The sequence below is a fragment of the Paucilactobacillus vaccinostercus DSM 20634 genome (assembly GCF_001436295.1).
Classification (GTDB): domain Bacteria; phylum Bacillota; class Bacilli; order Lactobacillales; family Lactobacillaceae; genus Paucilactobacillus; species Paucilactobacillus vaccinostercus.
The window spans coordinates 7,449-65,119 of record NZ_AYYY01000063.1 but is presented as its reverse complement, the minus strand read 5'-3'; the positions used below and the strand labels follow the sequence as shown (position 1 = coordinate 65,119).

The following is a 57,671-nucleotide window of genomic DNA, read 5'->3' as shown; positions in this document are numbered from 1 at the left end:
AAACGTCCGGATGGGTCGTAAAGCGCATTTCCTGTTGAATATCATTCAATTGATCAATCATCAGGTAAATTTTTTCGGGACTGGCCAACTTTGTCAAGGTTTCAAATTGTGCTTTACTCATCCCCGTGCTTGTCAGATCAACCATTTCGGGTGCTTCTTGATAAAGAAGTAAATCACGCGCAAATGAAATCAAATCTTCAATAAAGCGTTGTCCATCCTTACCTTCATCCAAGATGGCCTGCATTGTTTCCAACGCCGCCGCACTTTCATGTTGGTTGATTTGGGTGAAGTATTTTTGCAGCAAGTCTTTCGTCACACTACCGGTTACGAGTAGCGCATTATCTAACGTCACTTCATTATCACTAAATGATAATACCTGATCCAAGATACTTAGGGCGTCACGCATTCCACCCTCTGCCGCATTTGCAATCACCCAAAGTGCCTGTTCATCATACTCGACCTGCTTTTCACCCAAAATGAATTTCATCCGCTGAAAACTATCATCAGCAGAAATTCGGCGAAAATCGAATCGTTGAGTTCGTGAAATGATCGTCAACGGAATTTTATGGGGTTCCGTTGTCGCCAAAATAAAGACCACGTTAGCCGGTGGCTCTTCCAAAGTTTTTAAAAGGGCATTAAAAGCCCCCGTCGAGAGCATGTGAACTTCATCAATAATATAGACTTTGTAATCTGCCTGAGTTGGCGCGTACTTGGCCTTATCCCGAATATCACGAATCTCTTCGACACCATTATTGGACGCAGCATCAATTTCAATAACATCGTTCATTTGCCCCGCAGTAATTTCACGACAGGATTCACATTCATTACATGGTTCACCATCTTTAAGATGATGACAGTTAATTGCTTTCGCAAATATTTTAGCAGCTGACGTTTTACCCGTTCCCCGTGGACCGGTAAACAGGTATGCATGACTCGTTTGGTGGGTCATCAATGCGTTTTTGAGTGTGGTCGTGATAACACCCTGTCCCACAATTTCATCAAAACGCTGTGGCCGCCACACGCGATATAGGGCCTGATAACTCATGTGATTACTCCTTTTTAATAACGTCTATTATTCGTAATATTACCCATTTAAATTCAATATGCATTTAATATTATCACATTTTTGAACAACTCTGAATTAAAAACTAAGCTATGAAAAAGGACCGGCAACAATCTGTGATTGTCCCGATCCCGTTATTAACAATAAAACTTAAGGCACAAGCTACATCAAACTTAGTGCTGCTTCCTTCCGGACCTGACACAATTCGTAAGCATAACCTTGCCTTAAGGCCTTGCGGCAATAACTATCATACTATATTTGTTTTGAAAAAGCTAGTCATCACTTCGACAATCTTTTGGCAGCTCTTCTTTTTTGACGAATTGCCCGAAAAAACTGTTTAAGTAACTGGCTGCACGCCTCTTCCATTAACCCTGATTCAACTCGAACCTGATGATTAAATCGGTCATCGTTTAATAAATGATACAAACTATCAACCGTCCCTGCCTTGGGATCTTTGGCAGCATAGTAGACCGCCTCAAGACGGGCATTAACAATTGCGCCACTACACATCATGCAAGGCTCCAACGTCACAAATAACTGACAGTCTTCCAACCGCCAGCTATGCAACGCCTCACACGCTTCCGTAATGGCTAACATTTCAGCATGGTAGGTCACATCCTGGAATCGTTCACGCATGTTATGGCCCCGTCCGATGATTTGACCATCATGGACCACCACCGCGCCGATTGGCACTTCACCAACCGTTTTGGCCATCTTGGCTTCTTCAATCGCCGCAATCATGAACGTCCGCTTTTGTTGTTCTGTTAGCATTAACTATCTATTTCCTTTACGCTTTTCAAAATATAGTAGCCTTTATTTCGTTGTACGACTTCGCAATTACCAAAAGTTTGCGTCATTAACTTCTTTGCGGACGGTGCACCCTGCTTTTTTTGTAGTACAACCCATAACGTGCCGTTATTAATCAAGTGATCATTAGCACTGGTAATAAACCGGTCAACAACTGATTTCCCTGCTCGTACCGGTGGGTTCGTGACGATTGCAGCGTACTGATCCGTCACATGCTCGTATCCATCGGATGCAAAAATTTGAACATTTTCAATCTGATTTAATCCCGCATTTTCGCGTGCCAGTGCCATCGCAAGTTCGTTAACATCTACCATATCAACATTTCGATTCGAATACTTCTTAGCAAGTGCTAGGCCGATTGGCCCATAACCACATCCTAAATCAAGGATCTTACCCTTAGGTAATTGATCAGTCTCGAAGCATTCAATCATTGTTCGACTACCAAAATCAACTGTGTGTTTTGAAAAAACACCGTTATCAGTCACAAACTGAAATGATTGATTCAGTAATTCAAAGGACCACGTTTTTTTGTCGTGTAAAACATCTGGATTTTGTGTATAATAATGATTGTTCAATTGATTTATCTCCATTTCCTAGTAGTTCCATCATATCGTATTACGGAAAGAAAAAAAATAAAAAAACTTGGCAATTACAAAAAGCCGTCTTATCACAATATATAGTAGTCAATGTTAAAGACACCACAAGATAGTGTGCCTTCAGCATTGATTTTTTTATTTGGCGCTGTATACTAATAGTCAGTAATCAAAGTAAGTGAAGGTGAATCACATGGGAAAGATAACTGTATTTTCAAAAAACAACTGCATTCAATGCAAAATGACAAAGCGTTTCTTAACGGAACACAATGTCGACTTCGTGGAACACAACATCGATGAACAACCTGAATACATTGACGGCCTAAAGCAGGAAGGGTTTCAAGCAACTCCTGTTATCAAATTAGCCGATGGACATGCATTTTCTGGTTTCCGTCCGGATGTTTTGAGAAAACTAGCAATGTAATTGCTTGGGGCTGAGACAAATCCAATTTGTGCTCAGCCCTTCTTATTTTGTCAGGAATCATCGTTTAAGAAAGTGAGTGAAAAATTTGTCATTAAAAAATTTGGGTAAGGTTACCTATTACGATCTCAACAACGAAATCAACATTCCCGTTGATAACCAAATCCCGTTGAACAAAGATCAAGAAGCACTGGCCGCCTTCATTCAAGAAAACGTCCAACCAAATACCAAAAAGTTTGCAACGTTACAAGAACGATTCGACTTTTTAATCGCACATAACTATATTGAGCGCGAATTCATTGAACAATACGACTTTAGTTTTATCGAAAAACTATATCAGTACCTTAAAGATCAAGATTTTCACTTCAAGTCATTTATGGCTGCTTATAAATTCTATGCGCAATACGCCCTCAAAACCGACGATAATGAATTTTACCTTGAAAACTTCATTGACCGTGTGGCGATGAATGCCCTTTACTTTGCTAACGGCAACGAACAACTCGCCTTAGATTTAGCAAACGAAATCATTCATCAACGCTATCAACCCGCAACCCCTTCATTCTTAAATGCCGGCCGTAAACGTCGTGGCGAACTCGTTAGCTGTTTTTTAATTCAATCAACTGACGACATGAATACGATTGGCCGGACCATTAACTCCGCGCTCCAACTATCCCGAATTGGTGGAGGAGTGGGTATCAATCTCAGCAATTTACGTGGTGCTGGTGACCCCATTAAGGGAATCGAAGGTGCAGCTAGTGGCGTCGTTCCCGTCATGAAATTGTTAGAGGATAGTTTTTCTTACTCTAACCAGCTTGGTCAGCGACAAGGTGCTGGTGTGGTTTACCTGAGTGTCTTCCATCCCGACATTATTCAATTCTTGTCGGCTAAGAAGGAAAACGCTGATGAAAAGATTCGGCTTAAAACCCTATCACTTGGCGTAACAGTTCCTGATAAATTCTATGAACTAACTCAAAAAAATGAAGACATGTACCTCTTCAGTCCTTACGATGTTGAACGTGAATACCATACACCATTCTCATATGTCGATATCACTGCGGAATACGATAATATGGTAGCCAACGATCAAATTCACAAGCAAAAAATTAACGCTCGTGAGTTGGAAGATGAAATTAGCAAGTTACAACAGGAATCTGGCTACCCGTACATCGTTAATATTGACACTGCCAACCGGGATAATCCTATCGATGGTAAAATCGTGATGAGTAACCTCTGTTCCGAAATTATGCAGGTTCAAACGCCCGCCACCGTCGATAATGAACAGCATTACCAACAGATGGGAATTGACGTTAGCTGTAACTTAGGCTCGACCAACATCGTTAACCAGATGGCTTCTCCAGACTTTGGTCACTCAATTGAAGCAATGGTCCGTGCCCTCACCTTCGTAACCGATACCTCTAACATCGACGTCGTTCCAACCATTCAAAATGGGAATCATCTGTCACACTCGATCGGATTAGGGGCCATGGGCTTACACAGCTACTTCGCCAAGAACCACATGACCTATGGTTCAAAGGAAGCCGTTGAATTTACCGGAGTTTACTTCATGCTCTTAAACTACTGGACGCTCAAAGCTTCTAATGATATTGCCCGTGAACGCCAAGAAACTTTCCACAACTTTGACAAGAGTGATTACGCCAATGGATCGTACTTCGATAAGTATCTGACAACCGATTTTGGACCACAATCAGATAAGGTTAAGACCCTCTTCGATGGTATCTTTATTCCAACGGCGGCAGATTGGGCTACCTTAAAGGACAACGTTATGAAAGACGGTCTTTATAATCAAAACCGGTTGGCTGTGGCACCAAATGGCTCAATTTCCTATATCAATGATACAACTTCAAGCTTACATCCAATCATCAATCGAATTGAAGAACGTCAAGAAAAGAAAATTGGTAAAATTTACTATCCAGCACCATACCTATCAAACGACACAATTCCATACTACCAATCAGCCTATGATATCGATATGCGTAAAGTAATCAATATCTATGCTGCAGCTCAAGAGCACGTTGATCAGTCATTGAGTTTAACACTCTTTATGCGTTCAACAATCCCCGAAGGACTCTACGAATGGAAAGACGGTCGAACTAACAAAATGACGACTAGAGACCTCAACATTCTTCGTCATTACGCCTATAATAAGGGTATAAAATCCATTTATTATATTAGAACCTTTACAGATGACCAGGATGAAATTGGTGCCAACCAATGCGAAAGCTGCGTTATCTAAGTTAAAGAGAGGAAGACACCATGGCAAAAAATTATAAAGCAATTAACTGGAACCAAGTTTCGGACGCCATTGATAAGGCGACTTGGGAAAAGCTGACAGAACAATTTTGGTTAGACACACGGATCCCAGTTTCCAACGATTTAGGTGATTGGCGAACACTTGATACCGATCATCAATGGTTAGTCGGCCATGTTTTTGGTGGTTTAACCCTATTGGATACCGTTCAATCCGAACAAGGAATGGCTGCTCTTCGGCAAAACGTTCAAACACCCCACGAAACGGCAGTATTGAACAACATTCAATTCATGGAATCTGTTCATGCCAAGAGTTATTCAACTATTTTCTCAACCTTGAATACTCCCGACGAAATTGATGAAATTTTTCAGTGGTCCGACTCAGAAGAATACCTTCAAAATAAGGCGGTTAAAATTGCCGGAATGTATATGGACAATGAAGTTGATCCACTCAAGAAAAAGGTCGCTAACGTCTTCTTAGAGACGTTCCTCTTCTACTCCGGCTTCTTCACCCCTCTCTATTATCTTGGCCATAACAAGCTAAACAACGTTGCCGAAATCATTAAGCTGATCTTACGCGACGAATCTGTGCACGGAACCTATATTGGGTATAAATTCCAGGTTGGTATGAAGCAATTAAGCGAAAAGAAACAGCAAGATATGAAGGATTGGATGTACAACTTCTTATACGAACTGTATGATAACGAAGAAAAATACACTCATATTCTATACGACCAAGTGGGCTGGACGGAAGAGGTTCTCACCTTCATCCGGTATAACGCCAATAAAGCGCTCATGAACCTTGGTCAAGATCCACTCTTCCCCGATACCTCAGCCGACGTCAATCCGATCGTCATGAACGGTATTTCGACATCTACGGCCAATCATGATTTCTTCTCCCAAGTTGGTAACGGCTATCGGCTTGGCGAAGTTGAAGCCATGGAAGATAGTGATTACACGATTAGTGATCCAAACGATTAATTTACAATAGCTAGTCTAAAAAAGACAGACTTCAATTAAGAAGCCTGTCTTTTTTTACCTTTCAGACAATAAAAAAACTGTTTTGGATCGTAATGATCCAAAACAGTTTTTTAAACTGACGAAATTACTTGATTGTAACACTTGCGCCAGCTTCTTCAAGCTTAGCCTTGATTTCGTTAGCTTCGTCTTCCTTAACGTCTTCCTTGATAGATGAAGGAGCGTTGTCAACAAGACCCTTAGCATCCTTAAGACCCAAGCCAGTGATTTCACGAACTGCCTTGATAGCCTTAACCTTTGCGCTACCTGCTGAAGTTAATTCAACAGTGAATGAATCCTTAGCAGCAGCACCGTCGGCACCTGCAGCACCTGCAGCTGCAACTGGAGCAGCAGCTGAAACGTCGAATTCTTCTTCGATTGCCTTAACAAGGTCGCTAAGGTCTGAGATTGAAGCTTCTTTTAATGAAGCGATGATTGAATCTTTATCAAAAGCCATTTTATTTTCCTCCAATAGTTGGTTTAACTGTTTGTTTAAATATTAAGCAGCTGGTTCGTCGTTTTCTTTGTCAATAACAGCGTTAATGGCATAAGCAACGTTGCGAACTGGTGCTTGCAATGTTGATAACAACATTGAGAGTAAGTCTTCGCGACTTGGTAATGTAGCAAATTCGTTAATCTTGTCAAGGTCAGCGATTTTCTTTTCCAAGAAACCACCCTTGATTTCAAGAGCATCGAATTGATCTGCATACTTCTTCAAGATCTTAGCTGGGGCGATTGGGTCTTCGTCAGAGAAGGCCACGGCTGAAGGACCATTAAAGACGTCATTCATTTCACCATAACCAGCAGCTTCAGCAGCCCGTGTCAACACCTTGTTTTTGATAACAGACATTGAAACACCGGCTTCACGTAATTCGGCACGTAGATTGGTTACTTGTTCAACAGTCAATCCACGGTAGTCAACTACGATTGCTGATTCAGCATTCTTGAAACGTTCTGCAGTTTCTGATACTAATTGTGCTTTTGTAGCAATTGTTGCTTCACTCACAGATATACACCTCCTATATTATTTGTAAGATAGGATTTCTCATAAAAAAATCCCTATGTCCACCAAGACATAGAGAAAAAATTTAACTTCCTCGGCAGGTTATTTGAGGCGCAAGCGCCACCTGAGTCTTAGGTGAATATTTAATTGAACTAAAACAGTATAACAGTCTGACGAGAAAAGTCAAGATTTAGAACGAAGCTAAATCAAGGTTGATACTTGGGCCAAATGTTGATGCCAATGAAACATGCTTGATGTATGTTCCACGAACCGCTGCAGGACGAGCCTTAGCAACAATTTCTTCAATGGTCTTCAAGTTTTCAACTAACTTAGCATCATCAAATGATACTTTACCAGCAGGTACATGAACGTTACCGTCACGATCAGTCCGGTAAGTAACCTTACCAGCTTTTGATTCAGAAACGGCTTTTGTAACATCCATTGTAACCGTACCAGTCTTAGGGTTTGGCATTAAGCCCTTAGGTCCCAAGACACGGCCTAAACGACCAACTTGTGCCATCATATCAGGCGTTGCAATTGCAACGTCGAAATCTAGCCAACCGTCTTGAATCCGAGCAACCAAATCATCGTCGCCAACAACATCGGCACCGGCAGCTTGCGCGTCCTTAGCCTTGTCGCCTTTGGCAAATACAATCACAGTTTGTTCCTTACCAGTACCATTTGGTAAAACAACGGCACCACGTAATTGTTGGTCAGCCTGCTTTGTATCAACGTTTAGGTTAAATGCAATTTCAAGAGTTGCATCAAACTTTGCGAAATCAATTTCTTTTACCAAGCTAACTGCTTCGTCAACGCTGTATAACTTTTCAGCATCAACTTTCTTAGCAGCATCTTGGTATTTTTTACCTCTTTTTTGAGCCATCTGTGTTTTCCTCCTTGCAAATGTGGTCGAACGGAGTTACCTCCCACTTGGTACATTCACTTTTATGAAGTACCCGACCGCTACGTTAATTAGCCTTCGACAACGAAGCCCATACTACGTGCAGTACCTTCAATCATGCGCATAGCTGATTCAACATTAGCTGCGTTTAGATCTTGCATCTTAGTTTTAGCGATTTCTTCCACTTGTGCCGATGTAACTGTGGCAACTTTCTTAGTGTTAGGTTCGCCAGAACCGTGTTCAACACCAGCGGCCTTCTTTAATAGTACTGAAGCAGGTGGGGTCTTAGTAATGAAATCGAATGAACGATCTTCATATACACTGATCACAACTGGAATAAGCATACCTGCTTGATCGGCAGTACGTGCATTGAATTCCTTTGTGAATCCCATAATATTAATTCCTGCTTGACCCAGCGCTGGTCCAACCGGCGGTGCTGGGGTTGCCTTACCGGCAGGAATTTGTAACTTAACAACATTAGCTACTTTTTTTGCCACGAGACAAAACCTCCTTAAGTCCGTGTTGTGGTAATGATGGAGCCTTAGATTTGCTCCTCCCACGTATATGTCGATGACATACCTTGAAATAGTATCATAAAAAAAGCATGGAGACAAGACTCCATGCAAATATTATTAAACTAATTTGTCAACCTGGTCGAAATCTAACTCAGTGGAAGTCTCACGGCCAAACATTTCGATGTTAACCTTCAACTTCATCTTTTCATTATCAATTTCGGTAATCTTACCAGTTAAATCAGCAAAAGCCCCTTCAACGATCTTAACAGTTTCGCCAACTTCAACGTCGAGATCCTCATGACGCGCACTCATACCTAATCGACGCAAAACCAGTTCGACTTCGTCTGGTAACAATGGTGTTGGTTTTGAGCCTCCACCATGGGACCCAACGAATCCAGTAACACCTGGTGTGTTCCGTACGATATACCAAGCCTGATCCGTCATGACCATTTCAACTAAAACGTAGCCAGGGAAAGTCTTTTCAATCTTATCCTTAGCTTTACCATCTTTAACCTCACGAACCTCTTCTTCCGGAACGACTACTCGAAAAATGAAGTCTTCCATTCCCATTGATTGGGCCCGTGATTCTAAGTTACTCTTAACCCGATTTTCATAACCAGAATACGTATGTAAAACGTACCATTGTTTTTCAGTTGATTCCACGATTAAATCTCCTAAGCTTTTACCTTTAATTTCATCAAAATAAAAAAACCTCGCGCAAACGAAGTTCCAACAAAATCAGTATATCAAACTTTAGTTCATTTGACTACGATTATCTAACAAAAGCGAGTAACCCGGCCTCGATTAGCCAGTCAAATAACGCAAAAAATAAGATGAAGAAAATTGTCAACGAAAGAACAATCGTGGTATCACGACGATTTTCACGTGCAGTTGGCCAAACGACTAACTTCATTTCCTTGCCAACATTTTTAAAAAACCGAAATAAATGCATGAGACAACCTCCTAATGCTACCTAGTCTCCTGATGCAACGTATACTTTTGACAGTGTTTGCAAAATTTTTTAACTTCTAAGCGTTTCTGTCGATCCGAATTAGCGGCGATGGTGTAATTTCGTGACCCACAAACAGAACAAGCTAACGCGATCTTTTTTTGTGTCAACACTCCACCCCCATAGTCCTAAGTATCTTATCACGAATTAAAACAGCTTGTCAATTGAACGCTTGTGAATGGTCATTAAATTCTAAATCGCATCATCCAAATAGTTCGTTAAGCTTCTTGCGACACCGATCAAGTGCACTCGTGACCTTTCTAACATCACACTCTAGCTGATCTGCAACTTCTTGTGCATTACAGCCTTGATGGATCAAAGCAAAAATTCGTCGTTCAAATTTTGAACACGTCGATAGAAATTCATGAATACTTTCCTGACATATTGTCCAATCATCAGGTGGACAACTGCCAGGATCGGCCAGCTCATCTGTAAATGATTCGTGATCAATGTTGATCCGTTGATCGACTTTAATGCGTTTAGCGGCATTTTCACGGCGGATTAGATCATAGGCATGATTACGAAGATTCAATTTAAAAAAATAACAAAAAGCAACACCTCGTGATTTATTGTAACTTCGAATCGTACGCCACATAACAACACGAGCTTCTTGCTCCCAGTCCTCATCATCGACATCCTGAAAATAATATTGTCGCTTCATCTTTCGAATAAGTGGTAAATAACGACCATACAGTACTTTAAAGCTATCCGGTACGTGTGCCTTAATATCATCTAATAGTTTCTCATCTGTCAGATATTCTCCCAAAAGGTTAGTCATTTTTTAACTCGCTTTCCAAGACTAAGTAAAACGCTTTACTTAGCTGTTTTCTACAAATATACGTGATAATCTGAACAGATCAAGCAAACATATGTTTATATTGGTATAAAACCGAAAAAAGTCGATCAATCATTAAGTTATAATTAGCATTATAAAAATTATATGGGAAAAATGATCAGTTGCTCATGATTCTGCCATCATTTCCAGGGTTAAAAGATCGAGGACATTAACTAAATTGCCACAAAAAAACAAGATTCATATTCGAATCCTGCTCTCTTAGCACTTATAATGGTCGTCTTGAATTGAATCCTTGATAAATTAAGAGACTAGCAGCAACACTCGCATTTAAGCTTTGAACATGCCCGACCATTGGAATTGTCAACATTTCATCGACCGTTTTCTTCATTAGTGTTGAAATTCCCTTACCTTCATTCCCGATCACCAAGGCTACAGCTCCCGTTGCATCCCAATGCCGATAGTCCGTGCCGTTCATATCGGTTCCAAATAACCAAACGCCACGTTTTTGAAGTTCCTTAGCAGTCTGAACTAAATTAGTAACCCGTGCTACGGGAACATGTTCGATCGCCCCCGTTGAAGTTTTCGCAACAACTGAAGTCAATCCTACGGCACGTCGTTTTGGAATAATAACCCCATGAACCCCGGCGGCATCAGCCGTTCGAAGAATCGAGCCCAAGTTGTGTGGATCTTCCAATTCATCTAAAATCAGGAAAAATGGCGCTTCATCTTTTGCCGCCGCGCGATCAAATAGGTCATCAATTGTTGCATATTCGAACGCTGCGACAGCGAGGACAACTCCCTGATGGTTTTGATGGTTGGTCATTAAATCGAGTTTACTCTTTGGAACGCTTGAAACCACTAACCCCCGTTGCTTCGCCAATTTAATAATATCGCCAATTGTGTCTGATTTAAGGCCCTCTTGAATAAATGCTTTATTGATCTCTTGATCTGATTTCAGCGCCGCCACGACTGGGTGACGCCCCATAATAAAATCAGTCGATTCGTTAGTTGTTGGTTTCATCTTTTTCCGTTCTCCTTGCTTCAACCTGTTCAATACACCACTGGGACAACTGGGCAAGCCGATCTGTCTGTTCACTGAGCTTCAAGTACCCCATCAATGCTTCAAACCCTGTTGATACGCGATACGTTAAGACCGACGTGTGCTTAGCGTGGGTATGACTATTTGCATTGCGCCCCCGCTTGTAGTATTCCCACTCTTCATCCGTTAATAGTTGATCTTCTTCCATTAAGGCGATCAAAGCTGCTTGAGCCTTCGCGGACACATAGTGGGTTGCCAAATGGTGTAACTTAGTGGGCTTTGTCAGCCCCTGTTCAATTAAATGCTGTCGTATATATACCTCGTAGGCAGCATCTCCTAGATATGCTAGGGCAATTCCATTAACCTGCTTAAAATCCATTTCTGCCATGCTATTCCTTTCTATAACGCGTTCCTTGCGGCGTATCTTCAAGGACGATCCCTTGCGCCTTTAAATCGTCTCGAATCTGATCACTCAATGCAAAATCGTGGTCCTTCCGCGCTTGATTACGCTGCTCAATTAACGCCTTGATCTTGTCATCATCCAAAGACTGGTCCGTTTCAAGGATAATTCCAAATACACTCATTAAGTGTGCCATCGTTTCCTGTAATTCGGTCACCGATACTTGTTGAACCGTCGCTTGCTGTGCGTAGACATTACTTACCTTAACCAACTCATACACGGCAGCAATTGCATTTTGTGCATTAAAATCATCATCCATAGCCTGCTTAAATTCAGCAACCAAGCCCAAAACTTGTTGATGAATTTGATCATCACTGCCAGCCTGAGCATCTTTTTGTCGATACGTTAAATTATCATAGGCGGTCTGAATCCGTTGTAAGTTGTTGGTCGCGTCCGTAATATTCTTTTGACTATACTGAATTGGCCGCCGGTATTGGGTAGTGGCCATCAAAAATCGTAAAATTTGAGGATCAAGGGTTTTGATAATATCATGGACGGTTACAAAGTTTCCTAGTGACTTGCTCATCTTTTCGTTGTCGTCACCAACGGTCACAAAGCCATTGTGCATCCAATAGCGGGCAAATGTCTTTCCCGTTTTAGCTTCGCTTTGGGCAATTTCGTTTTCGTGATGTGGAAACGCAAGATCTTGTCCCCCGCCATGAATATCAAAAGTATCACCGAGATACTTGGTTGACATAACCGAGCACTCAATGTGCCAGCCTGGTCGTCCCGGCCCCCACGGCGAATCCCAACTAATTTCACCAGGTTTAGCGGCCTTCCATAGCGCAAAATCAATTGGATCTTCCTTCTTATTAAACTCTGCTTCATCAACGTGCTGACTGGCGCCCACTTCCAGATCATCAATTGACTGGTCTGAAAGCTCACCATAGTGCTTAAATTTACGGGCCCGATAATAAACGTCGCCCGCGGCGGCGTAGGCGTAGCCTTTATCAATTAAATCAGACACAAAGGTAATAATTTCTGGAATATTTTCGGTTGCCCGGGGATGCTTTGTTGCTGGTTCAATATTAACAGCTGTTGTATCCTCCATAAAAGCCGCAATATACTTATCAGCTAGTTCGGGAACCGTAATTCCCTGTTCATGTGCCGCCTTAATCATCTTATCGTCCACGTCAGTAAAATTTGAGACGTAATTAACTTGATAACCACTAAACTCGAAGTACCGTCGAATCGTATCAAACGCAATTGCACTTCGGGCATTACCAATGTGAATGTAGTTGTAAACCGTTGGACCACAGACATACATGTTAACAACCCCATCATTCAGGGGATGAAAATCTTCTTTTTGTCGTGTGAGAGTATTGTACACTTTTAGCATTATCAAGGCTCCTTCTCGTCGAATTTCGTCAAGCTATCGCCCACGCCGAACCCGACAGTCTTATCTTAAAATCAGTATCACTATTTTACCACACTGCCCCAACTTCATCTGATCGATCTCATGATTCCGTTGATTTTGTTGCCGAATTAGTTAACATTAAAAAAAACGTCACATTTTATTCACAAACTCGTGCTACTATTACCACAGTAGCAAGGAAGATGATTTCCTGTTACACAAACCTATATTTTTCAATTACTCCTCCCAATAGTAACCGAAAAATAAGTTACGAAATCCCCCCAAGATTTTCGTAATACTCCTCAAAAGATGGCTTCCCCGCCATCTTTTTTTGTATAATCAATTTATGAACATAACTCAATAATGGGGGCATTACTAATGGTTACACCTAATAGTATTGAAACACCAAATGATGGTTTTCTAAACGTCCAAGCACTTGATCCGTCAATTATTGTCGACTTAAAATACGCAACACCCAATAATTTCACCGGATCTCGAATTTATGATTTTAACACTGCAATTGCACGGGCTGGCACCGTTCGCAAATTGACGCAGGCCAGTCACTTACTCAAACAACAGGGATTTCGCCTCAAGATTTGGGATGCCTATCGTCCCGTATCGGCGCAACAAAAACTATTTGACGTCACCCCAGACCCAACATGGGTGGCCCAACCGGATCCGAACTTCAGTCATCAAAAGGGGGTTACGTTTGATCTAACCCTCTGCGAACTGGATGGTACTGAAATCCCCATGCAGAGTGGTTTTGATGACTTTTCAGAAAAGGCAACCCGTCATTATCGCCGTAAACCCTATCAGGAACATAATTACCGTCTCTTAGACACAGCGATGCGCCAAGCTGGTTTTGTCGGATACGAAAATGAATGGTGGGATTATCGAGATACAGATATGGATACCTATGGCCCCGCCCAAGCCGATCCAGATGATTATCAACTTTCGTAAAAAACAAGTCATGACTGGCAATAACCGCCAATCATGACTTGTTTTTTTATCTTATTTTTTTAATTCATCGATCATTTGCTTCAAATACTTCAGTGTTTGTTCGTACCCGATTAATTCGATACTTTCTGGCAACTCTGGTCCGTGCATCTCATGGGTCACTGCAATCCGGATTGGCATCCAAAGCTTCCGTCCCTTAATCTTAGTATCCTTTTGAATACTCTTAATGGTCTTCAAAATTTGAACGGTGTTCAAGTAATCCAGCTTTTGAATTCGTTGATAAAATTCTTCAATGACCGTCAATGCTGTTTCTTCTTGCATTTCAGCCCGTGCATCATCATCAATATCTGCACGTTCCTCAAAGAATGGTTGTGCTAACGGCACAATTTCACGAGCATAACTGATTTCACGCTTGAAGATACTGATGAGCTTACGTGTCCATTCAAGCTTTTCAGCGTTAGGCTGTTTTTCAAGTAATCCAGCTTCGATCAATTGTGGCAAAGCTAAATCAAACACGGCATCTTCATCGGCATTCTTCATGTATTGGTTATTAATCCATTCAAGCTTCTTGCCATCAAATGCAGCTGGTGATTTACTCAGCCGATTTTCATCATACATCTTGATGAATTCCTTGCGCGTAAAGATTTCATCTTCCCCAACTGGTGACCAGCCAAGTAGCACAATGAAGTTTAGCATGGCGTCAGGTAAGTAGCCTAGTTCACGATACTGTTCAATAAACTGTAAGACTGATTCGTCCCGTTTGCTGAGTTTCTTGCCAGTTTCGGTATTGATAATTAAGCTCATATGGCCAAATTGTGGTGCTTCCCAGCCAAAGGCTTCGTAGATCATTAATTGTTTAGGCGTGTTCGCAACATGGTCATCACCACGGAATACGTGGCTAATCTTCATTAAATGATCGTCAACGACCACGGCGAAGTTATAGGTCGGCATACCATCCCGTTTTTGAATGACAAAATCGCCACCAATTGTATTGGCATCAAATGAAATATCACCCTTAACTAAGTCATGCCAAGCATACGTTTCATCCGGAACACGGAACCGAACAACCGGCTGTAACCCTTTTGCTTCGGCATCCGCTTGAGCCTGCTTAATCTCATCGGCACTCATGCCTTTGTATTCATACTCGTAGTGTGGCATGATTTTTTTGGCTTTTTGTGCTTCTCGATCGGCCTCCAGTTCGTCCTCAGTCTTATATGACTTGTAGGCTTTTCCTTCATCCAAAAGTTGTTGAATTAACTTAACGTAAATATCTTTACGTTCTGATTGACGGTAAGGACCAAAATCACCGCCAACATCAGGACCTTCGTCCCAATCGAGTCCCAGCCACTTCAAGTTATCGAGCTGACTGCGTTCACCATCGGCGATGTTACGTTTAGTGTCCGTATCCTCAATCCGAATGATAAACTTACCCTTGTTGTGACGGGCAAATAAGTAGTTAAACAATGCTGTTCGAGCGTTCCCAATGTGTAAATGTCCTGTCGGACTTGGAGCATAGCGCACCCGAATGTTATTTTTAGCCAAAATTTTACGCCTCTTTCATTAATAATCTCAAAAGTTGTCATTTATAGTGTACAGGTCTTGTAAGTAAATTTAAAGTCTATTTACTTTTTGTCGTCATTTCTTTTGGTGTCACCCTCATGGTGATCATTAATTCCCCGTGGAGAATGAACTGGTCTTGCAAAAATCATCCGACCGGCATCCGTTTGTAAGGCACTCGTCACCTCAACTTCAATGTGGTCATTCATGTAGTAACGACCATCTTCGACAACCACCATCGTGCCATCATCCAAATAGGCAACGCCTTGCTGCCGCTCGGTTCCTTTTTTAACAACCATGACATTCAGCGTTTCACCAGGAATGACCCGTGGTTTCAGGGCCTTTGCCAAGCCATTAATGTTCATAACTTCAACATTTTGAAACTGGATCACCTTATTAAGGTTGTAATCATTCGTCACAATGACGCCATCGACTTCCTTAGCCAAGCGAATCAGTTTACTATCTACTTCTGGAATATCTTCGAAGTCCCCTTCATACATTTCAACGGGAACGACTTTTTCGCTTTGCAGCTTATTTAAAATATCCAATCCACGCCGGCCACGAACTCGCTTAATGCTATCACTAGAATCCGCAATGTATTGTAGTTCATACAAGACAAAATTAGGAACTAATAGGGTTCCCTCAATAAATCCCGTTTTGACAATATCGTAGATTCGACCATCAATCAAAATATTAGTATCTAAAATTTTATAATGGTGATAGTTTGCATCCTGTTTGGCCATAACCCGGCCATCCTTGCTCCCTCGTGAACGACGGAGCTGAAATAAATTACGCCACTCGTCCAATCTTGTTGTTCCAATCCGAAAGCCAAAGTACCCAAATAATAGCATCAAAATCACTGGTACCACGTTATCGAGCACTGGCACATGTGAGTTCCATAGCGGGGTTGACACCAGCACCGCAAGGACTAGCCCAACAATGGTCAACAAACTCCCAAAGAACAGATAAACTGGACTTTGCTTGGTTAAGTAAGCTTCAACTTTGTTTACAAACCGATCGACGGAGCTGGCAAGAAGATAGGATAATAGCAAAAACACAACAGCGCCGATAACCAGGTCACTTGCAAACAAGAGTGTTCCAGTCAGTTGAATATTAAATGCATTCCACAAAAGCGGCAAATAGTAAAACCCAACAGCCGCACCAACAATGGCAAACGCAATTCTAATTACATGCTTTTTCATGTCGTTTTTCCTCCCTCTTTTTAATTTAAGGCTCGTTTTAAAGCCTCTGACAATGTCGCCACTCCGACAACATCAATGCCGGTCGGTGGTTGCCAACCTTGCAAATTATTTTTCGGAATGAAGATGCGCTTAAATCCTAATTTCTCAGCTTCTGCCACCCGTTGCTCAATACGATTAACTCGTCGGATTTCACCGGTCAACCCGACTTCACCAACGAATGCGTCAGTCGGTTGCGTGCCCTGATCGCGATAACTGGAGGCAATGCTCATCGCAATTGCTAAATCAATCGCCGGTTCGTCCAGTTTAACTCCGCCAGCAGCTTTCAGATAAGCATCTTGATTTTGTAGCATCAAATTAGCACGCTTTTCCAGCACCGCCATCAATAATGATACCCGGTTACGGTTCAACCCCGTTGCCGTTCGCTGAGCATTACCAAAAACGGTGGGCGTAATAAGCGCCTGAATTTCCACTAAGATCGGCCGCGTGCCTTCCATTGAAACAACAATGGCCGATCCAGTCGCGTTCTTTAGTCGTTCCTCTAGGAAAATTTCCGATGGATTTGCGACCTCTGCTAAGCCTTCCTCTCGCATTTCGAAAATACCAAGTTCGTTTGTCGAACCAAACCGGTTTTTCACTGATCGCAAGATTCGGTAGGTATGGTGTAAATCACCCTCAAAGTAAAGAACGGTATCCACCATGTGCTCCAAAATTTTAGGCCCCGCAATTGCACCGCCCTTAGTGACATGCCCCACAATGAAGATAGTAATTCCGTTGCTCTTACCAATCTGCATCAAATCTGCTGTCACTTCTCGGATTTGGGACACACTCCCGATTGCCGAACTCACATCTGGTTCCGACATAGTTTGAACCGAATCAATCACGACGTAGTCCGGTTTAACATCTTCAATCGTTTGCTTGATCGCGCCCATATCGGTTTCGGGATAGACGTAAAAGGCATCCCCACTGACATTCAGCCGATCAGCACGCATCTTAATCTGCGTCGCACTTTCTTCCCCAGAGACATAAAGAACGGTCCCCCCAACCTTGTTCAGTTGGCCGGAAACCTGTAGCAGTAACGTGGACTTGCCAATTCCTGGGTCACCACCAATTAAGATTAACGATCCGGGAACAATTCCCCCTCCGAGCACCCGATCCAACTCACGAATCTTGGTTTGCGTGCGCGGCGTTTGGCCCATTTTGATCTCTTTAATCTTAGTTGGTTTAGTCTTAACGCCTGCTAAGCTAACCCGACTGCTGCTTGTCGGTGTCGCTGATTGCACCTTTTCTTCGACCAAACTATTCCATTCACCACAGTTCGGACAACGTCCAAGGTACCGCGAGGAGCTATAACCGCAATTTTGACAAACATACTGTATTTTTGCCTTTGCCATTTTCGACCTCCATTCCGTTTAAAATTATTGTAGCACACCTGTTAATTAATTCTGTTGATAACGACTAACTCGGCTTACTTTTTCGTCGAGCCAAATCCACCCTTCCGTTCACTAGTTGGTTGCTCATCATTATCAGCTAATAAGTAGGGAATAAAGATTCCTTGACCGATTCGTTCACCCTTCTTAATGACCACATCTTTAACCCCAAAATTAAGTAGTTGAAAGAAAATTTCCCCTTCATTACTGTCATTATCGTAGTAATCAGCATCCACAATTCCCACCCCATTAGGGAGTACGAGTCGCCGCTTCAAAGGATTGCTTGACCGATTAGCCAGCATTAAAAATTCATTTTCTTTCATATATGACTTAATTCCGGTGGGAACTAAAAATGGCTTTAAAACCTGATTGGCCGCTTCGTAATCTTCATCATGCAATTCTTCATGATGAAGTAATCCCCGAATAATTTTGACGAAATTAAACTTCCAAATCGATGGCAACACGAAATCTTCCGAACATTCAAAATCGTATCCAGCCGCCTGTTTCGTCTGCCGCTTAGGTAAATTAAGCTGCTGATCCTTTTTTCCTGAAACTACTGCAAACCCACGTTCCATCTTATCCACCTCGTTTTTTAGTTAACTGCCTAATTATAAAATACTGCTCCCTTTTTTGATACTAGTATCCCTTCCCAATTGCAAAAATTAAGGGAAAATCTAGAATTATATTTCATCATTTCTTTTTTCTTCATAAATAGCAACATCGCATCCTAACAATGCGAGTTGCAGTGGGGTCATACTGACCAAAGCTGGCACTTTTCCGCCACGTCTGATTTGCTTATCAAGCGCCTCAAATTATCATTGTTCGTCTAATTATAGTTATCGTCTAATTGCAATTGCCGCTGGTCATTATCCATAGTATTCTTATGTCGATTAGGAGTTTTTATTTTAGCACCAAAGTTTATATTGGAAGCGTTTTTATTCAAACGCATTACTAATGTTACTAGTGGGAGGAATTAGTTATGAAGAATAAAAGCAAAAATATCATTGCCACTTTAGGGACTACGCTGTTAGTAGGATGTGTAACATTACCGGTTTACGCGCAATCTACGACTGATTCTTTAAGCAATAGCCAAAGTATTTCCAATGCAGCCACCCAAACAAGCTCTGCAAATATGGCATTTACCGATTTATCCAGTAGTGCTTCCAGCACCAGTCCATCTGCTGGAACTACCGTCACGGCTGATAGTTCCGAGACTGATCCAAAAAGTACCCCTGTTATTCAAACATGGTCAATATCGGATAACAGAAGTACGAGCTCGAACATCCCGCAACCGAATACTTTTGAGGTGCCAGACGAAACGAACGTAGAAAAATTAAAACAGCTTGATGTTCCTGGATTTAAGATAGATCTCGAAGCTTCTTATTTTTTTGAAATCGACCAACAATATAGTTACAGCAAAGTTTTGAACGGGGTCGGGATCACCAATTTAGATGAACTTATATCAGCATTAAACCAGCGGCCGATATATGCCGTTGACGGCGGTATTCTCAAAATGCATACCGTTCTCATACCAAATCCTGAATCCATTGACATTAGTTATGTTGATAGAAGCACCGGCAAAATACTGGCAAGCACCCAAGTTCAAACAAAATTTGGATACACTGAAACCATCGAGCATAAATCATTTGATGGGTATGATCTAGAGCCCAACCAACCCACCACTTTTCACGTAGTCGGTGATGGTGAAGGAACCAATAAGGTGACTGTTTATTACACGGCAAAGACAACATCAGGAAGTAATTCGAGTGCGCCATCTGAACATGAGCATGCTACAGCGACCTCAACCACCGTTCCAGCAGCTGCTGCTTCGACGGATTCCAAAACTTCTGGCAATAATACCAATACCATAACAACTAGCAATGCGCCCAAAGAAAATGTCTCAGTTGCAGTAACACATCACCATCTAATCAAAAGTAATGATTCAAAATTACCTCAAACTTCTAATAGGACAGAAAATTGGGTAACCGGCATTGGCCTATTCCTGATCGGCGCGCTTGGCTTGGCGAGTGTCCAACTGTATGTTAAAAAAAAACCGTGAAAAAACTATCCGATAAATATAAATAACAAAAGTACCTTTGAAAATTTCAAGGGTACTTTTATTTTGGTTACCGTATTCAGTTATCAAATTTTTTCTGTAACGTTATACCCTTCATTTAACCAATAATGACTTAATGCAGTCACTAACCTATAGTTTAGGCTGAAACGTTTGATACATCTGTATTTCGTGATAGTATATCACCATTAAGGAAAAAGTTTACATTCAATGCACAATATTTGCGAGGAGGAATTCAAATGAACTTTCAGCATGAAAACAACCGAATTTATACAACAGACCAAGATGGTACCCTGTTAGGTGAAATTGTTTTTCCAAATGTCCCCGACGTCGCTGATACCGTCGTTGTCGAACGCACATTTGTCAATCCAATTATGCGTGGACAAGGTTTAGCCGCCCAGTTAGTAGAACAATTTTATCAATATGCCAAACAGCAGGGACTGCATGTTCAACTCCTATGCCCATACGCGAAAAAGGCCTTTGATCAAAATCCCGACTATCAACAACTGCTTGACCGTTAATTTGATTGCGGTCACCTCACAAGTTGACTACAATGGAAGTTAACTACTAAAGGAGTGATTTTTTTGAGCCATGCAATAACAAATGAACAACTTACAGGATTTCAACAAGATCTCGCTAAACGGCCTGAAGCACCGGTCAATGAACGTACCGTTACTAAAAATGGGATTCTTGCTAGTAGCTATGACTGGCATGCAGTTAGTGAGTCGACACCTGTTTTTTCGATTGATTTAGATACCGGCGACGTCGCTAACCAAAAACAATCTGGTCGCTGTTGGATGTTTGCCGCTCTCAATACCATGCGGCACGATATGGCCAACCGCCTGGGCCTTAAAAAGTTTGAACTATCACAGGCGTACACCTTCTTTTGGGATAAGTTCGAAAAGGCCAACTACTTTTACGAAAATGTGTTAAAAACTGCTGATCAACCAGCTGACAGTCGTGAAGTTGCTTGGCTGATGACGACACCCCAACAAGATGGCGGCCAATGGGATATGTTGTGCGCCCTTATTGAAAAATATGGGATTGTTCCGCAATCCGCAATGCCCGAAACCTATAATTCATCTAAGTCCAATGAAATTAACACGGCATTAAATAAAAAGCTACGGCAAAACGCGATCGAATTACGACAATTGGTCGCTGATCATGCTACTGATGACGATATTGATGCTGCCCGTAATCAAATGCTCAACGATGTGTATCGGATGTTAGTTTACAGTTTCGGCCAACCACCACTGACATTTGACTTCGAATATCGCGATGCTGACAAACATTTCCATCGTGATACCGACCTCACACCAAAACAATTTTATGATCAATACGTCGGCTGGAATCTCGCCGACTACGTCTCAATCATCAACGCCCCGACGGCTGACAAACCTTATAATCAAACCTACACCGTCGACATGTTAGGGAATGTTGTCGATGGCCGTGCGGTTAAACATCTTAACGTTACAATGGCGGATTTTAAAAAGCTGGCCATTGCGCAGCTTCAAGCCGGGGAAAGTGTTTGGTTTGGTTGTGATGTCGGTCAAAGTTCTGATCGTCAAAAAGGGATCATGGATCTCAACATCTACGGTCAAGACGATTTATTTGCCACTAGCTTTAAGATGAGTAAAGCACAGCGCCTCGACTACGGAGAAAGTATGATGACGCATGCCATGGTACTTACCGGTGTCGATCTCGTTGATGGTCAACCAACCAAGTGGAAGGTTGAAAATTCATGGGGACCAAAAGTCGGGGAAAAAGGATATTTCGTCATGTCTGACGCCTGGATGGATGAATATTGTTACCAGATTGTGGTTAACAAACAATTTCTACCAGCCAACCTGGCTCAGGCTCAGGCTACAGAACCAACCGTCCTTAAACCATGGGATCCGATGGGAGCCCTTGCATAATAACGTCAACAAAAAATGGTACCAAAGCCCAATGCTTTGGTACCATTTTTTCTATGCAGTTTGTGCGGTCAACGTCTTCTTTGTGGATGCCGCTAATTCTTTTTGCTTCTTGATCTCTGCTAAGTGAACTTCATGGGTTAAGAAGCGATGCGTTTTGGCATCATACCCATGCTTTTGTCCTAGTTTAACCAAGTATCCGTTAATGTAGTCTACCTCTGTTTTACGGTAGTTATGCATATCTTGGTACATGGAAGGATAATGTAACGGATTGGCTACCCGGCTCACATACTTAACACTTTCTAATTCTTCCTGCCGGCTATTGATCATCTTGACGCCATCCCGTTCACAGGCGTCATATGCTTCGTCAATCAACTGTAACGACATTTCTTCGAAACCTTCATAATCGGCAAACTCACCCATTGTCATTTCAAACATGGTGCATAAGGTGTTCACAACCGAGTTAAATACCACCTTGGCCAACAATGTTCCCCGAAAATTGGTCGTTAAGTTGGGATGGAACTGAGCTTTGTCCAACTCATCAACCACTTGATGGGTAAACTCATCAGGCTTTTCAGTATAGTTGGCCAGATTCATCGTTCCTGCACCACGCTTACCGATAAAATCAACATCTCCAGGCCCGTTCAAAACCGTCGCAACTAGGGCCGTTCCCGCTAACACCTTGTCAGGCTTGAAGTAGTTTAATAACTTATCCACATGTCCCATGCCATTCATGCATGTCATCGCATATTGATGCGGCTTAAAGAAGTGTGCGCACCGTTCCAATACTCCCGCCAGCTGCATCTGTTTAGTGAAAAAGATATAACAGTCTGGATCACCTTGGTAATCCTCTGGATATTGCATCGTCATCTTAACTAAATGACGGCCTTGACCGTCGCGTGAAACATAAACGCCACCCTGACGACGTACTGCCTCAACCTGTGGCTTCCAAGGATCAACAAAGTCGACTTCATTTCCTGCATCACGTAATAATAAACCATAGCGTAACCCCATGGCACCTGAACCAACAACTGTAAATTTCATATGTATTCGCGCTCCTCTATGTGTGTTCCTATGTAAACCAAATATGTATGTGTGTCCGATCAATTACTTAAATTAAGTTAAATGATTAAGACACCTATTATTCTAAACTCAAAATGTGAAATGTCAAATACTTTTCTCATTATATTCTCATTTTCCTTAATTGAACCTCCGCTCATACCTGTTAGTTCCCCTCTTTTAACCAATCAAAAAAGTTGAACCACCCATTCTCGGGATGATCCAACTCCACTCATTTACGTTAATTCAATTTTTTTCATGACGTTCAGTTGCGCATCAAAATCATACATAATGGGGGCCCCATTGGCAATTTCAACGGTATTAATTTGATCGTCTGGAATTTCATCCAAATACTTAACAAGTGCCCGCAACGTACTACCATGGGCCACAATGAGCTGGTTATGCCCAGCCAACAATCGTGGTGCAATTTGATCGATCCAATATGGTAGCAGCCGTTCCTCTGTCATTTGCAGACTTTCACTAAGTGGGACCGAAACACCAATCCGATCATAACGGCGGTCATGGTCAGCTTCCGTCAACTGCGGCGGTAAATCCCGATAACCTCGACGCCACTTGCCGACCTGTTGCGTACCAAATCTCTGCTTGGCGACGTCTTTATTCATGCCTCGCAATGCACCATAGTGGCGTTCGTTAAGACGCCAAGTCTTATGAATGGGCACATATAACTGGTCCAACTGATCACAAATCAAATTGGCCGTCACAATTGCGCGCTGTAAATAAGACGTATGCACGTCATCAAATTCAATGTGATGTTGCAAAATGGCCTGGGCCGCCTGATGGGCCTGAGCAATCCCATTTTGTGTCAACGGCACATCGGACCATCCCGTAAAAATGTTATCACGATTTGCCTGACTTTCACCATGTCGTGTAATGACTAGCTTTACCATGTGATCCTCCCTCTCATGCCCTTAATCATAACGCATTTATTAAAGGTTGAGCAAGCATCATTGATGATCGCTAATAACTTTCAACTTTAGTTCCAGCATTCGCGCCGTACACAATCGTTTGCACCTTTTTGGCGATTTTAGCAATCTTTGGAAATCCACTAAATCCACTCTGACCATGACCATGCGTCATAATCACTAAAATATAACGTTGTCCATTTGGCATCGTGACAATGGCGGCATCATTGTTTGTATCATTCAGGAATCCGACCTTGTCTTGTACCGTAGTCCCCTTATTAGCCGCGGCGACCCCGGTTGGGATACCTGTTCGATAAACTTGTTCTCCCATTAATTTCAAAATTTTACTTCGATCAGATTGGTTAGTGAAGACGCCGGTTCCTTTCGCTAGATCTTTCAGTAATAGTTCCAAACTGTAACTCGTAGTTGTCGCATCCTGACCGGAAACGAAAACAGGTGAATACCATCCCTGTGTTTTAATGAACGCATCAATCGTGCTCATTCCATAGCTCGTCAACTGACTCTCGGCGTAGTCATTTTCACTATTTACAATCATAGAATAAAATCCGTTCGTATTTGTCGTATTCCACGTAAAGTTACCATTTAATTTTTGCTTCATCAGAAACGCTGTAATAAATAGTTTATATGTGCTGGCAGCTGTTTGTGCGGTATGAGCGTTGGATTCCACCTCTAAGCTCCCTTCCTTGTAGACATCCGCATATTTACTCTTAGACGCCGTACTGCCACTAGTCGCACCCAAGTTATAGAAACTCACACTAACGGTACCATCTTTAGTTACCGAATTAAGATAATTCGTCAAATTTTTCTTAATGACTGTTTGCCGTCGTTTGACGGCTTGCGACGTCGTATTCGTACTACTTTTCGCCGTTTTAGTGCTGCTTCCATTGAAATGATGCCATAAAAAAATGGAACATAATCCAATGGCTAAAATAATAATCATATATTTTTTGAGTTGTCTTACTATTGTGTTTTTCATCATGTCATTCATGCTACAGACGAAATATTGCATTTCTGATGATTTTATGTGGCCTGAAAATGAATAAAATATGATTTTTTTATTTTTATGGACATCCCGATACGCCATATGTACGCAAAAAAGCCAACCCCACTGAGGAGTTGACTTCATAATTAGCTTATATTAACGAGGCATTACGTAATATGATGGTGTGTAGTACTTCATTGAAGTAACCTTAACAACATCGCCGGTCTTAGGTGCATGAGTAAATGTTCCGTCACCGTTTGAAATACCTACGTGATATGGTGCACTTTCAGGTGCACCGTCACTAACGAAGAATACAAGCGCCCCTTTAGGTGCACTGTAAACGTTGTAGTTGTGAGCGCCGGTAGTTTGTTGCGTGTAAGTTGTCCGACCGTTAACACGGCTTCCGTAGACACGTTGAACAAGACCTGAGCAGTCTAAGTTACCGTAGCTGTATGCTTGGCCAAGGTATGCGTTCCAGTTGCCAGTTGCAGTACTTGCTGAAGTAGCAGCTGGTGCTGTACTTTGTTGTGTACTACGTGCAACTGTGGTGCTGCTACTCTGCGTAGTTGCAGATGCTTGAACTGTACCAGTTTGAGTAGTTGTTGATGATTGAGTTGCAGCTGATTGCGTTGTTGCGGCTGAGCTAGCAGCAACACTTGAAGTAGCTGCAGAACTAGTAGCAACTGCTGAACTTGCTACGACTGCTGAGCTGGTAGCAACAGCACTAGAAGCAGTTGCTGAACTGGCAACCGTTGCACTAGTAGCAGTTGTCGATGTTACGGCAGTGCTGGCTGCTGAAGTCGTAACTGCTGAACTAGCTGCTGAAACTGAACCAGTTTGAACACCGGGGATGTTAAGGCTTTGGCCGGCAACGATTAAGTTTGCGTCGGCTAACTTGTTTGCCTTGATAATTGAATCAATTGAGACATGATACTTTTGTGAATATGCCCAAACAGTATCACCTGATTGAATTTGTAATGAGTCGGCTTGAGCAACTTGTGTGCCCCCAACAAATAAGGCTGCGGCACCCAAAGTCCCAATTAAAGTTTTTTTCGCTGCTGATTTAATGATGATCACTCCTGTGTGTTTTTTATGTGTTTTAGTTTTTATTAATAATTTACGAAAGTAATTGTATCGCTATAAGATTGCAGTTTCGTCGCACTATAATTACATTTAATTACAAATGTTACATTAAAGTTACAAAAAAGCAGCTATCATGCGTGGTTACGCGGTTCTTAATAAAAAAAAGATAAGCAAAATTTCACATTTTTTTGCTTATCTTCATCAAATATTCTAACTTTTAGTCTTTTTTGTCTTTTTTTTGAAGATCTTCTTAAGATCAAATCGCTAATATTGCAGTTTAGTAACAATTATTCGACACGCATCTTACCTGTCTCACGTCGTTTATTACCCATAAAGGTGACGACTGAGCCAAAGATGATAATCACGATGCCAATCACGGTAGTCACTGCAATTTTGTCACCAATCAAGAGTGCCGCAAAAATAGGGGCTAATCCTGGTTTGATAAAGAACACCAGTGAAGCCGTCGAAACATTCGATGTCTCCATTGCCAAAAAGTAAAACGCAAAACCACCACCGGTAACACAAACGCCCACAAAAAATAGAAACCAGAAATAATGTAAATTCACATTCGTAAATAGTGGAATCGCACTGAACTGCTTCAACCACCCGATATGTGAGAATGCCCGCGCAATTCCAGGAATATTGGTAATTTCTACCAGCGCCAATAATTCTGCTGACCCGACAAGGAACGTAAAGCAGGTCATGACAATACCATTGTATCCCCGACGAACAGACCCGTATCGTGAAATAATACTGTACAGGCCAAAGGTCAACGCGGAAATAATAGCTAGCGTCAATCCCAGCGGATCCGTTAAATTAGCCGGGTTAACAATCACCAACAAGCCCACAATCGAGATAATGACCGCAATTAAGTTGGCCCGTCCAAGACGTTCATGCAAAATCAAAAATGAGAAAATAAGTGCAAAAACAGGGTTCGCACTAAACACAACTGCGACCGTCGAAGCTTGCGTGTACCCAATCGACAGTTGAAAAAGTGTCATACTGACCACCAGACACATGAACCCAGTGAGCGCAAATAATCCTAAATCCCGCCAATGAATCATCATCCCCTGAATTCTTAATGTCCGAATTGCAAATGGTAGAAGCACCACCCCACCAATAAAGAATCGAATTAAATTAATCTGAATTGGATTAAAGGCGTCTCCCACTGATTTCAACGCAATTTCCATTAAACTAAAAAATATTGTCGACAACGCAATATACAACCCTGTTTTCTTCACAACAATCTCCTTCTCTAAACTAACGACTTAATAATGACCATTAAGATGGGCACAACAATAATGCTCAGCAGCGTTGTCTCCGTGACCATGATCGCCGCATAATCCGCGTCGGCATCATAGAGCTTGGAAACCACTGGTGCATTGGTCATTACGGGCATTGCAGCCTGCAAAATGAAGACCTGCTTCATCAGTGTATCCATGGAGCTTGGCAACACAAGAAGTGCCATTAGCACTGGTGCACAGATGAACCGCCCGAACAAAATTCCCAGCGCATCACGATCAATTCGTAAGCGCGAAATTCCCGCATTAGAAACCGCGATCCCAATAAATAACATCGACATTGGAATCGTCAAACCACCCACATAGTTCAGATCACTCATAATAAATGAAGGTAGCTTAATATGTAGGACAACAAAAATTATTCCGACCACAAATCCCATGAGGGGCGGTGAAAAAATCTTTTTCAACGTCGCAATAATATTAATTTTGGCACTGCCCATCCCATCTCGCTGGATCAGCCAAACCCCTAACGTCCAAAAAAACGTTGTGTTGGCCATATAGTACACCAGCACGTAGGGGAGCGAACGGTCACCAAACAGTGCGAGGTTAATCGGTAGTCCCACAAACACCGTGTTAGAGTTAAAAAACATCGACTGAAAGAGGCCCTTATGCTCCGACTTGATATGGATGGTTCGCGTAATCAGGAGTGAAAACACGAATAAAATCAACATTGAAATGACGGGATACCGTAAATCCGGCAACAACGTTTTTAGCTCGTTAGCTGTAAAATCTTTCATGATCGTTGTCACCATGTAGGCAGGTAATGCAATTTGCGTTACCAACTTGGAAATCATGCGGGTGGATTTTTCATCAAACCATCCCCGCTCGTTTAATATGTAACCAATGGCCACCATGACTAAAATGATGAAAACACCGGAAACACTAGAAAGAAAAACTGCCATCTCTAGGCCTCCTAAAATATGTAATACAAGAATTATAGCACACGAATAAATGGCGTAAAGTGCCGGAATCCGGTGCTACGCCCGCTTTCAATAAAAAAAGCGGTTACATCGTAACCACCTCATAGTCGCCGCCATTGCGCCAAAAATTGAATAAATTTATGTTGTCGTTGTTGCACCAATTGTTGACCATTCACAGTATCAAGCTGTTCCAAATGCTGTTGCAAGGCGCGCCGAAGATGACTAATTAACTGGTCATCTTCAGCAATGATCTGATCAACCAATCCTAATTTTTTTAGAGCAGTGGCCGTCATAGGCAGATCATCACTAATATCGTGATCCGTCGTCACAATGGCCGCGACTGCCTCAGGTGAGGCAACGGAAAAAAGGGCGTTTTCGAGCATCAAAATACGGTTGGCATTAGCAAACGCTAGTGCTCCACCACTATGTCCTTCACCCAGAAAAACGGCCACATTCGGAACTGTCAGTTGTCCCATAGTATCAATCATGTCGGCAATTGCCTGACTCTGTCCGTGATTTTCAGACGACACACTCGCGTCAGCTCCTGGAGTATCGATCAAGCTAATGACCGGCCGATTAAATCGCTGAGCAGCAAGTACTAACCGGCGTGCTTTCCGATAGCCGCTACTGGCCACCATGCCACCGTTGAACCGTTGTCGTTCCTGCGGACTCTGGCCCCGATTGATCGCAAGGACCGTCACCGGTCGTCTGGCAAGAAGGCCAATTCCAGCAACCAAAGCGTGATCGTCACCGGTTACCCGATCACCATGAATTTCGACAAAATTGGTTAAAATACTGTTAATGACATCGTTAGCTGAGATATGATCAACTGCTCGAATTTTGTTTAATTGATCTTTAAGCAAAATGCGGCCCCCTTTGGTGTAGTAATAGAAGGTTACCAAGATAGTCTCGTATGTCTGGTCGACTCACTTGATCATCAATTAAGCCCTTTGTATACAGGTCATCTGCCAATTGAAAGTGATCTGGTAACTGCTCATGCCCCGTCGCACTAATGACACGAGGACCAGCAAATCCAATCTGAGCCTGTTTTTCTGCAATCACAATGTCGTTTTTAAACGCAAAGCTAGCTGAAACCCCACCCATTGTGGGATCTGTCAACACACTAATCGATACCTGCTCCTGACGATCAAACTGCTGCTTGGTCGCCAAAATGGTATTCATCTGCATCAACGAAAAAATTCCCTCTTGCATTCGTGCACCACCTGATGCGATAAACAAAATAAGGGGTAACTGTCGCTGACCAGCGACTTGATAAAGTTGCCGTAACTGTGCGCCAACTGTCGTATTCAACGTGCCCATCATGAAGTGACTGTCCATCACCCCAATCATCGTCGCATACCCCTGAATGGTTCCCTGACCGGTCACAATGGCCTCATCTAACCCACTTCGCTGTTGATTTTTCGTTAATTTTTCGTCATAACCTGTAATTTTAAGCCGATTTTGCGACCGTGCCGACGGTAACGACTGGAACGAGCCTTCATCCACAGTAATCGCCAAGCGGTCCTGCGCACTTAATCGTTGGTACCGTCCGCACCGAGGACACTGTTTAATTTGTCCCCATTCCAGCTGGTTGACATGTGCTTGGCAGTAAGGACACTTACTCCAGGTTCCCTCAGTTGGCAAATGACTTGTCATTTTTTAACCTCTCATCTAATGTCTGCACCGAAAACTTGCCGTTAAGATACCAATTAGTGGCTACAATTTGACGTAATAACGTCAGGTTGGTGGCCACCCCGGTCACTTCAACCTGTGCTAACGTGGCCTGCATTTTCTCGACCGCTTGTCGGTGAGTGGGGGCTACCACAATAATCTTAGCTAGGAGTGCATCGTAATAGGTTGGTACCTGATCACCACTCGCATAGCCGGTGTCAACTCGCACATCCCTTGGAAATTCAAACTTGGTCAACCGATTCTCACCGGTCGCTCCCGTCATGTTCAACCGACATTCAATCGCGACTCCCTGCCCCTCAGGCACTTGATGCCCGAGACGCGCTTCCCGACTTGCCAGTTGTAACTGTAACATCACGATATCTAATCCAGTTGTGGTTTCGGTAACCCCGTGTTCAACTTGCAACCGCGTATTCATTTCAAGAAAGTAAAATCGATCCTCACTGAACAAAAATTCCACGGTTCCGAGTCCTTGGTAACCCACGCCATCCAGTAACCGATGGACCGCAACCACCAATTCACGACGTTGAGCAGCCGTAATAAACGACGCCGGGCTTTCTTCGATCACCTTTTGTCGCCGAATCTGCATTGTACAGTCTCGATCACCGAGCACTAAGATACGGCCATCCTGATCGCCAATCACTTGCACTTCAATATGGCGGGCATTTTTAAGCACTTTTTCTAAGTAAATCGCGGTACTTCCAAACGCCGAATCAGTCTCTCGCTTGGCAACCATTAGTTGCGATTCCAACTCATCAGGATGATTAACAATGCGAATTCCCTTACCGCCGCCACCCTGACTAGCCTTGATCAGCAACGGATACCCCATCTTACGAGCCGACTGTTGCAGTTGCTCAATATCTTCAAGAACATAGGTCCCCGGAATAATGGCGATACCACGACTTGCCGCAAATTTTCGGGCCGCTGCCTTGTCCCCCATTAAGGAAATGAGCTTGGGTTGGGGGCCCAGCCAGGTAATCCCGCATTGCGCGCACATTTGCGCAAACAACGCATCTTCTGCTAAAAAGCCGTATCCCGGATGAACAGCATCCACGTGCGCGAGAATCCCCGCCATCAAGATGCCTTCCCGATTCAGGTATGACTCTGAAGAAGCTGCCGGCCCAATACAGTAAGCTTCATCGGCCATCTGAACAAATTGAGCTGCTCGATCGGCCGTGGAATAAACCGCAACGGTTCGAATATTCAGTTGTCGACAACTAGCCATAATTCGACAGGCGATTTCGCCACGATTCGCAATTAATATTTTCTTGAACATGACGCCTATGCTCCCTCACGAATCTCGATCAACGGTTGATCATACTCCACGGTCTGCCCATCTTCGCAAAGAACCCGTTCCACGATACCGCTAGCGGGACTGGTCACTTCATTAAACAACTTCATACTTTCGATTTGACCAACTGTCATCCCCGTCTCAACACGTTGTCCGACTTGTAACGGTGCTTCATTAACATGAAAAATACCAATCATGGGGCTCTTGACCACAATAACATCCCCACGGGTCTGCTTTTGCTGCGTAAACTGACTGGTCGTGTCAGGCCGCTCCAGTTCCAGTTCAAAGTCATCCAGCTTAATTTTGGCATGGACAAAGTCTAACGCTGCTAAATCCGTAATCAATTGTTTTAATTGTTGTTCGTTCATGGCATACTCCTACAATTTGATGACCATACTTCCATAATCTAATCCAGCCCCAAAACCACTTAGCAAAATAAGTTGAGTCTGGTCTGCAGAGGGCGTCAGTCGGGCCAGCGTCAGCGGAATCCCCGCAGAAGACGTGTTCCCGTAGCGCTCCACCGTATGCATAAACCGATCAAAGGGAAGATTAAGTTTTTGACAAATCGCCTCAATAATTCGCAAATTGGCCTGGTGGCAGATCACTTTATCCAGTTGGTCGGGATTAATTTGTGCCGTTGCTAACATGGTTCGGATCTGCTGAGGAACCGTATTTGTCGCAAATTCAAAAACAGCGCGGCCATCCTGGTAAAACGCGTCGGTTGTCGGATAATTATCACCGGCAATCGTCGTCAATGGCTGAATTTGACCACTATGGATCGTGGCAGCTTGACGACCATCCGATTGAATTTTTTCGGTCACTAAAAATTCTTCTTCTGGCTTCTCTGTACGGGTCAAAATAACACCGCCCGCAGCATCGCCAAAAAATACCGCTGAGGTCCGGTCTGTAAAGTCCATCATCTTGGAATTAACTTCGGCACTAATGATCATCGCGTGCCGGAACGTGCCGCCAGCCATCATCTTATCCGCAATACTCATTGCAAACACAAATCCTGCACACGCTGCACTGATATCAAAAGCTACCGCGTTATCCGCCCCTAATTTTCCCTGGACAATACAAGCCGTTGATGGCGTCAAGGCATCCGGCGTAATCGTCGATACAATGAGTAAGTCAATTTGATCTGCCTCTAGCTTCGCCTGTTGCAGTAATTGACGTCCTACCGCGGTTGCCAAATCAGACGTGTTTTCACCATCCATAGCGTAGTGCCGTGTGTGAATGCCCGTATGTGACACAATCCAGTCATCACTGGTCGGCATCACCGCAGCCAGTTCGTCGTTTGTAACAACCCGCTGTGGGACGTATCCAGCAGTAGCACTAATTTTTGCAAAGGCCATCGTATTCCCTACTTTCTCGTGAATTAAACCACCCTATTTTAGCCGAGTGATCATCAAAATACTAGCAAATAACATTTAAAAAAGCATTAAAAAAGAGTCTGGTGAAATCACCAAACCCTTCAGTAAGTATGCGGCGAAGAGGACTTGAACCTCCACGGTCATAATTGACCACAAGATCCTTAATCTTGCGCGTCTGCCAGTTCCGCCACCGCCGCATCAACGAATAATATCATAGCAAATTATTCGTTACTTGACAAGCCTATTTTACAAATCAATGTTAATTTCTGTTAATTTTCCACCACAACGGCCACAAACATAACGCTTAGTGTTCAAATGACGGCTTCGTGTAAACCGCATATGACAGTTTTGACACTCATAAATCACATGTCGTTGTACTGTTGCCACTGGTGGTGCATATCGTAACCCACCGACTTGTTGCAACAACTGTTTGAAAGCGGCACTTCGATGATGGTAATCAGCCCCCATGAGGTGTAAATGGTAATGGCACAGCTCGTGCAAAACCACTTTTTTTAAATTTTCTTCGTCGAACTGATTCAACATCAAGGGATTAATGTCAATGTGGTGGTCCGCTAAATGATAGCGTCCACCCGTCGTTTTTAACCGCCGATTAAAAAATATTTGATGACTAAAGGGACGATGAAAATACTGTTGTGACCATTGTTTTGTTCGTTTCTCTAACTCTTCGTTAGTCATTTCCAACCGGTTTCTTAGGTGCCACCATCGTTAGCTGAATTCGTTGCCGATCAAGGTCAACGGATTCCACCCATACCTCAACGATATCCCCTACGGCCACCACTTTGCTTGGGTCAGAAACGAATTTTTGACTTAGTTTCGAGACGTGCACCAAGCCGTCATGCTTCACGCCAATATCAACAAACGCCCCAAAATCGACCACGTTACGCACGGTGCCTTCCAGTTGCATACCAGTTTTTAAATCTTCAATCGTCAAGACATCCTGCCGCAGTAGCGGTGCCGGCATGTCATCACGAAGGTCCCGACCTGGGGCCTGTAAACTCGCCTTAATATCCATCAAAGTTTCTTTTCCCAATCCAGTCGCCGTCATCAATTGGACACTATCAAGTGCCTTGATTTTTTGACTCTCAGATGGCTGCCCCAAACGATCTGGTTGGACGTCCGCCATCTGCATCATTTGCTTAGCAGCACTATAACTTTCTGGATGGACATCTGTATTATCTAGCGGATTCTTACCGTCGATAATGCGTAAGAATCCCACTGCTTGTTCATATGCCTTAGGTCCGAGACGAGGGACCTTTTTCAGTTGTGCACGAGATTCATAACGGCCGTTTTCATCCCGATACTTCACGATATTTACCGCGATTGTCTTGGAAAGTCCCGAAATATGGGTCAAAAGCTGATAACTGGCAGTATTCAAGTTCACCCCGACTTGGTTGACCGCCCGTTCAACGACCGCGTCTAGCTCCTGACTTAAATCCTTGGCTGGTAGATCATGTTGGTATTGACCCACCCCGACAGACTCTGGATTAATTTTAACCAATTCGGCTAACGGATCTTGCAGGCGGCGCCCAATACTGATCGCACTCCGTTGTTCAACGTGTAAGTCAGGGAATTCATCACGAGCTTCCTGACTCGCCGAATAAACCGAAGCCCCCGCTTCATTGACGATCACATAGTAGACCGGTCGCTGAATTTGTCCGAGTGTCTCCGCCACAAATTGCTCGGATTCACGACTCGCAGTCCCGTTTCCAATCGCAATCATTTCCACCTGATAACGCTCAATTAATTGTTTCAACTCACCCTGTGCCGCATCCCGTTTTTTCTGTGGTGCAGGCTTATGAGGATAAATCACCGCCTTATCTAAAAACTTACCGTTTTGATCAATAACGGCCAATTTACAGCCCGTGCGGTAGGCAGGATCAAATCCTAGCACCACTTTGCCCTTCATTGGCGCCTGCATTAATAAGTGATACAGATTTTCACCAAACACCTCAATGGCCTTTTCTTGCGCATCCTGAGTGAGCGTATGTCGTAATTCTCGTTCGATTGAAGGCCCAATAAATCGTTTATAGGCGTCCTCGTAGGCCGCCTGCACAAAGGACACGGCCGCTCCCTGTGCCCGATGTCCAATCAACCGGAACCGTAAGTAGTTCAAAATTGGCGTTTCGTCAATTTGAATTTTGACGTTCAAAACCTTTTCTTTTTCGCCACGGTTAATTGCGAGGACTTGATATGAGGACAGTTTTGCCAGCTGTTCTTCAAATTCATAGTACTGCTCATAAACCCCCATTTCGTCCTGTTCCTGACCCTTTTTCTTGACGCTGGTTACCAGCTTACCGTGCTGCATCGTGAAATTACGAACCCAGTTACGAATGGTGGCCACTTCACTAAACGTTTCGGCCAAAATTTCATGAGCGCCGTCCAATGCATCTTGGGCAGTGACAACTTCCTTTTCGGGTGCTACGTATTGACTGGCCTGAGCCGTTAGGTTACCCGGCTTAAATGCCATTAACCACGCAGCTAACGGTTCAAGCCCACGTTGCTTGGCAATCATCGCCTTTGTCTGCCGTTTTTGCTTATAGGGTAAGTACAGATCTTCAACGTCTTGAATCTTGTCAGCCTGTGTAATTTGTGCCTTTAGTTTTTCAGATAGTTTTCCCTGTTCGGCAATGCTATTTAAAACGGCCTGTTTACGATCTTGTAACGTCGTCACCCGTTTATATTCATTTTGGATAGCTAAAATTTGGACTTCATCCAAACTACCGGTGGCCTCTTTACGATACCGGGCAATAAACGGAATCGTATTGCCCTGATCTAATAGATCAAGTACTGCATTCACTTGATGATTTGAAATATCATTTAGTTGGTGCTTAACTAACTTCACTAATTGTTCTTCCATGACCTAAATTCTCCTACCTATTTAAACACACCGGCGGAGCATTTCTCGTTGAAAAATGCTCCGCACGTTTAAGTTCTATTGCCACCACTCATCGTAAACACTGATCGGTAAGTGACGTTTATGTTGCGTTCTTGTATACCACGCTTCAATTTTTTGTGCTGCCTGCTCGTCAATTTCGCGTCCTTCTAAATAATCATCGATTTGATCATACTTAACGCCGAGTGCGACTTCATCGGGCAGTGCTGGACGATCGTCTTCCAAGTCAGCAGTTGGGACCTTGATATACAGATTTTCGGGTGCTTGTAAAGCTTGCAGTAATTGCCGCCCTTGGCGCTTATTCAGTCGCCAAAGAGGCGTGATATCGGCACCACCGTCACCAAACTTCGTGTAAAATCCGGTCACAGCTTCCGCTGCGTGGTCTGTTCCTACCACTGCGCCCCGCGTTTGCCCAGCAATGCCATACTGAGCAATCATCCGTTGACGTGCCTTAATGTTGCCCTTGTTAAAATCGCTAACGGTTACTTGATTAGCTTCTAAGGCGGTCACCATCGCATCGGCAGCTGGCTTAATGTCTACCCGCATCACCTGGTCAGCATTCATAAACGCAATGGCTTGCATCGCATCTGATTCATCTGCTTGATTGCCATATGGTAATCGCACCGCAATAAACTGATACGCTTCGTCTCCAGTTTGTTCTCGGAGCCCCGTCGCTGCCAACTGTGCTAGCTTTCCAGCTAGGGTTGAGTCTTGTCCACCAGAAATTCCCAGTACCAACGTTTTGAGACCCGTTTTACGCAAGTAATCCTGCATAAACGTCACACTTCGGTCAATTTCTGCCTGCACATCAATCGTTGGTTGCACCTTTAATGCCTTAATAATCGTTTGTTGTAATGGTCGCATAGTTCGTCCTCCTTAAAATTTCAGTTGGTTAACGTAATTGCGAACCCGATGTAAAATCGTCATCTTATTATCATAACAAGCTTGTGAGAGATCGACAGGATAGATTTGTGGATTCAAATCACGCTTATATTCATCCCAAAGACGATCTAAATGTTGCTTAGACGATTCACGAATTTCGGTCAGCGTTGGCACTTTATACACCAATTTCCCCTGTGCATAAATTGGCTGTAATACCGGCCGTGCCTCAAAGTTGACCACCGTCTTATTAATGTACGTGTAGTCTGGGTTAAACATATAGAGATCTTTCTCTTGCCGGGGATCCTCGTCAAGGAGCGTAATGTAGTCGCCTTCCGATTTACCATCAGCTTTATCAGTAATTCGCCATACCTGCTTTTTGCCTGGTGTTGAAACCTTGACAGCGTTACTGGAAACCTTAATCGTATCGACCATCTGACCGTTAGCATCTTCAAACGAAACCAGTTTATACACGGCTCCCAACGCTGGCTGATCGTACGCGGTGATCAGTTTTGTTCCGACACCCCAGACATCAATCTTTGCCTTTTGCATCTTGAGGTTCATAATCGTCTTTTCATCGAGATCGTTTGAAGCATAGATCTTCGCGTTCGGGAATCCAGCTTCATCAAGCATTTCACGCACCCGTTTAGAGATATATGCCATGTCACCGCTATCGATTCGAACTCCCTGAAAATTAATCTGATCGCCCATTTCTTTGGCGACGCGGATCGCATTGGGAACCCCACTTTTGAGAGTATCAAATGTATCTACAAGAAAGACGCAGTCCCGGTGCGTTTGTGCGTAGGCCTTGAAAGCATCGTAATCGTTCATGTAGGCCTGAACCAACGCGTGGGCATGGGTACCACTAATCGGAATACCAAATAGCTTACCCGCTCGCACGTTACTCGTGGCATCAAATCCACCAATGTATGCCGCCCGGGTCCCCCACACGGCCGCATCCATCTCCTGTGCTCGGCGCGTACCAAATTCCAACACGGGGTCATCCCCCACAACGGACTTGATTCGCGCTGCCTTAGTCGCAATTAGCGTCTGGTAGTTCACAATATTAAGGAGGGCCGTCTCCAATAGTTGGCCCACAATCAATGGTGCATCAACTTGCATCATCGGCTCGTTGTTGAAAACCAACTCACCTTCCACTGCACTATTGATTGCCCCTTCAAACTGGAAGTTACGTAAATAATCCAGGAAACCATCATCAAACTGACCGGTTTGCTTTAAATAAGCAATGTCGGCATCCGAAAATTTAAGTTGTTCCACGTATTGAATAACACGTTCCAACCCGGCAAAAATTGCATAACCGTTGCCAAATGGCATCTCCCGAAAATATAATTCAAAAACTGCCCGGCGATTGGCTAATCCCTTCTGCCAATATGTCTGCATCATACTAAGCTCGTAGGCATCCGTATGAAGCGTTAAGCTATCGTCTGGGAACTGGTATGTCAATGTCTTTCTCCCCTATTCGTTTACTTTTCTAGCACAAATTCAAAGCGACTACCCACGTACTGTGTGTGGGTGTATTCAAACGGTCGGCCATTTTGCAAGTACGAAATCTGCCGTAGCCGAAGCAAGGCTTCCCCCCGGCGAACATTCAGATATTCAGCAATCTTTTCGGACGCTGACATTGCCGACACCGTTTGAATTGCCCGACCAGGATTCAGCCCGGCTTTTTCTTCCAGTGTTTTATAAAAAGAACTCGTGACTTCTTCCTTACTAAAATCAGCGATTAAATCTGCAGGTACTGCCGTCACCTCAAAACAGATGGGGATGCCACTTCCGTAGCGCACCCGTTCCATTCTGAGTACCTTCGTATCTTTAGACAACTGCAATCGCTCAATTTCACTTTGCGATGGTGTCGTAATATGGTAAGAAATGGTCTTACTCGACGGCGTTTTGCCGGCTGCCTTCATAAGCTCGGTAAAACTGGTGACCCCGGACATTTTTTCCTGGACCTTTCGGTTAGCCACAAACGTGCCCGACCCAACGTGCCGCTCCAAAATACCATCATCCACCAATGTTTGAATTGCCTGACGTAGCGTCATTCGGCTAACCTTGAACAATTCGGCCAGCTCACGTTCAGCAGGAATTCGTTGTCCCACCTGCCATTTGCCATTTTCAACATCTTGTTTTATTTGATTATGGATTTGAATATAAACTGGTGATGCCATCACGCCGCTCCCTTCGTCAACCAAACATGTCTACTTTATCTTAATTATCAAATCGCCGACCATAGCTGTAAACCCGTTGCAACTCTAGATCCCCATCAAATACGTTCAGATCAGCATCCTTCCCGATTTCGAGAGTTCCTTTGCTGTCTAGTCCAAATTCAATTGCCTGGTTCACAGACGACATGAGCACGGCCTGGGCAATCGAACAGCCGGTGAAACGAATGGCGTTCTTAAAGGCGTCATCAAAAGTCAGTACTGACCCCGCGAGGTTACCTGATTCTAACCGGGCCTGTTTGTCCTTGACGATCACCTTTTGACCACCCAATTCACTAATACCTTCTGGCATCCCCTTGGCCCGCATTGAGTCCGTCACCAGATCAATTTTATGTGGTCCTTTTTGATCAAAGGCCAGCTTGATCATATCCGGAACAATATGGAAACCATCGCAGATTAATTCACAGTATAGATCGTCTTCAAGCATTGCATGACCGGTTACCCCAGGCTCACGATGCTTAAATTCACGCTGGGCGTTGTACAGATGAGTCACGTGGGTTGCCCGACTACTCAACATCTGTGCCCGCGTAGCATTGCTATGGCCTACCGATGGAACAATCCCGTGGGCAAGACAATAGTCTTCAAATTCCCGTGCCCCATGATCTTCAGGCGCATAGGTAATCAGTTTAACCCGATTACCAGATAGCCGATTCCATTCATCTAATAACTCAACGTTAGGATCCTGAATATACTTTCCAGGTTGGGCACCCTTATAAATTGCCGCAATAAAGGGACCTTCCAAGTGAACGCCTTGAATGACGGGATTCTTTTCAGCCGCCTGCGCCACTCCGACCATCGCATGGGCAATATTTTCATTTGATTGCGTCATCGTGGTTGGAAAAATACTAGTGATTCCTTCATGAATCATCCGGTTCACCATTTGATCAATCTGGTCAGCATCCCCGTCCATAGTATCAAACCCGTAGCCACCATGGGTGTGCACATCGATAAAGCCCGGAACAATGACACGACCATTCACAAATTCAACTTGGTCACCAGCCTGAGCTCGAAATTCACTCATCGGTCCCACTGCTTCGATTTGTTGGTCAAACCGAATAAACCCATCATCGATAACATCTAATCCTGTGTAAATCTTGGCATGCTTTAAAACAACACTCAACTTTGATCTCTCCTAATATGTCTAAATAATTAAATTAATTTTTGTTTACCGTGGCGTCAATTCCTTTGACCACCGCTGTCGTTAAGCCGGCCTCTTCCATTGCCAGCAAACCGGCCACCGTACTACCACCAGGGGAACAAACCGCATCCACAAAGTCCATTGGTGTTTCATCCGTGGCACGCAATACCATTTCTGAAGACCCCTGCACGGTCATGGCCGCAATCTTCGTCGCGTCCTTTTTTGTAAGGCCATACTTTACTCCGGCGCGACTGAGGGCATCGATAAAGTAATCAACGTAGGCTGGCCCACTTCCGGCAATCGCACTAAAAATGGCAAATTTATCTTCGGCCTGCCAACTCACATCACCAATTGCCTCAAATAGGGCCGTTGCTTGTTCCAACCGCGCCCCGCTAAGCGCATCATTAGCAGCCAGCGCCGTCATGCCGACGTTGCCGGCAACATTAATGTTCGGTAATGATCGTAAAATCGGCAGCGCCCCGCCAACTTCCTCAAGATGGGCAATGGACATGCCACCGACGATTGAAATTAACGTCTTCCCAGCTAGTTCGGCTTTCACTTCACGTAATACTGCATCCGCGTAATCTGGAATCACTGCTAAAACAACCACATCACTATTGACGACCACATCCCGATTGGTTGCACAAGCACTCAAATGATACTGCTGCGCAAATGGTTCATAACTGGTCTTGTGGGCACTATGAATCAAAATGTTTTCACTAGCCACGTGTTTAGCATTAATGAGCCCCTTAATAATTGCACGGCCCATCTCTCCGGCACCAATAAATCCAATTTTCATGCTTTGCTTTCCTCCTGCACCTTTGCTCACGATGTAATTTATTAATTTCCCTTAATGATACAACAAAACCATTTCTACCGCTGTATTTTCAGTTAAAATTATCGAGAATTCCCAATTTTTTAACGGTTCTCTACTGTTTCCCGGTTTCTAAAAAAAGGGCCTGCTGTGCCGCCATTTTGACATAATTCACCGGTTGGTTGTACCGTGGATGAAAGAACATATCAGTAAAGGCCAGATCCACAATCGTATTTTGATTTTGAATGGCAAGTGAAACAATATTAATTGACTGGGTAACATCGTGCTGGCACCTGATTTGGGCCCCGAGAATTTTCCAATTATCAGCGCGATAAATTAACGTGACCGTTACTCGAGCATTCTTCGTCATAAACTGCGGCCGATACCAGCCTTGATACGTAATACTTTTCGCTGGAATTTTTAACAATCGGGCCCGATGCTCCGTGATTCCAGTCATCGTATAGGTATGATTAAAGATGCTTAACGCCGTCGTTCCTTGGGTTCCACGACTCTCAATCGGTGTCCCACAAATATGGTAAGCAACAATCTGGGCCTGCCGAATGGCATTTGTCACCTGTGGTAAATACTGAAATTCCCCCGTTGCGTTTTGATGACTATTTCTATCATCACCAGCCACATAAACATTAGGATCCGATGTTTGCCCATATTTATTGGTGATTATGGCCCCGCCCCGATCTAGCTCAACCTGTCCTTGGACCAAATTAGAGACCGGCACAAACCCTGTACAAACAATTGCTAAATCGCATTCTTTTCGTAAATTACGCGACACCACTGTTAACGTATCGCGCGTCTCGGTAAAACTTTTCACGGGTTCGTTCACACATACATGAACCCCGTGTTGGGTCAGTAACTTTTGCACGCTTCGCGCCATTGGTCGATCGTAGTAGTTATCTAATAAATAACTCGCACTGTGGTAAAGCGTAATATCATGCCGTTGGCAAAGGGCCTCGGCCAGTTCTACTCCAATATAGCCACCCCCAGCAATCACAATTGACTGTGCATGCTGAACAGCACCGGCAATATCTTTCGTCGATTGATAATCCTTGACCATTAATACGCGATGATTATTAACGCCGTAGAGTGGCGGCACGACCACAGCAGATCCAGTCGCCATCACCAATTTGTCATAATGATCCTCAAACTGTTCATTTGTGATTAAATTTTGCACTAAAATTGTCTTCGCCGTCATATCAATTTTAAGGACATCATGCTGCATCCGCATGGTTGCCCCAGCGTGCGTGAGCGTCGCCACATCCATATTGAGGAGTTCATCAATTTTCGTTACTTGCTGGCTGAGATACAAGGGCACGCCCGCCCCGATAAATGCCAGCCGACTGCCACGTTCATAAACGGTCACGTCAACCGTCGGATCTAGCGCCAATATTTGAAGTGCAGCGACCGTGCCCGCGTGTGTCGCCCCCACAATAATTACTTTCACCGTTTCACTTCCCATCATCAATCTCATTTCTTCCTATATCATAGCGCTTTTTAAGGTATAATAGAGATAATTCATTAACGACAAGCGTTTAAATTGAGGTGGAATTATCAATTTGTCAGAAGAACAACCCTTATACCGTTATTTTGCACAACCAAAAGTTAATTCATACCTCAGCTCTATCATTGGGTACGAATTACTACTAAAAGTTTATACACCCCATGGATGGCGAATTCCAGACAATTTCAATCTCATTCCGAGCCGCATCATTGCGCAGCGCCTCGTTGAAGCAACTGAAAAACTGGCCTCAAAAATTGGTAGTGTCTCCGTTAACCTAAGTTCAATTCAGCTGATCAATCCACTCATCCGAGAAGCCTTGCTCCAAGCGCAGGCCAACCTCCGCCCCGTTCGCCTTGTAATCGAAATGATCGAGGAAAAAAATGGGGTCTCAATTCATGATCACCGTGTGCTCGCCGCCGTCAAAGATTTTACAGATCAAGGCATGAGCTTTTCAATCGATGATGTCGATACTGGTCAAAATACTTGGGACAATATTCAGCCCTTAATTCCCTACGCCACGGAAATCAAATATGCCTTGCAAAATCGCCATGAACATCTTGACGATCCCGTCGTTCGTGAACGACTCATGCTTTGGGCCCAACGGTGTAAGCAGCTTAATATCCACTTAATTGTTGAAGGAATTGAGGATCCCGCAGACGTTGAATGGGCTGATACCTTAAAACTGGATTTACGCCAGGGGTATCATTACGGCAAGCCCCATTTGGTGCGCTTAAAAGATAGTGATCCAGACTAAATCCTAAAGAATAGACTGAGAAAAATGATCAAACTTTTTCTCAGTCTATTCTTTTACACTTAATTTAATCGTTGAAATCGTGGTAGCGATCCCTAATGATGCCCCAACGGCCTCGCTTTTCAGCCTTTTTGTTGCTGCAAATATTGTCGTGCGGCTTCTAACATATCCTGGGTTTGTTGGTTTAAAAGCGGCGGTAGCTGATCAAAAGGAAAGTATTTAACACGCACTGTTTCGTTGGTTGCATGATCTAGTGCTTGACCCCCAACTTGGCGAACCAAAAACAACCCCGTGATGGTTTGCGTGACATCCCCATTGGGATAATGAACATCGCCTTCATCAAAAATATCAATTCGATTGACAATTGCGACATCAATACCGCTATCTTCCTTATACTCCCGCACACAGGCTTGCGCGTATGTTTCACCGTACTCCAAATAACCACCTGGTAAACTCCAATTACCAGTGTCCACACGCTCATTCAATAGGACTTCTTGCCGAGCATTCACTAAAATCCCCGCAGCCGTATTCATAATGATTGGCCGGTGTCCCACTAACTTTCTAATTTCATGCACATAATCAGCCATATGCTCACCCCTTCATCCTTATATCATAGATACTGCAATAACATATCGGTCACTTGGCGGCCCGAATGCACACCAGCAAGATGATTGACAATTTGGCCGTTTCGTTTGATTAAGACCAGGGGAACGTGTTGAATTCCCAGAGCTGATGCGACTTCAAAATGGCGGTTAACCGTAATTGACAAAAATTTCACGCGGTTGTTTAGCCGTTGATCATCCGCCACGTCAGCCAAAATATGATCCATGGCCGTACAAGGGGAGCAAAAATCCATCCGAAAATCGATCACTGCCAAGCCATCCTTGGTTGCTTTTGCATACATTTCATCACTAATTGGTTTGATCATTTTTGCACCGCCCTCACGTTATGATTAGTATCAATCTAGCGCGGACAACGGGGGATGTCAATTATTTTTGAGATGACGCCGGGCAACGAATAACCGCGATACCGCGACAATGAACGCGATCAATGATAAGAACGCCGCAAAAATAAACACGTGGCTAAAAGCTCGCATAAAAACAACACCGAGTTGGGGTGTGATGTGATTAACCCCGGGGAGTTGTGCAAACAGCAACACGGAGGCCATGCTAATGCCGATCGTCATCCCGAGGGTTCTAGCAAAAGAATTAAACGAGCCGGCAATGCCTGATAGTTGCTGTTCAACCGTCCCCATCGTGATGGCATTATTCGGGGATAAAAAGAGAGCCATTCCCAAGCCATTAATCATGACTGGTACCAAAATGCGCCAGTAATTGATCGTCTGTGGGTAACTGACATACCCGATTTGCGAAATCAATAACACTAAAAGGCCAATGCAGGTGAGTACATTTCGATCCATTCGATCGGCTAGATATCCGGCAAACGGGGTAATCACTAGCATCGTGGCCGACTGAACAATCATAATTAATCCGCTATTGAAGGCTGAAATACCCACAAAGCTCTGCAAGTAAAACGGCAGTAGAATATTGGACACCGCATTCACGAGCATGACCAGAAATAAGACACTGACCGATACCATAAATGCTTGGTTTCGTAAAATACGGGGCGCGATCCATGGACTTTTCGAGCGATTATCCTGAATAAACGATCCCACCGTGATCAAAACGCCCACCAATAGTAAGATTGTACCCCCGAGTTCATGGCGAGTGTGGCTGGTAAATAGCATACTACTCAAAAAGAAGATTAAAATGCCGACTGTAAATAACCCTTGACCCACCCAATTCGCCGTTCGTATTTTTTCCTTGATTGCCAGCCAAGACTCACGCGGGATGGGCAGAGCATGGCACCCAAATAGTAGTATTCCGAGGCCCACGGGGACGTTAAGGAGAAAAATCCAACGCCACGATGCGATCGACAAAATAAACCCACCGATGGCCGGACCAGAAATCGCGCCAATAGAAATAAATACAGAAATTGCAGATAACGCCTCCGCACGATTTTGGTCCGTAAACTTTTCCGATACAATGCCCATTGAATTCGCCATAATCATCGCGATACCGACCGATTGGATGACCCTTCCGATAATTAATATCGTAAAGGATGGCGCAATCCCGTTAATCAGTGACCCGATAATAAATATCGCACCACCATTGATGAAAATATAATCTTTAGATAGAATATCACCAAAGTGACCAAACAAAACTAAGAGTACCGTCGTCCCAATGAGTCCCGCCTGAACTACCCACGTGGCTAAACTATTTGAAATATTCAAACTGGTCGAAATCTTCGGCAATGCTAAATTAATACTAGATCCCGCTAAACTTGTTAAAAATGAAAACATCCCTAAAACGATTACGGTCTGTATCCGTTGTGTCTTCATTTACGATTTACCTCCCTAACATCACTAAAACTGCTCGGTATTACCAGATCAGTAACACCGAGCAGTTCCTTTTAACTTCCTAAACTGTGGCAAATTTCTGAGCAGTGCGGATCATATTTGACACAAACCCGTATTCGTTATCAAACCATGTTGCCGTTTTAACAATTTGATGGGTTCCACTAGTGGTTACTTCTGTCAGTGTTGGATCGAATACCCCGCCGTGGGTATCACCAATAATATCGGATGAGACAATCTCCTCATCGTTCCAGCCATACGACTCGTTATCAATCGTGTGAGTTTGCATTGTCTGGTTGATTTGTGCCGCCGTCACACCACCGGTCTTTAAAACGGAGACTAGCTCGCAAACCGACCCATCAATCACCGCTACCCGTTGTGCATGCCCCTGCAAATGTCCGTCAAGCTCGGGAATCACTAGGCCAATTGCCTTCGCAGCTCCCGTAGAATGGGGGATTGTATTCGCTGATGCAGTCCGGTTCGGCCGTAATTTGCTACTCTTTGGGCCATCCAAAATCATCTGAGAACTCGTAAAGGCATGAATGACCGTCATAGTCCCAACTTCGATACCAAAATCTTGATTTAGCCAATAGGCCATTGGTGCCAATGCATTCGTCGTACATGACCCGGCAGATACAATTCGATCATCAGCCGTTAGCGTGTCATCATTGACATTGTATACAATTGTCTTAATCGGGCCTGCTGGTGCCGAGATCAATACTTTCTTCACTCCGGCATCTAAGTGGGCCTGCGATTTTTCTTTTGAAGTGTAGAACCCTGTGCATTCCAGAACTAGATCAACACCATCGTTGGCAACCCATGGTATTTCAGCGGCATCGCGTTGCGCATATACCCGGTATGACCGCCCATCAATAATGAGGGCATCATCCGTTGCTGAAACATCATACGGAACTGTGCCGTGTGTCGTATCATGTTTAAATAGATAAGCTAACATCGTGGGCGTCGTCAAATCATTAATTGCCGTCACCGTAATTTCGCTACTATTCAATTCCAAGATTCGTCGTAGTGCCAATCGACCAATTCGACCAAAACCATTAATCCCAATTTTTAACATCTCACTACCTCCGTAAATCAAACGATAAGCATCATGAAATTGCTTACATATTATCACAATTACAATTCAGTTGAAAGCCAGTTAACTCAAGTACTGTACAACGCGCCATAAAAGCGATTCACACCGTTCAATCGTGCATCAAAAGAGCTCCGTCAAGCGATAAACGGAACTCTCAACCAAAAGTAACGGTCGTTGGCTTGACCGGTAGTGGCGCATGAGACTGTCTCCTTGAGAGACGTTGCTATCTTATCATTTTTCTAACGACTCCACGTATGAATCAATGATGGAAATTCCGCCATTTTAACTGTTTTTCAAAATTTAATCGAACAAAAATAAGGAATGCCATTATGATTTGGCACTCCTTATTTCTGGTTACATATTTCTTAGCTAAGCCATTGCTAACGTTTCAAGATAATCCCCAACGGCCACCCGTACTTCATGTAATAAAAATTTCTGACTTTCCGGTCGTGCATAGTCTGAAAAACCAGTAGCAGTCAAGGCATCATCTGCACGTTGCTGTGATTGTTGATACTGCTTTAAATCTTGCTTGTGGTGAACACCGTACTCGAAATTCTGGTATCCAAACCGCCAGCCACCAAGAACAATTTCAAATAAATCTTCTAAAGTTAGTTTACTTTTTGCTAGATCATATAAGTCATCCCAGCACTGCACCTGATTGCGTCGCACGATGGGCGTCGAAATCGTATCATCCATTGTCATGAATTCAACACTGTCAGCTTGGTTTAAAAAACTAATTAGTTGATGAAATAATCGATTTTCAACTTCGTTCATGTTCTGATCGTCCACTTTAACGGAAACGACTGGATTAGCGGAAAAACGCATTTCACGATCATTACTGGCAGCATGGATGCCGTTACGCATCCCCGCCACAAATAAATTCGCAAGTGGTTCCAACCACTGATCCACAGCTTGTTGCTCTAAACTTGTCGTTAAACTGCGCACCTCATTTTCCAATCTCTTCAATTGGACTTGTTCAGAATCAAACTGCCGTCCGGCAGGCCCAAAGAATAAGTTCATGTCGTTCCCTCCTATAGTGACTCAATGATCACCGGTTCATTTAATAAATCGTCTGCTATCCCAATTATGCCTTAAATAAAATGGCCCGTACTGGACGCCTAAAGGGTCCAATACAGGTCGTCTTCAAGCTACGAAGTAGGCAATATTAAATTAATTTACATAGGAAATTATAGTTCCCCCACTTAACAAAATGTACTTATTTTCCATTTTTTCTCCATAAATCCCATTTTTTCCCACATATTCTCTAAAAAAATAGGATTGATTAAGTTTCCTCAATTCTATTAACAGTCAGGCACTGATTTTGCGTATCCCGATGGAATCGTTTTTAAAACCTTTCATCGAGAGTGCCCGTCTAATGTCATTATTAATATCACACAAGTCATGATCAGCACTTTACCAATGAAAAATGAGAACAAAAAAACATCATCCAGGACTTGAATGTTAACATTCAAATCCTGAACGATGTCATGTCTTAATATAATATGCTTATTTAACAGCATCCTTTAAGGCTTTACCTGCTTTAAAAGCTGGTACTTTGGTAGCAGCAATTTCAATTTCTGCACCAGTTTGTGGGTTACGACCCTTACGAGCTGCACGTTCACGAACTTCGAAAGTACCAAAACCGATTAATTGCACTTTTTCACCCTTAGTCAGTGCATCAGTTACCCCTGCAAAAACTGCATTGAAAGCTGCTTCTGCATCCTTTTTTGATAATCCAGTTGACTGTGCAACTTCGTCGACTAATTCTGCTTTGTTGGCCATATCAGAGTCACGCTCCTGTTTAATTTATTCTGCATCTTCATGCTGCATTTGCTATGGTAAGCTCTAAACGCCCTGAAAGCAACCATTTCGTGGATGAAAATCAATAATTTTATTAATATGTACAAAAAAATTCGCTATTTAATGAAATTAATCATCAAACAGCGAAATTCGTTAAGGCGTAACGATTGGGCTAGCTGGGTTCGAATACCAGCCACTGGTCATCCAAAAAGCAACCTGTAGTCCTTGTTATATCAACGTTTTTCAAATATTAATACTTTTATATTTTGAGTGGTGCCCTAGTTGGTGCCATGGTTTTTCACATTATGAATAATTAATATCTGATGTTTAACCATTAAAATAATCATTTTATGGCTTCAGCTCGAAAATCCATGTTTAAATCTACTATTATATTACCTGTAGTATAACTCTTTTCAATCAATGACACCAACTATATCGTTTTGAGACTAATCGTTACTCCAACCTTGGGATGGGTCCTTCTCAAACGCTGATCGTTTTTGACTAAATTTTACTCGATCTTCCTCACTCATGGGAATTGCTTCCGCCAAATTTTCGTCTTTTGCCTCGGCCACAATAATTCGTGCGGTTAACTCGTTAGACTGGGACGCTGTACTGTGCTTGAATAACCACATCCAGTATCGGACATTAATACTAAACATCATTTTTTCCGAAATCTGGTTGGCCTCCGACATCTGAAACGTCTGATACTCCATCGTTTCCCACATATCGTCAACATAGTTCAGAAACTTGAGCACTTTCTGATAGTCCATATCCTTCTGATCTAATTCCGGTTTGATCATATCAATCATTTGTTGATCATACTGTCGGGCTAATTTATCTAAATAGTTGTACCGCTCGGCACTAATCACAACTGCATGCGTATTTTCATCTTTTGATTCAGGATCGGGCGCTTCAATTTGATACACCCGACGATACGCACCGGCGGACCCTAAGATTTTATCCTGATTTTGCAAAAATTCTTCCGTTGTATACTTGGAATCCCAGTAGTAATCTTTTTCATTAATTTCTGGTTCAATTTTCATTTTTTATCCTCGCTTGTATGTGAGTGCTAAAACGACTTGGACATTGTTGCTAACATTATATAGCTTATTCAATTCCTTTTCATCTTCGTTATATTTTCCGTCTGCGAAGTAAAGGTCAAAAATTTTACCTAATGACATTGCCTATATTTACTTTGATTTACATATAGATGTACATATACATATAAATAATTTAAAAACAATTTAAATTGAAAGTATAAATAGTGTTTATTAAACATATAAATATATGTCTAATAAACATTCAGAAAACATATATTGGCTCCTAGTTGATGATCTTGTCACTTCCCCTTGTATCTGAAATTAGGACCCTGACGATTCTATGGCACTCACCAAAATTATTGGTGAGTGCCTTTATTAATTACATCGTGATTGTCATTAATGCACTTGATTTTGTCGGCTGATGCCCTCACCGGTTATAAACGGTGAGGACATTTTACGTCATCGCAATCGGGAACCTGATCAATCGTTCGATTGAATTAGGCGATTGCGATGATGTCAGTCGACAGTGAGCCAACAATTAATTAGACGTGAAACGCTAATTAATTGGGTGATTACATGAGAAGCTTTGGCAGAGTTTGTTGACCAACGAAATCTGCCATTGCGACGATTAAATGAGGCTGGCTGACAACAGTCAACCAGTCGAATAGTTGCCCGCGGCTAGGCGGCCGTTCGGTGCAACCGGCCCTCGGCGAGCGAGTAAGTATGGCAGATGAAAAATCTGCCATACACATACGAGAGTCATTTGTGTGTGGCAATTTGTGACAATTTGGATTTTGGCACCTTTTTAGTCCTAAATTGATGGCTAGTCAAGGCGATTGAATAATGAGCATCGACGGGTACCAAGGACTATTTACCCGCTAAAATTGCCTCCTCAAAGCACGACCGAGTAGGAAGTACTTTGAGGTATTTATTTATTAATATCATAAATAATTTTTTATTATTTACATTTATCTGTCGATCTGTTTTTTGCCCTTCATACGTCCTGTTAATCACTCAATCTCTTGTGATTAAATAGACCCACGCTTAAAACTCCACTGCCAAAACACGACCGCATAGGAAGTATTTTGACTCATTCACAATAAAGGATCTGATAAATAATGTTAATCGAAGCTCCCATAACTCAATCCAGTAGCTACAAATCGTCAGACAAAGACCTCGGTGACAATCACTTAGCTAACCATGCAGATGAACGTAACTGGCGTCAATATGATCCCGCCGATTCAAAGGACATTACTGTTCTTGAAGTTTACAAGGACAGTGACACTTTACCGTCAAAAAATGCGAAAAATATGTTAATCGAAAACGGATTTTTAGATGACCAGGCCATCAAAGACCACGACGCAAAATTACCACCATCGAGAGCCAATCGTGCTTATGGTGACTGGGTGGGCTACATGACGGCAAAATCATCAAAAATTCGTAAGGGCTTAGAAAATAATTTGAAATTGCACAACGAAGATCGCGTAAAAGATGCGAGCTACCAACTAGCTAACTTTCATAATAATGATGAGATTCCAATCACTTCAACCTTACTGTATCTTGGAAATACAGATATTTACGATCATATCTTGAAAAATTATGGAGCCAAAGTATTAACCGAATTCCGCACTGCTGAACGTGAAACTTTCACACAATATCATGCATCCCATCCTTTTCAGGTCATGCACCCTAACGTCCTGTGGGCTGAAATTGACAGCGATGAAGAAGGCGCGCAACATCTCCAAATGTCCGACCTGCAATTTGATAAAGTAGCATTCGCGACAACCAAAATTAAGAGACAGGTTATTCAATCTACTTTCGGTACGGACGCTTTGACGGAAGATGGAAAATTAAATCCAAATTACGCCGAAGAATGGCATGAAAAATTATCACACTACGAAACTGACAGCGGTAAAGTCATTAGTGCCTATTACACGGTGAAGGACCCAGAAACAGGAGAAAAAGTTGAAAAATACAACGGCCGTAGTGAAACCGCAATCGTTAAGGGCATGTACCACGATCTCGAATTAGAAATACTAGAGGCCTACGCCGTTAGAATTATGAAAGAACATGGAATCGATTATCAACGGATTAAAGGTGCTTCAAAGGGATCCCAGCGCTCTGTCAAACAATATAAAAAAGATAAAACACACGAGAACCAAATTAAAGCGCAAGAAGCGGAACTTCACGTCAAAAATGAAAAACTCGATACCAAAATAGCTGAAAATGACGCTAAAATTGCTAAAAATGAAGCAAAATCAGCCGAATTAGAGAAAAAATCACAACAACTCGACAATTTTACGGATGATCTGACAAATTCCCTAATTGACAACATCAAGGAGATCGAACCAGAGGCTAAGGCGACCAAGGACTCCAAGCACCCGATTAGTGACGACGAAGGTAAAGCTGAATTTAAAAAACAACCTTTACATGATTTGTTCAGTACAGTATGCCATCTCATACAGTCATGGCGCGACAAGCTTTTAAAACGTGAAAAAGAAGTCCAAGACCGTGAGGATCAGGCCGCAGCCAAAGAATTGAAAAATACGGAAGACGAGCAAAAGATTATCAAACGTGAAAACGCAGCTGCTTTAAAAGAAACTCAAAACGAGCAACGCAACAACGAGTTAAATGAACGTGAATCTGGCTTAAAGCAACGCGAGAATGCGGCCGAAGCCAAAGAATTGAAAAATACGGAAGATGAGCAAAGCATCATCAAACGTGAAAACACAACTACATTACAAAAAACGCGAAATGAGCAACGTGACAAAAAGTTAAATGAACGTGAATCAAGCTTAAATCAACGCGATGATGCATTAGACCTGAAATCCGACAATATCGACAAAAAGCAGGATGCTTTAAATAAACTTGAGACCCGTGTCGGCAAAAAGCAATCGGTTTACAAAATCGCCCGTGATCGCTTGCTAGCGGTAATGGGCACAGTGAATACCAAATTACATCAAGACGGCTTCGATGCAGCAGTTGGTGTCCAATTACAACGCCAGAATCCCGAAGCAACCCGGAAAATTAGGCATGACCTAACCTATGGTACTGACGATGCTCAGCCATGGCGCGCAACCCAATTGCAGATTTCCGAGCTGAAAACTCTTCGTGCAGAACAACAGCAGGAGCAACAAGAAATTGAACAACGCAAGGCTCAAGAAGCTCAACAAGCCCGCAGTGAATACCAGCGACTGTATGGGGACAAAATCAATGGTGTTAGTGACAGCAACGAACACACTAAAGATACTGGCTATGACTATGACCGTTAGGCACCCTCAATACATGTAACACGGCTTTGAGTTGATCGACTAATAATAGGCTTTTGATGCAAAAAATATCTTGTTGATCTCAACTAGTTCTCATGATTATCACTGTTTCACCTACTATTAGGTATCAATCAACTTTTAATGACTAATTAACTATTGCTGCCGTTTTATCCCTATGTACTACTAAAACAGTGGTTCTATAATATTGATTAATGGCATGTCACATATGTGGATAAAATAACAATTTAAACTAGTTTTTCACATTTTTAAAAGATAGCTTAAATTGTATTTATCTCGTTTTAGATTTAATGATTACTGTCGCTGCTGGGACTACTCGCGGAAGTATCAGCTGACTGAGGTTTATTCTTCAGGTATCGATCTTCAGCATTTTCGCGTGCTTCTACCGCCTCATCAAATGTTTCAAAGGTTTTAAGTAACACATAATGGCCGTCATACATGAGCCGCGATACCCATCGATTCGTCTTTTTATCGTATGAAACACCGACATGCCCACTCTTATTGCGTTTTGAACGCCTAATGCTGGCAAATGGCACCCCATCCTCATTAAAAAAATGCGTCGAATTACCAACATTTTTCTGAAACTGTTCATTCGTTTGCGCCACTTCACGACTTTGATCACGTCTCAAACATCCGCAACTGCGTGTTTCACCTCTCCTTAGTCGTTGACCGTCAACCTCAATATAGTTACCACAGTCACATCGGCATAACCAGATTAAGTTACCCTTTGAACTCGAATGGTCTGCTGGTTTAATTGCTACCAGTCGACCAAACCGTTTACCTGTTAAATCTATCCTCTGCATTATCGAAAAATGCCTCCCCTCAATAATTCAGATTTTGCATTCAATTTTTTCATTAAACTCCTCAAATTCATCATTAAAGTAGAGATCTAGTAGATGTGCAATAATGGCAGCACCCGTCGTATCCTTCTGCGCAGCTTTAATTTTTAGTTCCTTCACTAAGTCTGCATCAAGTGTTGTCGTGAACTTCTTTTTCATTTTATTCGTCTCCAGTATCATAATTTAATCGTTCATTATCCGGTCATAAATCTTGTATTGCCCCAAAGTCTCCGCCACACGCAAGAGTTGGTTATTTTCAAACTGAATCACCAATCCCGAGAAGACGTGATCATTGGTCAATGATTGGACTAGTCGAGACGCTTGATCCGAATCATCCATTATATATTTAATAATGATTTCTACGAGGCACCGATTAATTCGTTTAGGCATACCGTGCATACGATCATTGCCGTTATACAACCGGAATAGCTGTCTCGTCTTAGTAACACTCGCTGATCGATAAATCTGGATTTCGCCGTCCTCTTCTTGCGCATAATAGTAGTGTGCGGACTTCAAAGAAGCCAGTGAAAAATGTTGCTTTTTCGTTGTATTTTCATCATCGATTTCTTGCTGAATGATCCGCATAATTTGTTCTGCAGTCGTATATAGGTCGCATAAATCACAATTGTCAGGCTGCGATGCCAGCGAGTGCCCTTTCACATCATGGTGATCCACAATAATCTGAGTCATAAGTGCACTAATATCACTTTGATAAACTTGTAAGGTTCTCAGTCGATTTAACCGACCGTTTTCTGGAATGCAAGTATCGTTGTTCTGCTTGCTTTCGTAACTCAACTGCTTCTTCAAAGGTTTCCACCGCCCTATTCAATACGTACTCATGATGAAACATCAACCGTGCAACATACAGATTATTTGACTTGTCAAACGAGACTCCAATGACACCTGTTTTGTTCTTTTTAGATTTATGCAAGTGCGAATATTGAATACCTTCTTCATTAAAAAAATTTTTGATGCTCCGGCTGCCGGCTAATTTCGGATTTGTTAACATCTTCTGGCGACTTACTTCACGTCGTAGGCAACCACAACTGCGCGTCGTCCCATGTTTCAAATTCTGCCCATCTACGATCACTTGATTGCCACAATCACACTGACACAGCCACCTTGTGTTCCCGTTTTTAGGGTTCCTTTCCGGTGCCAACGTAACGACGGTTAATTTGCCGAATCGTCGTCCCGTCAGATCGACCAGAGTTGTCTTTCGTTCCTTTTCTACTCCCTGCGCCATTATTTCCCCCACCATTCACTAATCCTCATTATTGATATTCTTCTCGAACGTTACTATCACTTCTGTGTGGTCCACGTCATGATACTGTCGACGGGCCTGCTCCCATCTACGTGGACCGATCTGTTGTTGCATTAAGACCTGAGTTTCTGCTGATGTCAGTCTTTTAAGTTCTGCATGCTGATGCTGAATTTGAACTTTTAAATCTGTGAAACACGATTCTGCATCTGTTTTTGAAGGTGAGACGATGATCGACATATACCGGTTATCAATACTACCAAGATAGTAAAACCCTCTACGTAGTGGTCTTAGTCCCGTTTGGCGTTTTGATCCATCTAACACAGCTAACCGTTCAGATTTCCTTTTTACCGTATTGTACTGACAACATACCGGACACTGTTCATCTGTCCCAATGGAATGTTTTTGATCAACTGCACTATGTTGAAGGATTAAATTTGCTTCTTGCGCCAACAAACGCCCTCTCACCTTTTTGATGGAATAATGTAGTTTCTGCTGTTCGTGTCTAATATGGAGCATCTGTTCCCGATCAGTCATCTCATCACCTCGTTTCAAAACTTACCTACTAATTAATGTTGCTCTCTAAACCGCCTAAATCCAGGCAGTTTCTTATTTCTATATTCCATCTTGATCATCCTTTCATCTAACCGAGACAACGATTTTCAATAAACAGCCTTAGCAGCTGTTTGATAATTTATTTGAATTATTTTTAATATTTCTACCTTTATATTTATTATGTGTGCGAAGAATTTCGCTAATATTAGGTTCTATGTAGCAAAACGCGATTAAGGGAGATGACCCCAAATCGCGTTTCGCGTTTAATCAATCATTAATCACTTGTTGCTATGACTAATCATCTTCGTGCTTCTTCTTGCGTCCAAGTCCAAATACTGAGATTAATCCCATCATGGCTACTCCGATTTCAGCCAATAGGCTCTCATTACTGTTGTCAGTTTGTGGAAGTCTATTTGCATTGGCCTTTTGAGTAGTATCACCTGTGTTTGTGTTACCAGAATCATTCACATAAGTGGTCTCGGTTGCCTTAGGTGTTCCAGTCGTCCCATTACCAGTGTTGGTAGTTGTGGTCGATGGTGTTTCGCTTCCATTGGTATTTGGTTGAGCAGGCGTTTCACTACCATTATTAGTTGGTACATCAACGTTCCCGTTGCCATTATCATTACCATTGTTAGTATTTCCACCGTTATCCACATCACCGCCATTGTTGGTTGGTGGTACTGGATTACCATTATTATCAGTATCATCAGGTGCAGCAATCTTAGTCATCACTACCTTGAAGATTTGATCTGTATCGTCGTCGTGATCATACGTTGCGCCTACGGTGCCATCGCTTGTCAGGTTGTATCCTTGGTTAATTACCCCTTGGATTGCCGTTGCGATTGTGCTGTGATCAACCGCTCCGTCACTGACACCTTCTACATTAATCGTGTCGAGCTTCTTACCGTTTTGATCAACGATTTCAACCGTTGCACGTTGCTTGTTTGGTGTGTAGACAACATTTACGTCACCGCCATCCGTTGGTACATCTGGAATGTCAGTCGTTGGTGTGTATCCTGGCACAGCTGTCGTTTCAACAGGATCGCCTGGTTTACCAACATGGCTTTCACCCGTCGTACCTGGGATTGGGTTACCTTCTGGATCAGTTGGAATCGTCGTGTATGGCACTTTGTTTTCGCCAAGTTGAGTCATCACTACCTTGAAGGTTTGATCTGCATCGTCGTCGTGATCATATGTTGCGCCTACGGTGCCATCGCTTGTCAGGTTGTATCCTTGGTTGATTACCCCTTGGATTGCCGTTGCGATTGTGCTGTGATCAACGTTCGCATCACTTACTCCGGTAAGGATGACCGTCTTCAAAGTGTTGCCATTTTGATCAACGATTTCAACTGTTGCACGTTGCTTGTTTGGTGTGTAGACAACATTCACGTCACCGCCATCCGTTGGTACATCTGGAATGTCAGTCGTTGGTGTGTATCCTGGCACATCTGTTGTTTCAACAGGATCGCCTGGCTCACCAACATGGCTTTCACCCGTCGTACCTGGGATTGGGTTACCTTCTGGATCAGTTGGAATCGTCGTGTATGGCACTTTGTTCTCGCCAAGTTGAGTCATCACTACCTTGAAGGTTTGATCCGCGTCGTCATCGTGATCATACGTTGCGCCTACGGTGCCATCGCTTGTCAGGTTGTATCCTTGGTTAATTACCCCTTGGATTGCCGTTGCGATTGTACTGTGATCAACCATTCCGTCACTGACACCTTCTACATTAATCGTGTCGAGCTTCTTACCGTTTTGATCAACGATTTCAACCGTTGCACGTTGCTTGTTTGGTGTGTAGATGACATTCACGTCGCCGCCATCCGTTGGTACATCTGGAATGTCAGTTGTTGGTGTGTACCCTGGGACGTCTGTTGTTTCAACAGGGTCACCTGGCTTACCAACATGGCTTTCTCCCGTGGTACCTGGGATTGGGTTACCTTCTGGATCAGTTGGAATCGTCGTGTATGGCACTTTGTTCTCGCCAAGTTGAGTCATCACTACCTTGAAGGTTTGATCCGCGTCGTCATCGTGATCATACGTTGCGCCTACGGTGCCATCGCTCGTCAGGTTGTATCCTTGGTTAATTACCCCTTGGATTGCCGTTGCGACG

At 43.1% G+C, this 57,671-nt stretch carries 59 protein-coding genes, 1 tRNA gene, 1 other RNA gene, 1 pseudogene and 1 other annotated feature (1 of these 63 only partly in view); of the genes and pseudogenes, 9 read left to right on the top strand and 53 right to left on the bottom strand.

Annotated features, from left to right (window positions below; all coding sequences use genetic code 11):
* From dnaX to FC26_RS10790, 4 genes are all read right to left on the bottom strand, one after another.
* On the bottom strand, nucleotides 1-1,045 hold the 5' portion of the coding sequence (dnaX, locus tag FC26_RS10800) for a DNA polymerase III subunit gamma/tau (RefSeq protein WP_057780502.1). Its footprint begins 719 nt before the window's first position; the window shows 1,045 of its 1,764 coding nt (coding positions 1-1,045); the start codon lies at nucleotides 1,043-1,045; its stop codon lies beyond the left edge, outside the window.
* 157 nt (nucleotides 1,046-1,202) lie between these two features.
* Nucleotides 1,203-1,300: signal recognition particle sRNA small type (ffs, locus tag FC26_RS12610), an RNA gene on the bottom strand.
* 42 nt (nucleotides 1,301-1,342) lie between these two features.
* Nucleotides 1,343-1,834, bottom strand: a complete 492-nt coding sequence (gene tadA / locus FC26_RS10795; protein ID WP_057780499.1) for a tRNA adenosine(34) deaminase TadA — start codon at nucleotides 1,832-1,834, stop codon at nucleotides 1,343-1,345.
* Nucleotides 1,834-2,445 (bottom strand): class I SAM-dependent methyltransferase, encoded by a 612-nt coding sequence (locus tag FC26_RS10790; RefSeq protein ID WP_057780497.1) that lies wholly within the window; start codon nucleotides 2,443-2,445, stop codon nucleotides 1,834-1,836. The genes tadA and FC26_RS10790 overlap by 1 nt, the downstream gene beginning before the upstream one ends.
* Before the next feature lie 211 nt (nucleotides 2,446-2,656).
* Here FC26_RS10790 and nrdH point away from each other — a divergent pair, with 211 nt between their 5' ends.
* The 3 genes from nrdH (at nucleotide 2,657) to nrdF (ending at nucleotide 6,133) form a co-directional block, all read left to right on the top strand.
* Entirely contained in the window at nucleotides 2,657-2,887 is a 231-nt protein-coding gene (nrdH, locus tag FC26_RS10785) for a glutaredoxin-like protein NrdH (protein ID WP_057780495.1), read from the top strand.
* An 85-nt stretch (nucleotides 2,888-2,972) separates the two neighbouring features.
* A complete protein-coding gene (nrdE, locus tag FC26_RS10780; protein ID WP_057780493.1) occupies nucleotides 2,973-5,138 on the top strand; it encodes a class 1b ribonucleoside-diphosphate reductase subunit alpha in 2,166 nt (721 codons plus the stop codon).
* 20 nt (nucleotides 5,139-5,158) lie between these two features.
* Complete coding sequence (gene nrdF, locus FC26_RS10775) at nucleotides 5,159-6,133, top strand: class 1b ribonucleoside-diphosphate reductase subunit beta (protein ID WP_057780491.1); 975 nt, start codon at nucleotides 5,159-5,161, stop codon at nucleotides 6,131-6,133.
* A gap of 124 nt (nucleotides 6,134-6,257) precedes the next feature.
* Here the strand turns inward: nrdF and rplL are convergent, their stop codons facing one another.
* The 11 genes from rplL to cysS form a co-directional block, all read right to left on the bottom strand.
* On the bottom strand, nucleotides 6,258-6,626 hold the full coding sequence (rplL, locus tag FC26_RS10770; RefSeq protein ID WP_057780489.1) for a 50S ribosomal protein L7/L12: 369 nt from the start codon (nucleotides 6,624-6,626) through the stop codon (nucleotides 6,258-6,260).
* A gap of 42 nt (nucleotides 6,627-6,668) precedes the next feature.
* Entirely contained in the window at nucleotides 6,669-7,175 is a 507-nt protein-coding gene (gene rplJ, locus FC26_RS10765; RefSeq protein ID WP_057780487.1) for a 50S ribosomal protein L10, read from the bottom strand.
* Between the two features lie 35 nt (nucleotides 7,176-7,210).
* Nucleotides 7,211-7,326 (bottom strand) — a sequence feature (ribosomal protein L10 leader region).
* A 36-nt stretch (nucleotides 7,327-7,362) separates the two neighbouring features.
* On the bottom strand, nucleotides 7,363-8,055 hold the full coding sequence (gene rplA / locus FC26_RS10760) for a 50S ribosomal protein L1 (protein ID WP_057780485.1): 693 nt from the start codon (nucleotides 8,053-8,055) through the stop codon (nucleotides 7,363-7,365).
* Nucleotides 8,056-8,144: 89 nt separating this feature from the next.
* Nucleotides 8,145-8,570, bottom strand: coding sequence for a 50S ribosomal protein L11 (gene rplK / locus FC26_RS10755; protein ID WP_057780483.1), 426 nt, complete (start codon nucleotides 8,568-8,570; stop codon nucleotides 8,145-8,147).
* A gap of 135 nt (nucleotides 8,571-8,705) precedes the next feature.
* On the bottom strand, nucleotides 8,706-9,254 hold the full coding sequence (gene nusG, locus FC26_RS10750) for a transcription termination/antitermination protein NusG (RefSeq protein WP_057780482.1): 549 nt from the start codon (nucleotides 9,252-9,254) through the stop codon (nucleotides 8,706-8,708).
* A 106-nt stretch (nucleotides 9,255-9,360) separates the two neighbouring features.
* Nucleotides 9,361-9,540, bottom strand: coding sequence for a preprotein translocase subunit SecE (gene secE, locus FC26_RS10745; protein WP_057780479.1), 180 nt, complete (start codon nucleotides 9,538-9,540; stop codon nucleotides 9,361-9,363).
* Nucleotides 9,541-9,557: 17 nt separating this feature from the next.
* The gene (rpmG, locus tag FC26_RS12605) at nucleotides 9,558-9,707 is read right to left on the bottom strand and encodes a 50S ribosomal protein L33 (protein WP_083483843.1); all 150 of its coding nucleotides are present in this window, start codon (nucleotides 9,705-9,707) and stop codon (nucleotides 9,558-9,560) included.
* 92 nt (nucleotides 9,708-9,799) lie between these two features.
* Nucleotides 9,800-10,375, bottom strand: a complete 576-nt coding sequence (locus FC26_RS10740; protein ID WP_057780477.1) for a sigma-70 family RNA polymerase sigma factor — start codon at nucleotides 10,373-10,375, stop codon at nucleotides 9,800-9,802.
* A 283-nt stretch (nucleotides 10,376-10,658) separates the two neighbouring features.
* Nucleotides 10,659-11,414: a 23S rRNA (guanosine(2251)-2'-O)-methyltransferase RlmB gene (rlmB, locus tag FC26_RS10735; protein WP_057780475.1), complete on the bottom strand. Its 756-nt coding sequence runs from the start codon at nucleotides 11,412-11,414 to the stop codon at nucleotides 10,659-10,661.
* Complete coding sequence (locus FC26_RS10730) at nucleotides 11,398-11,820, bottom strand: Mini-ribonuclease 3 (RefSeq protein WP_057780473.1); 423 nt, start codon at nucleotides 11,818-11,820, stop codon at nucleotides 11,398-11,400. Before FC26_RS10730 ends, rlmB begins: the two co-directional genes overlap by 17 nt.
* 1 nt (nucleotide 11,821) lies before the next feature.
* On the bottom strand, nucleotides 11,822-13,231 hold the full coding sequence (gene cysS, locus FC26_RS10725; protein ID WP_057780471.1) for a cysteine--tRNA ligase: 1,410 nt from the start codon (nucleotides 13,229-13,231) through the stop codon (nucleotides 11,822-11,824).
* Between the two features lie 411 nt (nucleotides 13,232-13,642).
* On the opposite strand from cysS, the gene FC26_RS10720 reads away from it, so the two are divergent.
* Complete coding sequence (locus FC26_RS10720) at nucleotides 13,643-14,206, top strand: M15 family metallopeptidase (RefSeq protein ID WP_420835235.1); 564 nt, start codon at nucleotides 13,643-13,645, stop codon at nucleotides 14,204-14,206.
* Nucleotides 14,207-14,257: 51 nt separating this feature from the next.
* Here the strand turns inward: FC26_RS10720 and gltX are convergent, their stop codons facing one another.
* The 4 genes from gltX to FC26_RS10700 all read right to left on the bottom strand — a co-directional run bounded on the left by gltX (nucleotide 14,258) and on the right by FC26_RS10700 (nucleotide 18,964).
* Complete coding sequence (gene gltX, locus FC26_RS10715) at nucleotides 14,258-15,745, bottom strand: glutamate--tRNA ligase (protein ID WP_057780467.1); 1,488 nt, start codon at nucleotides 15,743-15,745, stop codon at nucleotides 14,258-14,260.
* Between the two features lie 80 nt (nucleotides 15,746-15,825).
* Nucleotides 15,826-16,962 carry a PIN/TRAM domain-containing protein gene (locus FC26_RS10710; protein ID WP_057780465.1) on the bottom strand — a complete coding sequence of 379 codons (1,137 nt, stop codon included), beginning with the start codon at nucleotides 16,960-16,962 and terminating at the stop codon, nucleotides 15,826-15,828.
* A gap of 20 nt (nucleotides 16,963-16,982) precedes the next feature.
* Nucleotides 16,983-18,353 (bottom strand): DNA repair protein RadA, encoded by a 1,371-nt coding sequence (gene radA, locus FC26_RS10705; RefSeq protein WP_057780463.1) that lies wholly within the window; start codon nucleotides 18,351-18,353, stop codon nucleotides 16,983-16,985.
* A 74-nt stretch (nucleotides 18,354-18,427) separates the two neighbouring features.
* A complete protein-coding gene (locus FC26_RS10700) occupies nucleotides 18,428-18,964 on the bottom strand; it encodes a dCTP deaminase/dUTPase family protein (RefSeq protein ID WP_057780461.1) in 537 nt (178 codons plus the stop codon).
* A 404-nt stretch (nucleotides 18,965-19,368) separates the two neighbouring features.
* Between FC26_RS10700 and FC26_RS10695 the strand changes: the two genes are divergently transcribed.
* The 3 genes from FC26_RS10695 (at nucleotide 19,369) to FC26_RS10685 (ending at nucleotide 22,379) form a co-directional block, all read left to right on the top strand.
* Nucleotides 19,369-20,448 (top strand): hypothetical protein, encoded by a 1,080-nt coding sequence (locus FC26_RS10695; protein WP_057780459.1) that lies wholly within the window; start codon nucleotides 19,369-19,371, stop codon nucleotides 20,446-20,448.
* Nucleotides 20,449-20,702: 254 nt separating this feature from the next.
* The gene (locus FC26_RS10690; RefSeq protein WP_057780457.1) at nucleotides 20,703-20,984 is read left to right on the top strand and encodes a GNAT family N-acetyltransferase; all 282 of its coding nucleotides are present in this window, start codon (nucleotides 20,703-20,705) and stop codon (nucleotides 20,982-20,984) included.
* A gap of 63 nt (nucleotides 20,985-21,047) precedes the next feature.
* Complete coding sequence (locus FC26_RS10685) at nucleotides 21,048-22,379, top strand: C1 family peptidase (protein ID WP_057780455.1); 1,332 nt, start codon at nucleotides 21,048-21,050, stop codon at nucleotides 22,377-22,379.
* 51 nt (nucleotides 22,380-22,430) lie between these two features.
* Here FC26_RS10685 and FC26_RS10680 read toward each other — a convergent pair whose 3' ends face one another.
* From FC26_RS10680 to FC26_RS10585, 21 genes and pseudogenes are all read right to left on the bottom strand, one after another.
* The gene (locus tag FC26_RS10680) at nucleotides 22,431-23,420 is read right to left on the bottom strand and encodes a ketopantoate reductase family protein (RefSeq protein ID WP_057780454.1); all 990 of its coding nucleotides are present in this window, start codon (nucleotides 23,418-23,420) and stop codon (nucleotides 22,431-22,433) included.
* 251 nt (nucleotides 23,421-23,671) lie between these two features.
* The gene (locus FC26_RS10675) at nucleotides 23,672-24,343 is read right to left on the bottom strand and encodes a 2,3-bisphosphoglycerate-dependent phosphoglycerate mutase (protein WP_057780452.1); all 672 of its coding nucleotides are present in this window, start codon (nucleotides 24,341-24,343) and stop codon (nucleotides 23,672-23,674) included.
* A 70-nt stretch (nucleotides 24,344-24,413) separates the two neighbouring features.
* Nucleotides 24,414-25,358 (bottom strand): serine hydrolase, encoded by a 945-nt coding sequence (locus tag FC26_RS10670; protein WP_083483851.1) that lies wholly within the window; start codon nucleotides 25,356-25,358, stop codon nucleotides 24,414-24,416.
* 159 nt (nucleotides 25,359-25,517) lie between these two features.
* Nucleotides 25,518-26,438, bottom strand: a complete 921-nt coding sequence (locus FC26_RS10665; protein WP_235809512.1) for a C40 family peptidase — start codon at nucleotides 26,436-26,438, stop codon at nucleotides 25,518-25,520.
* 293 nt (nucleotides 26,439-26,731) lie between these two features.
* The gene (locus tag FC26_RS10660; RefSeq protein WP_057780448.1) at nucleotides 26,732-27,685 is read right to left on the bottom strand and encodes a DMT family transporter; all 954 of its coding nucleotides are present in this window, start codon (nucleotides 27,683-27,685) and stop codon (nucleotides 26,732-26,734) included.
* A 14-nt stretch (nucleotides 27,686-27,699) separates the two neighbouring features.
* A complete protein-coding gene (locus FC26_RS10655; protein WP_057780446.1) occupies nucleotides 27,700-28,647 on the bottom strand; it encodes an AEC family transporter in 948 nt (315 codons plus the stop codon).
* 119 nt (nucleotides 28,648-28,766) lie between these two features.
* Nucleotides 28,767-29,531, bottom strand: a complete 765-nt coding sequence (gene accA, locus FC26_RS10650) for a carboxyltransferase subunit alpha (protein WP_191978893.1) — start codon at nucleotides 29,529-29,531, stop codon at nucleotides 28,767-28,769.
* Entirely contained in the window at nucleotides 29,521-30,321 is an 801-nt protein-coding gene (locus FC26_RS10645) for an acetyl-CoA carboxylase carboxyltransferase subunit beta (RefSeq protein ID WP_057780442.1), read from the bottom strand. The genes accA and FC26_RS10645 overlap by 11 nt, the downstream gene beginning before the upstream one ends.
* A complete protein-coding gene (locus FC26_RS10640) occupies nucleotides 30,299-31,630 on the bottom strand; it encodes an acetyl-CoA carboxylase biotin carboxylase subunit (RefSeq protein ID WP_057780440.1) in 1,332 nt (443 codons plus the stop codon). The genes FC26_RS10645 and FC26_RS10640 overlap by 23 nt, the downstream gene beginning before the upstream one ends.
* Before the next feature lie 5 nt (nucleotides 31,631-31,635).
* Nucleotides 31,636-32,013, bottom strand: a complete 378-nt coding sequence (locus FC26_RS13120) for an acetyl-CoA carboxylase biotin carboxyl carrier protein (protein WP_057780438.1) — start codon at nucleotides 32,011-32,013, stop codon at nucleotides 31,636-31,638.
* 9 nt (nucleotides 32,014-32,022) lie between these two features.
* A complete protein-coding gene (locus FC26_RS10630; RefSeq protein WP_057780436.1) occupies nucleotides 32,023-33,000 on the bottom strand; it encodes a beta-ketoacyl-ACP synthase III in 978 nt (325 codons plus the stop codon).
* Between the two features lie 129 nt (nucleotides 33,001-33,129).
* Nucleotides 33,130-33,215, bottom strand: a tRNA-Leu gene (locus FC26_RS10625).
* Nucleotides 33,216-33,264: 49 nt separating this feature from the next.
* The gene (locus FC26_RS10620; RefSeq protein WP_057780435.1) at nucleotides 33,265-33,714 is read right to left on the bottom strand and encodes a SprT family protein; all 450 of its coding nucleotides are present in this window, start codon (nucleotides 33,712-33,714) and stop codon (nucleotides 33,265-33,267) included.
* The gene (locus tag FC26_RS13245; RefSeq protein WP_420835233.1) at nucleotides 33,707-34,168 is read right to left on the bottom strand and encodes a S1 RNA-binding domain-containing protein; all 462 of its coding nucleotides are present in this window, start codon (nucleotides 34,166-34,168) and stop codon (nucleotides 33,707-33,709) included. The genes FC26_RS10620 and FC26_RS13245 overlap by 8 nt, the downstream gene beginning before the upstream one ends.
* Before the next feature lie 5 nt (nucleotides 34,169-34,173).
* Nucleotides 34,174-35,896, bottom strand: a pseudogene (locus FC26_RS10615) (helix-hairpin-helix domain-containing protein); the annotation flags it as partial.
* Nucleotides 35,897-35,971: 75 nt separating this feature from the next.
* Nucleotides 35,972-36,796, bottom strand: a complete 825-nt coding sequence (gene nadE, locus FC26_RS10610) for an ammonia-dependent NAD(+) synthetase (protein WP_057780431.1) — start codon at nucleotides 36,794-36,796, stop codon at nucleotides 35,972-35,974.
* A gap of 12 nt (nucleotides 36,797-36,808) precedes the next feature.
* The gene (locus FC26_RS10605; protein WP_057780429.1) at nucleotides 36,809-38,275 is read right to left on the bottom strand and encodes a nicotinate phosphoribosyltransferase; all 1,467 of its coding nucleotides are present in this window, start codon (nucleotides 38,273-38,275) and stop codon (nucleotides 36,809-36,811) included.
* A 20-nt stretch (nucleotides 38,276-38,295) separates the two neighbouring features.
* Nucleotides 38,296-38,997 carry a GntR family transcriptional regulator gene (locus FC26_RS10600; protein WP_057780427.1) on the bottom strand — a complete coding sequence of 234 codons (702 nt, stop codon included), beginning with the start codon at nucleotides 38,995-38,997 and terminating at the stop codon, nucleotides 38,296-38,298.
* Between the two features lie 40 nt (nucleotides 38,998-39,037).
* On the bottom strand, nucleotides 39,038-40,171 hold the full coding sequence (gene nagA, locus FC26_RS10595) for an N-acetylglucosamine-6-phosphate deacetylase (RefSeq protein ID WP_057780424.1): 1,134 nt from the start codon (nucleotides 40,169-40,171) through the stop codon (nucleotides 39,038-39,040).
* A 34-nt stretch (nucleotides 40,172-40,205) separates the two neighbouring features.
* On the bottom strand, nucleotides 40,206-40,988 hold the full coding sequence (gene proC / locus FC26_RS10590) for a pyrroline-5-carboxylate reductase (protein ID WP_057780422.1): 783 nt from the start codon (nucleotides 40,986-40,988) through the stop codon (nucleotides 40,206-40,208).
* 130 nt (nucleotides 40,989-41,118) lie between these two features.
* Nucleotides 41,119-42,480, bottom strand: coding sequence for an FAD-dependent oxidoreductase (locus tag FC26_RS10585; protein ID WP_162259984.1), 1,362 nt, complete (start codon nucleotides 42,478-42,480; stop codon nucleotides 41,119-41,121).
* A gap of 94 nt (nucleotides 42,481-42,574) precedes the next feature.
* On the opposite strand from FC26_RS10585, the gene FC26_RS10580 reads away from it, so the two are divergent.
* On the top strand, nucleotides 42,575-43,273 hold the full coding sequence (locus tag FC26_RS10580) for an EAL domain-containing protein (protein ID WP_057780420.1): 699 nt from the start codon (nucleotides 42,575-42,577) through the stop codon (nucleotides 43,271-43,273).
* Between the two features lie 119 nt (nucleotides 43,274-43,392).
* On the opposite strand, the gene FC26_RS10575 is transcribed toward FC26_RS10580, so the two are convergent.
* The 7 genes from FC26_RS10575 to FC26_RS10545 form a co-directional block, all read right to left on the bottom strand.
* Nucleotides 43,393-43,857, bottom strand: coding sequence for an NUDIX hydrolase (locus FC26_RS10575; RefSeq protein WP_057780418.1), 465 nt, complete (start codon nucleotides 43,855-43,857; stop codon nucleotides 43,393-43,395).
* 23 nt (nucleotides 43,858-43,880) lie between these two features.
* Complete coding sequence (locus FC26_RS10570; protein WP_057780416.1) at nucleotides 43,881-44,198, bottom strand: thioredoxin family protein; 318 nt, start codon at nucleotides 44,196-44,198, stop codon at nucleotides 43,881-43,883.
* Between the two features lie 57 nt (nucleotides 44,199-44,255).
* Nucleotides 44,256-45,671: an MFS transporter gene (locus FC26_RS10565; RefSeq protein ID WP_057780415.1), complete on the bottom strand. Its 1,416-nt coding sequence runs from the start codon at nucleotides 45,669-45,671 to the stop codon at nucleotides 44,256-44,258.
* A 79-nt stretch (nucleotides 45,672-45,750) separates the two neighbouring features.
* Nucleotides 45,751-46,761: a type I glyceraldehyde-3-phosphate dehydrogenase gene (gap, locus tag FC26_RS10560; protein ID WP_057780413.1), complete on the bottom strand. Its 1,011-nt coding sequence runs from the start codon at nucleotides 46,759-46,761 to the stop codon at nucleotides 45,751-45,753.
* Nucleotides 46,762-47,148: 387 nt separating this feature from the next.
* Nucleotides 47,149-47,799, bottom strand: coding sequence for a hypothetical protein (locus FC26_RS10555; protein ID WP_057780411.1), 651 nt, complete (start codon nucleotides 47,797-47,799; stop codon nucleotides 47,149-47,151).
* A gap of 486 nt (nucleotides 47,800-48,285) precedes the next feature.
* On the bottom strand, nucleotides 48,286-48,561 hold the full coding sequence (locus FC26_RS10550; RefSeq protein ID WP_057780409.1) for an HU family DNA-binding protein: 276 nt from the start codon (nucleotides 48,559-48,561) through the stop codon (nucleotides 48,286-48,288).
* A gap of 464 nt (nucleotides 48,562-49,025) precedes the next feature.
* The gene (locus FC26_RS10545; RefSeq protein WP_057780407.1) at nucleotides 49,026-49,622 is read right to left on the bottom strand and encodes a hypothetical protein; all 597 of its coding nucleotides are present in this window, start codon (nucleotides 49,620-49,622) and stop codon (nucleotides 49,026-49,028) included.
* A 1,115-nt stretch (nucleotides 49,623-50,737) separates the two neighbouring features.
* On the opposite strand from FC26_RS10545, the gene FC26_RS10540 reads away from it, so the two are divergent.
* A complete protein-coding gene (locus FC26_RS10540) occupies nucleotides 50,738-52,891 on the top strand; it encodes a coiled-coil domain-containing protein (RefSeq protein ID WP_057780405.1) in 2,154 nt (717 codons plus the stop codon).
* A 302-nt stretch (nucleotides 52,892-53,193) separates the two neighbouring features.
* Here the strand turns inward: FC26_RS10540 and FC26_RS10535 are convergent, their stop codons facing one another.
* From FC26_RS10535 to FC26_RS10515, 6 genes are all read right to left on the bottom strand, one after another.
* A complete protein-coding gene (locus FC26_RS10535; protein WP_164478257.1) occupies nucleotides 53,194-53,709 on the bottom strand; it encodes an AP2 domain-containing protein in 516 nt (171 codons plus the stop codon).
* A 27-nt stretch (nucleotides 53,710-53,736) separates the two neighbouring features.
* A complete protein-coding gene (locus FC26_RS12940) occupies nucleotides 53,737-53,904 on the bottom strand; it encodes a hypothetical protein (protein WP_164478256.1) in 168 nt (55 codons plus the stop codon).
* Between the two features lie 24 nt (nucleotides 53,905-53,928).
* Nucleotides 53,929-54,552, bottom strand: coding sequence for a hypothetical protein (locus tag FC26_RS10530; protein WP_157061201.1), 624 nt, complete (start codon nucleotides 54,550-54,552; stop codon nucleotides 53,929-53,931).
* Complete coding sequence (locus FC26_RS10525) at nucleotides 54,449-54,988, bottom strand: hypothetical protein (RefSeq protein WP_083483848.1); 540 nt, start codon at nucleotides 54,986-54,988, stop codon at nucleotides 54,449-54,451. The genes FC26_RS10530 and FC26_RS10525 overlap by 104 nt, the downstream gene beginning before the upstream one ends.
* A gap of 18 nt (nucleotides 54,989-55,006) precedes the next feature.
* Complete coding sequence (locus FC26_RS10520; RefSeq protein WP_057780397.1) at nucleotides 55,007-55,540, bottom strand: hypothetical protein; 534 nt, start codon at nucleotides 55,538-55,540, stop codon at nucleotides 55,007-55,009.
* Between the two features lie 312 nt (nucleotides 55,541-55,852).
* The coding region (locus tag FC26_RS10515) for a mucin-binding protein (RefSeq protein ID WP_202813373.1) at nucleotides 55,853-57,671 on the bottom strand (1,819 nt) is incomplete at its 5' end.

What these genes read in the sequence shown, in the direction of transcription:
- tadA (WP_057780499.1), bottom strand. Translation starts at nt 1,834, where the DNA reads ATGCTAACAGAACAACAAAAGCGGACGTTCATGATTGCGGCGATTGAA.
- nrdH (WP_057780495.1), top strand. Translation starts at nt 2,657, where the DNA reads ATGGGAAAGATAACTGTATTTTCAAAAAACAACTGCATTCAATGCAAA.
- nrdF (WP_057780491.1), top strand. Translation starts at nt 5,159, where the DNA reads ATGGCAAAAAATTATAAAGCAATTAACTGGAACCAAGTTTCGGACGCC.
- rplL (WP_057780489.1), bottom strand. Translation starts at nt 6,626, where the DNA reads ATGGCTTTTGATAAAGATTCAATCATCGCTTCATTAAAAGAAGCTTCA.
- rplA (WP_057780485.1), bottom strand. Translation starts at nt 8,055, where the DNA reads ATGGCTCAAAAAAGAGGTAAAAAATACCAAGATGCTGCTAAGAAAGTT.
- secE (WP_057780479.1), bottom strand. Translation starts at nt 9,540, where the DNA reads ATGCATTTATTTCGGTTTTTTAAAAATGTTGGCAAGGAAATGAAGTTA.
- FC26_RS10740 (WP_057780477.1), bottom strand. Translation starts at nt 10,375, where the DNA reads ATGACTAACCTTTTGGGAGAATATCTGACAGATGAGAAACTATTAGAT.
- rlmB (WP_057780475.1), bottom strand. Translation starts at nt 11,414, where the DNA reads ATGAAACCAACAACTAACGAATCGACTGATTTTATTATGGGGCGTCAC.
- FC26_RS10730 (WP_057780473.1), bottom strand. Translation starts at nt 11,820, where the DNA reads ATGGCAGAAATGGATTTTAAGCAGGTTAATGGAATTGCCCTAGCATAT.
- cysS (WP_057780471.1), bottom strand. Translation starts at nt 13,231, where the DNA reads ATGCTAAAAGTGTACAATACTCTCACACGACAAAAAGAAGATTTTCAT.
- FC26_RS10710 (WP_057780465.1), bottom strand. Translation starts at nt 16,962, where the DNA reads ATGAAAAAGCATGTAATTAGAATTGCGTTTGCCATTGTTGGTGCGGCT.
- radA (WP_057780463.1), bottom strand. Translation starts at nt 18,353, where the DNA reads ATGGCAAAGGCAAAAATACAGTATGTTTGTCAAAATTGCGGTTATAGC.
- FC26_RS10700 (WP_057780461.1), bottom strand. Translation starts at nt 18,964, where the DNA reads ATGGAACGTGGGTTTGCAGTAGTTTCAGGAAAAAAGGATCAGCAGCTT.
- FC26_RS10695 (WP_057780459.1), top strand. Translation starts at nt 19,369, where the DNA reads ATGAAGAATAAAAGCAAAAATATCATTGCCACTTTAGGGACTACGCTG.
- FC26_RS10690 (WP_057780457.1), top strand. Translation starts at nt 20,703, where the DNA reads ATGAACTTTCAGCATGAAAACAACCGAATTTATACAACAGACCAAGAT.
- FC26_RS10680 (WP_057780454.1), bottom strand. Translation starts at nt 23,420, where the DNA reads ATGAAATTTACAGTTGTTGGTTCAGGTGCCATGGGGTTACGCTATGGT.
- FC26_RS10675 (WP_057780452.1), bottom strand. Translation starts at nt 24,343, where the DNA reads ATGGTAAAGCTAGTCATTACACGACATGGTGAAAGTCAGGCAAATCGT.
- FC26_RS10670 (WP_083483851.1), bottom strand. Translation starts at nt 25,358, where the DNA reads ATGATGAAAAACACAATAGTAAGACAACTCAAAAAATATATGATTATT.
- FC26_RS10655 (WP_057780446.1), bottom strand. Translation starts at nt 28,647, where the DNA reads ATGGCAGTTTTTCTTTCTAGTGTTTCCGGTGTTTTCATCATTTTAGTC.
- FC26_RS10645 (WP_057780442.1), bottom strand. Translation starts at nt 30,321, where the DNA reads ATGACAAGTCATTTGCCAACTGAGGGAACCTGGAGTAAGTGTCCTTAC.
- FC26_RS10640 (WP_057780440.1), bottom strand. Translation starts at nt 31,630, where the DNA reads ATGTTCAAGAAAATATTAATTGCGAATCGTGGCGAAATCGCCTGTCGA.
- FC26_RS13120 (WP_057780438.1), bottom strand. Translation starts at nt 32,013, where the DNA reads ATGAACGAACAACAATTAAAACAATTGATTACGGATTTAGCAGCGTTA.
- FC26_RS10630 (WP_057780436.1), bottom strand. Translation starts at nt 33,000, where the DNA reads ATGGCCTTTGCAAAAATTAGTGCTACTGCTGGATACGTCCCACAGCGG.
- FC26_RS10620 (WP_057780435.1), bottom strand. Translation starts at nt 33,714, where the DNA reads ATGACTAACGAAGAGTTAGAGAAACGAACAAAACAATGGTCACAACAG.
- FC26_RS13245 (WP_420835233.1), bottom strand. Translation starts at nt 34,168, where the DNA reads ATGCAGATGGCGGACGTCCAACCAGATCGTTTGGGGCAGCCATCTGAG.
- nadE (WP_057780431.1), bottom strand. Translation starts at nt 36,796, where the DNA reads ATGCGACCATTACAACAAACGATTATTAAGGCATTAAAGGTGCAACCA.
- FC26_RS10600 (WP_057780427.1), bottom strand. Translation starts at nt 38,997, where the DNA reads ATGGCATCACCAGTTTATATTCAAATCCATAATCAAATAAAACAAGAT.
- proC (WP_057780422.1), bottom strand. Translation starts at nt 40,988, where the DNA reads ATGAAAATTGGATTTATTGGTGCCGGAGAGATGGGCCGTGCAATTATT.
- FC26_RS10585 (WP_162259984.1), bottom strand. Translation starts at nt 42,480, where the DNA reads ATGATGGGAAGTGAAACGGTGAAAGTAATTATTGTGGGGGCGACACAC.
- FC26_RS10575 (WP_057780418.1), bottom strand. Translation starts at nt 43,857, where the DNA reads ATGGCTGATTATGTGCATGAAATTAGAAAGTTAGTGGGACACCGGCCA.
- FC26_RS10570 (WP_057780416.1), bottom strand. Translation starts at nt 44,198, where the DNA reads ATGATCAAACCAATTAGTGATGAAATGTATGCAAAAGCAACCAAGGAT.
- FC26_RS10565 (WP_057780415.1), bottom strand. Translation starts at nt 45,671, where the DNA reads ATGAAGACACAACGGATACAGACCGTAATCGTTTTAGGGATGTTTTCA.
- gap (WP_057780413.1), bottom strand. Translation starts at nt 46,761, where the DNA reads ATGTTAAAAATTGGGATTAATGGTTTTGGTCGAATTGGTCGATTGGCA.
- FC26_RS10555 (WP_057780411.1), bottom strand. Translation starts at nt 47,799, where the DNA reads ATGAACTTATTCTTTGGGCCTGCCGGACGGCAGTTTGATTCTGAACAA.
- FC26_RS10550 (WP_057780409.1), bottom strand. Translation starts at nt 48,561, where the DNA reads ATGGCCAACAAAGCAGAATTAGTCGACGAAGTTGCACAGTCAACTGGA.
- FC26_RS10545 (WP_057780407.1), bottom strand. Translation starts at nt 49,622, where the DNA reads ATGAAAATTGAACCAGAAATTAATGAAAAAGATTACTACTGGGATTCC.
- FC26_RS10540 (WP_057780405.1), top strand. Translation starts at nt 50,738, where the DNA reads ATGTTAATCGAAGCTCCCATAACTCAATCCAGTAGCTACAAATCGTCA.
- FC26_RS10535 (WP_164478257.1), bottom strand. Translation starts at nt 53,709, where the DNA reads ATGCAGAGGATAGATTTAACAGGTAAACGGTTTGGTCGACTGGTAGCA.
- FC26_RS12940 (WP_164478256.1), bottom strand. Translation starts at nt 53,904, where the DNA reads ATGAAAAAGAAGTTCACGACAACACTTGATGCAGACTTAGTGAAGGAA.
- FC26_RS10525 (WP_083483848.1), bottom strand. Translation starts at nt 54,988, where the DNA reads ATGGCGCAGGGAGTAGAAAAGGAACGAAAGACAACTCTGGTCGATCTG.
- FC26_RS10520 (WP_057780397.1), bottom strand. Translation starts at nt 55,540, where the DNA reads ATGACTGATCGGGAACAGATGCTCCATATTAGACACGAACAGCAGAAA.